The sequence below is a fragment of the Paeniglutamicibacter psychrophenolicus genome, assembly GCF_030812255.1.
Classification (GTDB): Bacteria; Actinomycetota; Actinomycetes; order Actinomycetales; family Micrococcaceae; genus Paeniglutamicibacter; species Paeniglutamicibacter psychrophenolicus_A.
The window spans coordinates 227,121-272,965 of sequence record NZ_JAUSSH010000005.1 but is presented as its reverse complement, the minus strand read 5'-3'; the positions used below and the strand labels follow the sequence as shown (position 1 = coordinate 272,965).

General features: G+C 68.5%; 40 protein-coding genes and 1 pseudogene (1 of these 41 only partly in view). 29 read left to right on the top strand and 12 right to left on the bottom strand.

All coding sequences use genetic code 11. The features are described from left to right. Window positions 1–638: 638 nt before the first annotated feature. The 5 genes from J2T21_RS09960 to J2T21_RS09940 form a co-directional block, all read right to left on the bottom strand. On the bottom strand, window positions 639–905 hold the full coding sequence (locus tag J2T21_RS09960) for a hypothetical protein (protein ID WP_307580941.1): 267 nt from the start codon (window positions 903–905) through the stop codon (window positions 639–641). Then, the gene (locus tag J2T21_RS09955; RefSeq protein ID WP_307580940.1) at window positions 898–2,187 is read right to left on the bottom strand and encodes a S8 family serine peptidase; all 1,290 of its coding nucleotides are present in this window, start codon (window positions 2,185–2,187) and stop codon (window positions 898–900) included. Before J2T21_RS09955 ends, J2T21_RS09960 begins: the two co-directional genes overlap by 8 nt. A gap of 142 nt (window positions 2,188–2,329) precedes the next feature. Further along, on the bottom strand, window positions 2,330–2,734 hold the full coding sequence (locus J2T21_RS09950) for a YbaK/EbsC family protein (RefSeq protein WP_307580967.1): 405 nt from the start codon (window positions 2,732–2,734) through the stop codon (window positions 2,330–2,332). A gap of 174 nt (window positions 2,735–2,908) precedes the next feature. After that, a complete protein-coding gene (locus J2T21_RS09945; RefSeq protein WP_307580938.1) occupies window positions 2,909–3,478 on the bottom strand; it encodes an isochorismatase family protein in 570 nt (189 codons plus the stop codon). Between the two features lie 82 nt (window positions 3,479–3,560). Beyond that, window positions 3,561–4,460 (bottom strand): patatin-like phospholipase family protein, encoded by a 900-nt coding sequence (locus J2T21_RS09940; RefSeq protein WP_307580966.1) that lies wholly within the window; start codon window positions 4,458–4,460, stop codon window positions 3,561–3,563. A 375-nt stretch (window positions 4,461–4,835) separates the two neighbouring features. Between J2T21_RS09940 and J2T21_RS09935 the strand changes: the two genes are divergently transcribed. Further along, complete coding sequence (locus tag J2T21_RS09935) at window positions 4,836–5,627, top strand: PIG-L deacetylase family protein (protein ID WP_307580936.1); 792 nt, start codon at window positions 4,836–4,838, stop codon at window positions 5,625–5,627. Window positions 5,628–5,640: 13 nt separating this feature from the next. Here J2T21_RS09935 and J2T21_RS09930 read toward each other — a convergent pair whose 3' ends face one another. Together J2T21_RS09930 and J2T21_RS09925 are read right to left on the bottom strand one after the other, a co-directional pair. Then, window positions 5,641–6,795, bottom strand: coding sequence for a class I SAM-dependent methyltransferase (locus J2T21_RS09930; RefSeq protein ID WP_373457914.1), 1,155 nt, complete (start codon window positions 6,793–6,795; stop codon window positions 5,641–5,643). Beyond that, window positions 6,777–7,451 carry a YigZ family protein gene (locus tag J2T21_RS09925; RefSeq protein ID WP_307580932.1) on the bottom strand — a complete coding sequence of 225 codons (675 nt, stop codon included), beginning with the start codon at window positions 7,449–7,451 and terminating at the stop codon, window positions 6,777–6,779. Before J2T21_RS09925 ends, J2T21_RS09930 begins: the two co-directional genes overlap by 19 nt. A gap of 113 nt (window positions 7,452–7,564) precedes the next feature. On the opposite strand from J2T21_RS09925, the gene J2T21_RS09920 reads away from it, so the two are divergent. From J2T21_RS09920 to J2T21_RS09840, 17 genes and pseudogenes are all read left to right on the top strand, one after another. Continuing rightward, on the top strand, window positions 7,565–10,600 hold the full coding sequence (locus tag J2T21_RS09920) for an ATP-binding protein (protein ID WP_307580930.1): 3,036 nt from the start codon (window positions 7,565–7,567) through the stop codon (window positions 10,598–10,600). Window positions 10,601–10,674: 74 nt separating this feature from the next. Then, on the top strand, window positions 10,675–12,087 hold the full coding sequence (locus J2T21_RS09915; RefSeq protein WP_307580928.1) for an FAD-binding oxidoreductase: 1,413 nt from the start codon (window positions 10,675–10,677) through the stop codon (window positions 12,085–12,087). Window positions 12,088–12,680: 593 nt separating this feature from the next. Beyond that, window positions 12,681–14,255: an ABC transporter substrate-binding protein gene (locus J2T21_RS09910; protein ID WP_307580926.1), complete on the top strand. Its 1,575-nt coding sequence runs from the start codon at window positions 12,681–12,683 to the stop codon at window positions 14,253–14,255. Beyond that, window positions 14,255–15,280, top strand: a complete 1,026-nt coding sequence (locus tag J2T21_RS09905; protein ID WP_307580924.1) for an ABC transporter permease — start codon at window positions 14,255–14,257, stop codon at window positions 15,278–15,280. Before J2T21_RS09910 ends, J2T21_RS09905 begins: the two co-directional genes overlap by 1 nt. Beyond that, window positions 15,277–16,113: an ABC transporter permease gene (locus J2T21_RS09900; RefSeq protein WP_307580921.1), complete on the top strand. Its 837-nt coding sequence runs from the start codon at window positions 15,277–15,279 to the stop codon at window positions 16,111–16,113. The genes J2T21_RS09905 and J2T21_RS09900 overlap by 4 nt, the downstream gene beginning before the upstream one ends. Beyond that, window positions 16,110–17,921, top strand: coding sequence for a dipeptide ABC transporter ATP-binding protein (locus J2T21_RS09895; protein WP_307580919.1), 1,812 nt, complete (start codon window positions 16,110–16,112; stop codon window positions 17,919–17,921). The genes J2T21_RS09900 and J2T21_RS09895 overlap by 4 nt, the downstream gene beginning before the upstream one ends. Further along, a complete protein-coding gene (locus tag J2T21_RS09890) occupies window positions 17,918–19,999 on the top strand; it encodes a CocE/NonD family hydrolase (protein ID WP_307580916.1) in 2,082 nt (693 codons plus the stop codon). The genes J2T21_RS09895 and J2T21_RS09890 overlap by 4 nt, the downstream gene beginning before the upstream one ends. Then, a complete protein-coding gene (locus tag J2T21_RS09885) occupies window positions 19,966–20,607 on the top strand; it encodes a TetR/AcrR family transcriptional regulator (protein WP_307580914.1) in 642 nt (213 codons plus the stop codon). Before J2T21_RS09890 ends, J2T21_RS09885 begins: the two co-directional genes overlap by 34 nt. Window positions 20,608–20,710: 103 nt before the next feature. Then, window positions 20,711–21,319 carry a dephospho-CoA kinase gene (gene coaE / locus J2T21_RS09880; protein ID WP_307580911.1) on the top strand — a complete coding sequence of 203 codons (609 nt, stop codon included), beginning with the start codon at window positions 20,711–20,713 and terminating at the stop codon, window positions 21,317–21,319. Continuing rightward, window positions 21,309–21,635, top strand: coding sequence for a hypothetical protein (locus J2T21_RS09875; protein ID WP_307580909.1), 327 nt, complete (start codon window positions 21,309–21,311; stop codon window positions 21,633–21,635). Before coaE ends, J2T21_RS09875 begins: the two co-directional genes overlap by 11 nt. Further along, window positions 21,632–22,156, top strand: coding sequence for a hypothetical protein (locus tag J2T21_RS09870; protein ID WP_307580906.1), 525 nt, complete (start codon window positions 21,632–21,634; stop codon window positions 22,154–22,156). The genes J2T21_RS09875 and J2T21_RS09870 overlap by 4 nt, the downstream gene beginning before the upstream one ends. Then, window positions 22,153–24,255: an excinuclease ABC subunit UvrB gene (uvrB, locus tag J2T21_RS09865; protein ID WP_307580904.1), complete on the top strand. Its 2,103-nt coding sequence runs from the start codon at window positions 22,153–22,155 to the stop codon at window positions 24,253–24,255. Before J2T21_RS09870 ends, uvrB begins: the two co-directional genes overlap by 4 nt. Before the next feature lie 25 nt (window positions 24,256–24,280). Further along, window positions 24,281–24,439, top strand: a pseudogene (locus J2T21_RS09860) (helix-turn-helix domain-containing protein); the annotation flags it as partial. 184 nt (window positions 24,440–24,623) lie between these two features. Further along, entirely contained in the window at window positions 24,624–25,637 is a 1,014-nt protein-coding gene (locus tag J2T21_RS09855; protein ID WP_307580902.1) for a TerC family protein, read from the top strand. Between the two features lie 104 nt (window positions 25,638–25,741). Beyond that, the gene (locus J2T21_RS09850) at window positions 25,742–27,052 is read left to right on the top strand and encodes an MFS transporter (protein WP_307580900.1); all 1,311 of its coding nucleotides are present in this window, start codon (window positions 25,742–25,744) and stop codon (window positions 27,050–27,052) included. Continuing rightward, complete coding sequence (locus J2T21_RS09845) at window positions 27,049–27,411, top strand: DMT family transporter (protein WP_307580898.1); 363 nt, start codon at window positions 27,049–27,051, stop codon at window positions 27,409–27,411. Before J2T21_RS09850 ends, J2T21_RS09845 begins: the two co-directional genes overlap by 4 nt. After that, entirely contained in the window at window positions 27,408–27,728 is a 321-nt protein-coding gene (locus tag J2T21_RS09840; RefSeq protein WP_307580896.1) for a DMT family transporter, read from the top strand. The genes J2T21_RS09845 and J2T21_RS09840 overlap by 4 nt, the downstream gene beginning before the upstream one ends. A 131-nt stretch (window positions 27,729–27,859) precedes the next feature. Here J2T21_RS09840 and J2T21_RS09835 read toward each other — a convergent pair whose 3' ends face one another. The 3 genes from J2T21_RS09835 to J2T21_RS09825 form a co-directional block, all read right to left on the bottom strand. Continuing rightward, the gene (locus J2T21_RS09835) at window positions 27,860–29,089 is read right to left on the bottom strand and encodes a cobalamin-independent methionine synthase II family protein (protein WP_307580893.1); all 1,230 of its coding nucleotides are present in this window, start codon (window positions 29,087–29,089) and stop codon (window positions 27,860–27,862) included. 186 nt (window positions 29,090–29,275) lie between these two features. Continuing rightward, a complete protein-coding gene (locus tag J2T21_RS09830) occupies window positions 29,276–30,553 on the bottom strand; it encodes an alpha/beta fold hydrolase (RefSeq protein ID WP_307580891.1) in 1,278 nt (425 codons plus the stop codon). After that, window positions 30,550–31,029: a GNAT family N-acetyltransferase gene (locus J2T21_RS09825; RefSeq protein WP_307580889.1), complete on the bottom strand. Its 480-nt coding sequence runs from the start codon at window positions 31,027–31,029 to the stop codon at window positions 30,550–30,552. Before J2T21_RS09825 ends, J2T21_RS09830 begins: the two co-directional genes overlap by 4 nt. Window positions 31,030–31,144: 115 nt before the next feature. On the opposite strand from J2T21_RS09825, the gene J2T21_RS09820 reads away from it, so the two are divergent. After that, window positions 31,145–31,999 carry a metal-dependent hydrolase gene (locus J2T21_RS09820; protein ID WP_307580886.1) on the top strand — a complete coding sequence of 285 codons (855 nt, stop codon included), beginning with the start codon at window positions 31,145–31,147 and terminating at the stop codon, window positions 31,997–31,999. An 82-nt stretch (window positions 32,000–32,081) separates the two neighbouring features. On the opposite strand, the gene J2T21_RS09815 is transcribed toward J2T21_RS09820, so the two are convergent. Beyond that, window positions 32,082–34,613, bottom strand: a complete 2,532-nt coding sequence (locus tag J2T21_RS09815; RefSeq protein WP_307580885.1) for a DEAD/DEAH box helicase — start codon at window positions 34,611–34,613, stop codon at window positions 32,082–32,084. Between the two features lie 52 nt (window positions 34,614–34,665). Here J2T21_RS09815 and J2T21_RS09810 point away from each other — a divergent pair, with 52 nt between their 5' ends. From J2T21_RS09810 to J2T21_RS09800, 3 genes are all read left to right on the top strand, one after another. Further along, window positions 34,666–35,454 (top strand): trans-aconitate 2-methyltransferase, encoded by a 789-nt coding sequence (locus J2T21_RS09810; protein ID WP_307580883.1) that lies wholly within the window; start codon window positions 34,666–34,668, stop codon window positions 35,452–35,454. 57 nt (window positions 35,455–35,511) lie between these two features. After that, window positions 35,512–35,802: a hypothetical protein gene (locus J2T21_RS09805; RefSeq protein WP_307580881.1), complete on the top strand. Its 291-nt coding sequence runs from the start codon at window positions 35,512–35,514 to the stop codon at window positions 35,800–35,802. A 137-nt stretch (window positions 35,803–35,939) separates the two neighbouring features. Next, complete coding sequence (locus tag J2T21_RS09800) at window positions 35,940–37,376, top strand: HNH endonuclease (protein WP_307580879.1); 1,437 nt, start codon at window positions 35,940–35,942, stop codon at window positions 37,374–37,376. Here the strand turns inward: J2T21_RS09800 and J2T21_RS09795 are convergent, their stop codons facing one another. After that, the gene (locus tag J2T21_RS09795; RefSeq protein ID WP_307580877.1) at window positions 37,377–38,039 is read right to left on the bottom strand and encodes an MBL fold metallo-hydrolase; all 663 of its coding nucleotides are present in this window, start codon (window positions 38,037–38,039) and stop codon (window positions 37,377–37,379) included. It lies immediately after the preceding gene. A gap of 86 nt (window positions 38,040–38,125) precedes the next feature. Between J2T21_RS09795 and J2T21_RS09790 the strand changes: the two genes are divergently transcribed. From J2T21_RS09790 to J2T21_RS09760, 7 genes are all read left to right on the top strand, one after another. Next, on the top strand, window positions 38,126–38,509 hold the full coding sequence (locus J2T21_RS09790; protein ID WP_083410976.1) for a GntR family transcriptional regulator: 384 nt from the start codon (window positions 38,126–38,128) through the stop codon (window positions 38,507–38,509). Window positions 38,510–38,571: 62 nt separating this feature from the next. Beyond that, the gene (uvrA, locus tag J2T21_RS09785; protein WP_307580875.1) at window positions 38,572–41,454 is read left to right on the top strand and encodes an excinuclease ABC subunit UvrA; all 2,883 of its coding nucleotides are present in this window, start codon (window positions 38,572–38,574) and stop codon (window positions 41,452–41,454) included. A gap of 80 nt (window positions 41,455–41,534) precedes the next feature. Continuing rightward, window positions 41,535–42,254 (top strand): HAD hydrolase-like protein, encoded by a 720-nt coding sequence (locus J2T21_RS09780; protein ID WP_307580964.1) that lies wholly within the window; start codon window positions 41,535–41,537, stop codon window positions 42,252–42,254. Then, on the top strand, window positions 42,255–42,926 hold the full coding sequence (locus tag J2T21_RS09775) for a lysophospholipid acyltransferase family protein (protein WP_071213268.1): 672 nt from the start codon (window positions 42,255–42,257) through the stop codon (window positions 42,924–42,926). Between the two features lie 14 nt (window positions 42,927–42,940). Further along, window positions 42,941–44,902, top strand: coding sequence for an excinuclease ABC subunit UvrC (uvrC, locus tag J2T21_RS09770; RefSeq protein ID WP_307580873.1), 1,962 nt, complete (start codon window positions 42,941–42,943; stop codon window positions 44,900–44,902). Between the two features lie 35 nt (window positions 44,903–44,937). Continuing rightward, entirely contained in the window at window positions 44,938–45,831 is an 894-nt protein-coding gene (rapZ, locus tag J2T21_RS09765) for an RNase adapter RapZ (protein ID WP_307580871.1), read from the top strand. 6 nt (window positions 45,832–45,837) lie between these two features. Then, on the top strand, window positions 45,838–45,845 hold the 5' end (the start) of the coding sequence (locus J2T21_RS09760; protein WP_307580869.1) for a gluconeogenesis factor YvcK family protein. 1,033 nt of this gene lie beyond the right edge of the window; the window shows 8 of its 1,041 coding nt (coding positions 1–8); its start codon is at window positions 45,838–45,840; the stop codon falls past the right edge of the window.

Here is a 45,845-nt window from a genome sequence, read left to right as displayed (position 1 = left end):
GTCAGTCCATGCCCCCGGCTGTTGACGCAGCGCGGGGGTTCTTAATGTCATTTCAGCCTACCGGAAGCCTTGGGCACCTAAATGGATACCCCTTTTCCAGAATACTCCCGGTGCAGGGGCGGATGCACCGCTCAACGCTCCCGGATTGGCATGATGTTCGGCGGCGAGGGTCCGGATGTGTTGGTCCGGCCAGCAGCTGCCGGCAATCGGCGGATTCCGCCGGCGAACGGGTTGCGGGCCCCGCCGGATACGTGCATTGACCCGGCATTGCCGTGGACCAAGCCGACTGCTGCACGCAAGGTGCGTGGTTCTGCAACGCCTTTCCGGCGACGAATCGGTTTCCCGGCAGCACCGGGCCATCGCGGACTCCGTCTCCCAATCATTTCACCGGATCGCCCGCCACATCATCGATGCGTCCGATACCGAGGGACAATGGCGGCAGGACGGGGAGTCCCGCCCAGAGGGCCCACCACGGCGGTCGTCGGTTCGCGCAGGATCCGCCCATGAGTCCAAAGGCTTCGGGTTCAGGGGCACCTACGGGCCATCCACTCGACGCGCCGGTGACATCGACGGCCCCACATCCCGTCGAATCCCGGAACACGCAGCGGGCAACGCCGAGTCACCTGTGTGCCCCTGGGCTATTGGACGTCGCTTTCGGGCGGGCCGATCCCGAGGCGGCGCTCGGGCACGACCGACTCAACTCCACGCACCCCGGCCAGCTGGTTACGCCCCGAATCCTTGGCGTGCCCCACGACCTGGCCGAGCGTGTCCAGCACCCGGTCGATCTTCAGCCCGGCCGTCTCCAGTTCCTTCGTGACCTCCTTGATCCGTTCCAGGTAGGCGTCCTGGACGGTGACGATGAAGGTGACGGTCTGCTGCGGGGGCAGGCCCGGGAAGTCATCCATGGCCGTAGTAGCTCTCCGGGGATTCGTCCCCCGGCGCGGGCTCCTCCGGGGCGGGAACCGCCGGGGTCTCGGCCGGTTCCGGGGCCCGGGTAAGGCCTGCCGCGACATCAACGGAGGGCCGTTCCAGGCGTTGGGCCTGCTGGGCCAGCTCCGCCCAGAGCTCGCGGCCGCGGAATCCCGTGGCCTGGCTGAGCAGTGCGGCGACCCCGGCGACGTGCGGGGTGGCCATCGAGGTCCCGCTGATGGTGTTGTAGCGCTTGGGCATCGGCCACGAGGAATAGACCTTGACTCCGGGGCCGGCGATGTCCACCTGGCCGCCGCGTCCCGGCAGGGTGCGTGCCGAGAAGTTGGCGACGTCCAGCGCGGAATCCAGCGCTCCGACGGCCATGATGTAGGGGCTGTTGGCAGGTGCCCCGACGAATCCCGGATCCCCGGCCGAGCGCCGCGCGTTGTTGCCGGCAGCCGCGATGATCAGCGTGCCGCGCTCCAGCGCCCGGCGCCCCGCGGCGACGTAGGGCGGGTGGACCTCGCGCACGTCTGCGCCCAGGGACATGGAAATGATGTGGCAGTCGTTTTGCAGGGCCCAGTCGATCCCGGCCAGGATGCCGGTGTCCGAACCGGAGCCCTCGTTGCTGAGCACCTTGCCGGCATAGATGGAGGCCTGCGGGGCGACGCCGTAGCCGCGGGCTCCTTCCAGGGTGCGCGGCCCGCAGGAGGTGCCGATGCAATGCGTGCCGTGCCCGTGCCCGTCGTGCGAGTCCTCGCCGTCGATGAAGGATGCGGTTGTGACGTCGCGTCCGACGAAATCGGGGTGCTCCGCGTCGAAGCCGGTGTCCAGCACCGCCACCCGGATGCCGGCCCCGGTGTATCCGGACTCGGCGGCGAGCACCGCCTGCACGCCCCAGGTCAGCTCCTCGGTGTCGACGAAGGCAGGTGTTGAGGAAGGAGCCGGGGTTCCGCCTCCAGTGGTGTAGTCGTGGGATGCCGGCAGGATCCGGTAGAGCATTTCCGGGACGATGTTCATCGGCATGCCCTCGGCTGTGCAGCGGGCGAGCAGTTCGCCCATCTGCTCCAATTCCCCGTCGACGACCGCGACGCCGAGCCGCGGGAAGTAGGTCTCCAGGCCGAAGCCTTGCTGCTCCAGCATGGAGGGCACCTCGTCCTGCAGGGCCCTGGCGCCGAAGCGGGCAGCCCCGGCCGAACCGGGGGCATCGAAGACCACCACGAAGCGTCCGGGAACCGGAACGGCGGCGGTTGTGAGCGTCTTGTCTGGGTCGAACATCGGTGGCTCCTTCGTCAGGTGGGTGCGCCGCGATCCGGAAGCCGTGGCTTCGGGAGCAGCATCTGCTGGCTGTCGAGTACCCAGAACTCTACCTTCGTCCCGGGGTGCCCGGTAGGGTCCGAAGAACGCGGCTCCCGCCGGCTCAGCGGACGGCCAGTTCGGTGCCCCCGGTCAGCGCCAGCAAATCCGTGTAGCTTAACGCCACCAGGGAACCGGGGGTGCCCGCGGCAACCCACAGCGGATCGTGCTCGCGCAGCGACACATCGACCAGCGTGCGGACGGGGGCCGGATGCCCTGCCGGTGCCACCCCGTCAATCAGCTGCCCGGTCGCCCGCTTCACGAAATCGGGTGAGGCGCGCTTGAGCTTCAGGCCGCCAAGGGGCGCACCGACCAGCTTCGTGTCCACGCGGTCGGCGCCGCTGGACATGATCAGCAGCGGCTCTCCCTCGCAGTTGAAGAGCAGCGAATTGGCGATGGATGCGACCTCGCAGTCCAGGAATTCGGCAGCGGCCACGGCGGTGTGGGTTCCCTCGTCAAGGATCTTGATCTTGGCGGTGATCCCCGCGCGGGCGAGATCGGAGATGAAGCTTGCGTGTTTTGCGTTCAGGGGTGGCTGGAATCTCCTTGGCTGGCCATCGGTCGGTTCCAGTCACCCTGGCGAATCGGTTTCCGGGCCGCGAACCATGGCAGGCTCCCCCCGTGACCGGTCACGGCACGGCAATCAGTCGTGCGTGGCCACGGGACGGAAAGCGACCTCGTCGGTGCGCATCAGCGAGAAGTCCTGGTTGGGGTAGTCGAGACCGGCGAAGTACGCGTTGGTGTGGGCGATGATCTGGTCGCCGGTCAGGGACTGCCCCTCGAAGGTCTCCGCGCCGGTGGTGTGGGCATCGCGCACCACCGTGACGTCGTAGCCCATGGCGGCCGCCCGGCCGGCCGCGGTGCGCAGGCAGTAGTCGGATTGGGCGCCGCAGATCACCAGGCGTCCCACGTCTTGGGCGATCAGCGAGGCATGCAGCCCGGTGCCGGTGAAGGCGTCCCGGTAGGACTTGAAGATGCGGTGCTCGTCGTCCTGCGGTTCCAGTCCGGCGGCCAGGCGCCACGGTGTTGAATGGCGTTCGAATTCGCGTTCGTCCTGCACCCAGTAGATCGGCGTGCCGGTGTCCCTGGCCCGGGAGACCAGGTCCTGGATGCGGGAGACGACCTTCTTGGGATGCACGCAGTAATCCATCACGCCTTGCTGCATGTTGATGATGACAAGTGCGGTCTTTGAGCCTTCGCGATGTTCGTCCATGCCAGCAGTATTGCACCGCTTCGGGGCCGGGGCCGGGATATGGCGCGCGGAGCCGGGACCGGCGAGCCGCCGGGGGCGGGCGTCAGCGCCAGAATCCGGCGAGCCGCGCGGCCAGCGCCCTGCCCTGCTCGCAACCGGCCCGGGCGGCGGCCGGACGCGTTGACAGGTCCATCATGTTGTTGCCGAAGGCCTTGAGGGAAACCTTGTCCGGCAGGATGGTTTCGACCTGGCTGCCGCCGGCGCGCAACTCGTCGACCTGCACGGACAATTGCATGCCCCATTGCGCCGGGTGCCGGGTCCGCCCGCCGAGCGGGGAGAGCACCAGCACCCGCCCGCAGCCGGCCGCCAGGTCGGCATTCTCGCTGGATCGCCGGTAGCCGCCGTCGATGAACCGGGCCTCGCCGATGCCATAGGCGGTGGCAGCGGCACAGCTGGCGGCCACGGCGTCCACCAGGTCGACCCCGCTGTGCCGGTCGAACACGAGCGGTTCTCCGGTGCGGGCATCGACCGCCGTGAGGAGCATCGTTCGCTCCGGCCAGTGCCGGACGGGCAGCCGGGCCGCGACCGTGTCGCGCCACCGCGCCTGCCCGGAGGCCTCCGATGCCGCCTCCAGCCCGAGCGCGGCCGCACCCATCCTGCGGCGCATGTCGGCCGGGTCCGCGGCGGCGGCGATGGGTTCGCCCGTCCTGCGCAGGTGCCCGGCCGCCGATTCCGTGGGGGCGCGTCCACTGCCGGTTCCACTGCCGGCGGTTCGCTGCGCGGGTTCGGCGGACAGGATGTCGGCCAGCAGCCGGGTGGGGCTCGCGCCGGAGATCTGGGCCGCGGCCGTGGCACCGGCCGAGGTGCCGATGACCACATCGGCATCGGTCACATCCAACCCGGCCTCAAGGAGGCCGGAGATGACGCCGATCAGCCAGGCGTTGCCGGCCGACCCGCCGCCGCCCAGGACCAATGCCCGCGTACCGGCGCCGCCCTGCGGCATGGTGGCCTCGTGGTGGGGCCGCCCGGGTGCCGTGGGCAGGGTGAAGCGCGAGGTTGAAAAAGGTGTGTTCTTCATGGGAGTCGCCTTTCGCGATGTGCGTGTGGGGCGCTCCGCGTGGCGACTAGTGAGGTCGCGCGATCGTGGACTGCGGGGGAGCGCCCAAAGTGGATACTGCGTTCATGGGGGACTCACCTCCTGCCGATGGTTCACGATCACCGCAAAAATACCACGCCGAAAAGCCGGTGTACAACGGCGCGGTGGAAGCCCGTCGGCCCGGGGTTCGGGAAGACCCGGAACGGGGCAGGGGGATTCCCCTTGTCCTTTGGGCTGGCGCATGCATAGGCGGAAGCCACGGCCGAGACTAAAATGAGCGCCATGTACGAGGCGCATTCCATCGCGGTCATCGTCGCCCACCCGGACGACGATGCCTACGGTTGCGCCGGTTCCATCGCACTGCACGAGCACGACCCCGGGTTCAGGTTTGTCCTGGTGCTGGCCACGGACGGCGCCGCCGGGCAGATCTCCCGCGGCGTGCCGGCGACCCCCGAGACCCTGGGCGCATGGCGGAGGGTTGAAAGCTCCAACGCCTGGAAGGCCCACGGCACCGTCCCGGCCCGCCACGAATGGCTGGGGTACGCCGACGGGCATGTCGCGGAGGCCGACTTCGAGGAACTGGTGGCCCGGCTGCAGTCAATCCTGGAAGCCGAGCGGCCGCAGGTCGTGGCGACCTTCGGTCCGGACGGGATCACCGGGCACCGCGACCACATCGCCATCGGGCGTGCCGCCGACGAGGCGTTCCACCGCGCCCGGTGCGTGCCGGGACCCGGGTTGCGCCGCCTGGTCCACGGGGCGATCCGCGCCTCGGTATTCGAACGCTGGAACACCGCCCGGCGACGCGCCGGCGCCGAGGCCTGGGACCCGGGGCGCGAATACCACCTGCGCCCGGTCCCGGACGAGGCCATCGACATCGAGGTCGACACCTCCGCGGTGTGCTCACGGATCGTCGCCGGGCTGCTGGAGCACCGCAGCCAGCGCGAGGTGCTGATCGAACCGGGCGCCAGCGTGCGCCGCTGGGAGCGGATGGTGTCCCGCGAACCCGCGGTCATGGCGTGGCCGCCGCGTGCCGCCGGGCAGCCCGTGCTCGCCGACCTTTTCGAGGGGCTCTGAGGCGACCCGGAGGCTACGCCTTCGTCGACACCGTCACGGTGAACTTCGGGTTCCGCGCCACCTGGCGGGTGGGGCCCACCAGCTTTTCGAGCTGGCCGCGGTAGCCCAGGTGCGAATTCCAGACGCACCATAGCTCCCCGCCCGGTGCCAGCACCCGGCCGGCATCGGCCATCAGCTTCAGCGCGATCCCCGCATGCACGGTGTTGCCCATGTGGAAGGGCGGGTTGAGCACCACCAGCTGCTCGGAGGCATCGGGCAGGGTCCCGAGCGCGTCGTCCTGCACCGCGGTGACGCGGTCCGCGACCCCGTTGGCCGCGGCGGTGGCTTCCGTGGAGGCGACGGCGGAGGCCGACTGGTCGCAGGCGTGGACCGAAAGCCGCGGGTGGGCCAGCGCGAGGTATGTTGCGATGGTGCCGTTGCCGCAGCCCAGGTCGACCGCGCGTTCGGCGGCCGGCGGAATTTCGAGGTGCTCGAGCAGGAAGCGGGTGCCCGGATCGAGCTTGGCCCCGCCGAAGGTCTGCGCGTAGGCGCGCAGTTCCAGCGGTGCCTCAAGTCCCACGGCGAATGACTGCCGCAACGGGAAGCGTGCCTCGGGGCGCTGCGCGGCGGGAAGCAGCCCGGTGGCGGTGAGCACCCGGGACTTCTGCCGCCCCAGCGAGGCGGACACGGTGGCGAAGTACCGGCCGAGCAGCTCGTTCATCGAGTGGTTCATGTGCTTGATGCGCCCGGCCGCCATGACGGTGACCTCGGGGCGGGCGTGTTCGGCGAGCTCGGCGAGCATCTCCTCCAGCGCGTCCAGCGACCGCGGCAGCGCGAGAAGCACCAGCGAGGCGCCCTCCAGCAGCGCCGCACCCAGGGGCAGCTGCCGGTAGTCGCCAACAAGCCCCGGCAGCAGGGCGGAGGCGTTCGCATCGATGGCACGGGCCCCGGAGAGCGCGTCCTGGTGCACGCGGATGCCGCGCACCCCGGCATCCAGGGCCCCGAGGACCAGCGCGCCGTAGTGGTCGCCCAGGACCACCACCCGGCCCGGCTGGGTGGGCCATCCGGCCCCGGAGGCCAGATCCAGCAGCAGCCGGTCGGCGGCATCGACCGCGTGCAGGTTCGCCGCCTCCACGTCGGGGGCGCGGCGCAACAACCCAAAATCCAGGTTCAACGGACATCCACCCATTCGGTTCCAAGGTCTTCGGCGCGCGAGGCGCCGGCGGTCAGCGTGGCCAGCCGGTCGTCGAACGCGGCGAGGATCGCCGCGTCGTCGTTCAGCGCGACCCGCAGCGTGGCGGCGCTCGGCCCGTAGTCGGTGCCCAGAACCTGCACCCCGGCGGAGCGCAGGTCGTTTTCCAGCCGGCCGGCGGCGGCGTAGTCGGCATCGAGGCCCAGGATCCGCAGGCGTTCGCGGCGCAGCAGCGGGGCCGCATCCAGGGCGCTTGACACCGACTCGGAGTAGGCGCGCACCAACCCGCCGGCCCCCAGCAGGATGCCGCCAAAGTAGCGCACCACCACCGCGGCAATGTCCGACAGGTCGGTTTTCCCGTCCGCGGTTTCCCGCTTGGCCAGCGCATCGAGCATCGGGATGCCCGCGGTGCCCGAGGGCTCACCGTCGTCGTTGCTGCGCATCGCGGTGCGGTCCGGGCCCAGGATGAAGGCGCTGCAGTGGTGCCGGGCATCGAAGTGCTTTTTGCGCAGCTCGGCCACCAGGGCCCGGGCCCCGGCCTCGGTTTCGACCCGGCGCAGGTAGGTGATGAAGCGCGAGCGCTTGATTTCCAGCTCGTGGACGAAGTCCCCGTCCACCGTTGTATAGGCCGTCGCCACCGAATCGTTGTCCATTACCGATCCAGTCTAGTGTTTTGCGCCCGTGCATGCCCGCCGGGCATTGTCGCTGCCGGAGCACGGTGGGAGAATCATGTACGTGTGCCAGTGGCCGAAACGGGGCGCAAGCGGTGCTGCAACTGAACTTGCTCGGGGAACAACGACTGACCAGCCGGGGCACGGACCTGGCGGGCGGGGGCTCGCGCGCCGTCGAGCTGTTGGCCTACCTCGTGGTGCATCCGGGGATCCGGGTGCCGCGGTCCGTGCTGGCCGGCACCTTCTGGCCCGAGACCCCGCAACCACAGGCCATGACCAACCTGCGCCGCGAACTGCACAACCTGCGCCGGCTGCTGGACGGCGTCGATGCGCTGGGGATGTCCGACGGCGCCATCGGCGCGCTCGAATGCGCGGGGTTGCGCGTGGACGTGCAGGTCTTCGCCGCCGAACGGGCCGCGGCGCTGGCTGCAGCGGGCAAGGACCCGGACCGGTTCGTGGCCCACGCCCAGGCGGCGCTGCGGGAGTACCGGGGGGATTTGATGCCGGGGAACTATTCCGACTGGGTGCCCGGGATGCGGGAGAAGCTGCTGCGTGAATGCACCGCCCTGTGCGACGAGGCCGCCGCGGCCCTCACCTCGCTGGGCCGCCGGCAGCAGGCCCTGGAGGTGGCCGGCCGGCGGGTCACCATCGCGCCGCTGGAGGAACTCGGCTACCGTGGCCTGATCCGCGCCCACCTGGCGCTCGGGGACCGGCCCGCCGCGCTGCACGCCTACCACCGCTGTGCCGACGTGCTCGAACGCGAACTCGGCGTGGCACCGGCGGCCGAGACCCGCCACTTGCTGGGGCTTCCCGCCCCGCACCCCGGGGCGCCGGGCCCTGCCGCGCGGCCGGCGGCGGCCGGCAACCTGACGGTGGGTCGGGATAGCGAGCAGGCGGTGCTGGAAACCTGCTGGGAGAAGGCCCGGGCCGGACGGCCTGCCCTGCTGGTGCTCTCCGGCCCGCCGGGGGTCGGCAAGACGCACCTGGCCAAGGCGCTGGGCCAACGGGCCCGCACGGGAGGGGCCGCGGTCGCCTTCGCGCGCTGCGTCGATGCCTCCGGGCGCATCCCGCTGGCCCCGGTCGCCGGATGGCTGCGCAGCCGCGACATCGCCCCGCTGCTTGCCGCGCTTCCCGAACCGATCCGGCACGAGGCAGCCCGGCTGCTGCCCGAGCTGCCCGATCCCACCCCGTGGGCGGGGAGCGACGTGCCGCCGGGCCCGGGCCGGGCCATGGTCGATGCCTGGCAACGTTTCCGGTTCTTCGAATCCCTGGCCGGCGCCGTCGCGGCCCCCGGCCGGCCCACCCTGCTGGTGCTCGATGACCTGCAGTGGTGCGACCCCGATACCGCGGCCTGGATCGCCTTCCTGCTCGATTCCCCCGCGGCCCGCCAGCTGCTGCTGGTGGCCACCCTGCGGGAGGGCGCCGACACCCGACCACCGGCCATCGGCGCCCTGCTGGAAGGTGCACGCAGCGCGGGGCTGCTGCACCGGCTGCGTGTCGCACCCCTGGACGAGGCGGCGGGCGCCGAGCTGGCAGGCCGGATCCGCGGCCGCCCGCTGGGCACCGACGAGGCCCGGCTGCTGGCCGCCGCCACCTCCGGCTTCCCGCTGTACATCCTGGAGGCGGCACGCGCGGCGCCGGGTGACGGATTCGGCACGCTGCTGGGCCGGCGGCTGTCCCGCCTGGGACCGGCGGCCCGGTCGGTGGCCGAGCTCGCCGCCGCCTTCGGGCGGGGCATCAGCCTCGAGCTGCTGGCCGAGGCCGGGGACCTGGACACCGTGCGCCTGGCCGCCGCCCTGGACGAGCTCTGGCGCGAAGGCATCCTGCTGCCCACAGGCTCCGGCTACGATTTCGGCCACCACCTGCTGCGCACCGCCGTGCGGGAGAACACGACCCCGGCCGGCTGCTGGCTGCTGCACCGCAGGTTGGCGAAGTCCCTGGAACTGCTGAACGCCGGAAGGCTCGATGCCGTGGCCGCCACGCTCGCCGAGCACTACGAGCTGGGATCCAACCCGGAACGGGCCCTGTCCTTCCACCTGCGGGCCGGCGCCGACGCCGTGCGGGTGTTCGCGAACTCCGCCGCGCTGAAAAGCTACGACCAGGCACTGGGGATCCTCGGCCGGCTGCCCGCCGGAACGGAACGCGACGAGGCCGAGCTGTCGGTGCGCCGGGCCATGTCCCCGCCGCAGACCGCGCTGCTGGGCTACTCCTCGGCGGAGCTGCTGGGGAACCTAGAACGTGTCGGTGCGCTGGCCGAACGGCTGGGACGGCCCGAGGTGCACTCGGCAAGCCTCGTCGGGCTCTTTGCCGGACGCTACGTCCAGGGACGCATCGAGGATTCCTACGCGATCGCCCGCCGGGCCCTGGACCTGGCCGGGGACGACCCTGCCCTGCTGGGGCAGGCACACTTCGCCGTGGCCGGAGCGGCGCAGGGCTCGGGGCGGATCGCCGAGGCCATCGAGCACTTTGCGCACTGCACCGAAGACTCGCCGCCGGGCTACTCCTACATCCTGGGCACCAGGCTGCACATCCATGCCCGCGCCTGGGCGGCACACGCGCACTGGCTGGCCGGGGACGATGCCGCCGCCGTGCAGCTGTGCGCGCAGGCGCTCGCCGGGGCGCAGGCCGACGGGCACATCTACACCCGCGCCGTGGCCCTGGCCTACGCGGCGGTGCTCGGGCAATTCCGCGGGGACCGGGCCGCCGTGGCCGAGAAGGCGGCGGAGCTGATCGCGCTGTGCCACCGCTACGACATCGCCTACTACGGGCAGTGGGGCGAGATCCTGTCCGGCTGGCTGGCCGGCGGGAAGCAGGGCGCCGCAAGGATCCGTGCCGGGATCGGGGCGCTGCGCGCCTCCGATGCGCTGGCCCGGATGCCCTACTGGCTGTGGCTGCTGGCCGTGACCCTGGCCGACGGCGGGCGGCGGACCGACGCATGCGCGGTGCTCGACGCAGCCCGGGCCACCGCCGCCCTGCACCGGGACCGGTGGTGGCTGCCCGAGGTGCTGCGGATGCGTGCGCTCCTGGCCGCGGGGGACCAGTCCGCGGCCCTGCTCGATGAAGCGCGCGAGGTGGCCCGCGCGCAGGGCAGCAACGCCTTGCTGGCCCGGCTGGGGCCCGACGCCGGGTAGGCGAACGCCCGGCGAACAGGGCCGCGCCTAGCGTGGTTCGCACCACCAACCCCCTTCACCTTCAGGAGCGAACCATGGAACCGCAGACCCTTTCCACCGAAATCGCCGCGGAGTTCTTTGCCCCGCTGCGCACCTCCCTGCGCGGGGCACTGACCCTGCCGCAGGACGCCGCCTACGACGGTGCACGTGCCGTCTACAACGGCATGGTCGACCGCCGCCCGGCCGCCATCGCGAGGGTCGCCGACACCGCGGACATCGTCGCGGCCGTGGACTTCGCCCGCGAAAACTCCCTCGGGCTCGCGGTGCGCGGCGGCGGGCACCAGGCCTCCGGGCTCTCGGTGGCCGACGACGCACTGGTCATCGACCTGGGAGCGATGCGCTCCACCACGGTGGACCCGGCGGCACACACCGTGCGGGTCGACGGCGGGGCGCTGTGGGCCGATGTCGACCACGCCACCGTGGCCTTCGGCATGGCCGTGCCCAGCGGCTTCATCGCCTCCACCGGCGTCGGGGGGCTGGCCCTGGGCGGCGGCATCGGCTACCTGACCCGGCGCTACGGGCTGACCGTGGACAACCTGCTGGCCGCCGACGTGGTGCTGGCCGACGGAACCCTGGCGAAGGCCGACGAAGTGCACAACCCCGACCTTTTCTGGGCGCTGCGCGGTGGCGGCGGGAACTTCGGCGTCGTCACCTCCTTCACCTTCCGCATGAACGAGATCGGCGAGCACGGAACGATCATCGGAGGGCCGGTGTTCTACGACCTGGCCGACGCACCGGCGGTCATGCGCTGGTACCGCGAACTGCTGCCCGCCCTGCCCGAGGAGCTCTCCGGCTGGATCGGGCTGCTCACCATCCCGCCGGCGCCTCCGTTCCCCGAGGAACTCTGGGGCCGCAAGGCCTGCGCCATCATCTGGTGCTACACCGGGGCACACGAGGTGGCCGAGAAGGTGCTGGCACCGGTGCGCGAGTTCGGCTCCCCGCTGATGGTCGGCCTGGCAGCCATGCCGTTCGACGCGCTGCAGCAGGTCTTCGACCCGCTGTTCCCGGCCGGGATGCAGTGGTACTGGCGCGCGGACTTCGTCAAGGAGATCTCCGACGCCGCGATTGAGGTCCACGCCAAGTACGGCGAGGCACTGCCCACCGGGTACTCGACCATGCACCTGTACCCGATCGACGGGGCCGCCGCGCGCGTCCCGGCCGATGCCACCGCGTTCGCCTACCGGGACGGCGGCTGGGCCGGGGTCATCGTGGGGGTCGATCCGGACCCGGCCAATGCGGAACTCATCACGCAATGGACCAAGTCCTACCACGACGCGCTGCACCCCACCACCGCCGGCGGGCCGTACGTGAACTTCATGATGGACGAGGGAACCGACCGGATCCGCGCCTCCTACCTGAACAACTACGACAGGCTGGCCCGCATCAAGGCGGTCTACGACCCGGGCAACCTGTTCCACCACAACCAGAACATCGTGCCCGCCGGCTGAGCGAGCCGGCCCTTGCCCGGTTTCCTGTCGGCCGGTGCGGACCCGGAAGCCGGGGAGATATGCCGAGGGACTGCGCGGGCAGCCGGGCGTGAAGGCGCCGACCAGGGAGTGATCGCCCCGGTCGGCGCCTTCGCGTTTGCTGCCGGCCCCGGTCGGCTGCCCCGGGGGAAGGGATCCCGCCCGCGGACGGCCGATCTTTTCGGCGCCATCGATGAACCCCATCCGCCCCTGCCCGTGCGTCCCCCGACCGGTCCGGGCGTCGCATTTCGCCGTACCGGGCCAAAGTATGCATTGACGATCGGCCGGACGCCGACGGAGGCTCCACGGTCCTCGCCGGGCATTGCCGGCCGGTGCGGGACGGCGTGCCGCCACACCGGCTCTTGGCCGCATGATCCCGGGACAGGGGCGGCATCGACGGTTTCCGATGGTTGGCCGCCGGCGTGGACTCGGCGGGAGCCGGCCGAGGCTGCCCGGGCTCCGGGCTGCGGAGCCCACCGGACGGCGTCCCGGGCAGCAAAGCGGTCCGTAATACGTTAGGTGGCCGGTGGGATGCCCCCTATCGTTCAACGGAACGATAAGAATGAAGGAGCGAAATGCCGATTTCATCATCCATGGGTCGCCGGTCCGTCCTTGTTGCAGGCATGACCCTCGGCGCGGGGGCCCTGATCGCGGGCCTGTCCGGCTGCGGCTCGTCCAACGGCGTGGCCGACATCCCGCTGGCCGCCGCGACGGGAAACGCAGCCCGCGGCCGACGCATGCGCATCGCCCGTCCCGCGGCCTCCGCCGCCGAAACGCTGGATCCGGCCAGCTCGCTGTCCGCCTACGAATACCTGGGCGCCATCTACAACCGCCTGGTGAAGCTCGACCAGCAGGGCACCACGGTCCCGGACCTCGCCTCCGAATGGTCTTCGACCCCCGACGGGAAGACCTGGACGTTCAAGCTGCGTCGCGGGGTCCGCTTCCACGACGGCCGCGTCCTGACCGCCGGCGACGTGGTCTATACCCTCGGGCACATCCTGGATCCGGCGACCGGATCCCCGCAGGCCGGGGTGCTGGCCCCGATCCTCGAGCCCTCCGGCGTCACCGCCAGCGACAGCCACACCGTCGTCTTCGCGCTGACCTCCCCGAATGCCGAGTTCCCGTCGCTGCTCACGGCCTACCAGTGCTACATCATCCCCGCCGGCTCGGCAGCCGCCATCGGCCGCACGGGCATCGGCACCGGGCCGTTTAGGCTCAGCAGCTACACCCCGGCCGGGCGCGGGAGCGTGGAGGCGTTCGCCGATCACTTTGCCGGTCCGCCGGCGTTGGACGGCATCGACTTCTACTCCGTCCAGGACACCAGTGCACGGGTCAATGCGCTGCTGGCGGGACAGATCGACCTGATCAGCCAAACCAACCTGGACTTCGCCACGGCGCGGGTGGTTGCATCCTCTCCCGTGGCCACCGTGGCACGGGCCAAGGACGCCCAGTGGTACACCATCCCGATGTTGGCCACCTCCAAGGAGTTCTCCGACCCGCTGGTCCGGCAGGCCATGAAACTGGCCTACAACCCGAAGGACATTGTCGCGACCGCACTCCAGGGCAACGGCAGCCCCGGCTGGGACAACCCCGTTCCCCCCGGGTATGCCGACGCGCTGGACTACACCCGGCCCTATGACCCGGAACAGGCCAGGGCCCTGCTGAAGCAGGCCGGGGTCGAGGGCCTGCGGATGCCGATCTACACCTCTTCCTACGACTCGGTCTTCACCCCGTTGGCCGTGGCCTACGCCGAAGCGGTGAAGCAGGCCGGCATCAATCTCACGGTTACCAGTGCGTCCTCGGATTCGTACTACACCGAGATCTGGATGAAGAAGCCGCTCTCCGTCAGCTACTGGTTCACCGGCCGGCCCGTGGACCAGCTGCTGAACCAGGTCTTCCGTTCCGGTTCCTCCTACAACGAGTCGGCCTGGTCGAACGCGGCGTTCGACCAGCTGCTCGTGGACGCGCGCCGCGAGATGAACGACGAGCGGAGGCGGGGGATCTACCAGGACGCCCAACGACTGATCATCGAGGACGGCGCCGACATGACACCCATGTTCGGCGACCGGCTGGTTGGACTCTCGCGCAAGGTCGTGAACTACTCGGAATTCGGCTTCGAATTCGACTACCTGAAGATCGGACTGAGCTGATGCCGTTATTGATCCTGCGCCGCCTGGGCAGCGCCGTCCTGACCATCGTGCTGGCCTCGTTGCTGGTCTTTCTCGCCATCCAGGCACTGCCGGGGGACGTCGTCCAGCAGATCCTGGGCCGGGATGCCACGCCCGAGGCCGTCGCCCGGATGCGCAGCGAACTGGGCCTGGACACCCCGGTCTTCCTGCGGTATGTCCAGTGGCTGTTCGGGGCGCTGCAGGGGGACTTCGGCACCTCGCTGGTCTCCGGTGAACCAGTGGGGCCGAACCTGCTGCTGCATTTCCGCAACACCTTGCTCATCGCCGTCCCGACGGTCATCATTTCGGTGACACTGTCCATCGTGCTCGGTGTCGTCGCCGGGCTGCGCCGCGGGAAGTGGGCCGACCATTCCATCTCGCTGATCTCCCTGCTGGCCATGAGCATCCCCGAATTCATGGTCGCCGCCCTGCTGGTGCTGGCCTTCGCCGTGGGCATCCCGATGTTTCCCGCCGTCGTGCTCGACGGCCCGCAGGCGAGCCTGGCCCAGCTGCTGCCCAGCATCTGGCTCCCGGTGATCGTGCTTTCCCTGGCCATGGCCGCCTACATCATCAGGATGACCCGCACCTCCACGATCGACGTGATGACCTCCGAATTCATCACCACGGCCGAGCTCAAGGGGCTGCGGCGCGCGCGGGTGGTCATGCGCCACGCGCTGCCCACCGCGTTGCTGCCGACGCTGAACGTCGTGGCCATCAACATCGCCTGGATGCTCGGCGGCGTGGTGGTGGTGGAGAACATCTTCAACTATCCCGGCATGGGGAACCTGATGCTGGAGGCGGTGTTCAACCGGGACCTGCCGGTCATCGAAGCCATCGCGGTCGTCTCGGCCGCCATCTACGTGGCCTGCAACCTGCTCGCCGACCTGACGGCCATGGCACTGGACCCCCGGCAGCGGTTCCGCCCACGGGCGCGCCGGGGCGCCGGGGCGCAACCGGGGCCGAAGGCCTCCCCGGCCATTTCCACCGTCGAACGGAGCCAACCATGAAGGCGACCCTGCGCGGGGCCGGTCCCGCATTCACCATCGGGATCGTCCTGATCCTGGGCAACGTGCTGCTGGCCCTGCTGGCACCATGGATCTCACCCTACGACCCGGTGGCCAGCGATTCCGCCGCTGCCCTGCAGGGGCCCAGCGGGGCGCACTGGCTGGGGACCGACATGTATGGCCGCGACATCCTTTCCCGCACCCTCAATGGCGGGCGCTACGCCCTGCAGGTGACGTTCCTGGCAACCACGATCGCCGTGGCCGCCGGCGCCCTGCTCGGCTGCCTGGTCGCGTATCTCGGCGGCTGGTTCGACGACGTCGTGATGCGCGTGGTCGATGCCATCCTCTCCGTGCCCACCATCCTGGCGCTGCTGGTGGTGGTCTCGGTGCTGGGCAGCGGAATGTGGGTGATCGTGTTGGCCGTCGTGGTGGTCTACACACCGGCGGTCATCCGGGTGGTGCGCGGGGCCGCCCGGTCCGTGAAATCACTGGATTACGTCACAGCGGCCAAGGCACGCGGCGAGCGTGCCGGTCCGATCGTGGTTCGGGAGATCCTGCCCAACGTGTCCGACGTGGTGCTGGTCGAATACGCCATGCGGGCCAGCTGGGTGGTGCTGCTGATTTCCACGCTGTCCTTCCTGGGCTTCGGAGCCAACCCGCCGGCCCCCGACTGGGGACTGATGGTCGCGGAGAACCGGACGGCATTGACGGTGGTCCCGTGGGCCACCCTGGGGCCCGTGGCCGCCCTGGCCAGCTTTGTCATCGGCCTCCACCTGACCTCCGACGGACTGGGCAAGCGCCTTGGCGTCGACCGCGCAATGACGGGAGTGAAATGAGTATCGAGACCGGCCTGGCCGGAGACATGGAACCGGTGGCTGCCACCGGGGACGCGGTCCGTGTTGAGAAGCTGTCCATCTCCTACCGGGCCGGCCGGGCCCTGGTGCCGGTGGCCACGGAGGTGTCCTTCGCGATTGCCGCCGGGCAGACCTTCGGACTGGTCGGTGAATCGGGCAGCGGGAAGTCGACCGTCGCGAGGACCCTGCTGGCGAAGCTGCGGGCGGGATCCAGCATCACCGGCGGTCGGGTGCTGGTCGCTGGACAGGATGTCTTCGGGCTCGACCCGGCCAGGCTGCGCGCCCTGCGCGGCGGAACCGTGGCCCTGGTCGCGCAGAACGCCGGCCAGTCGCTGACCCCCTCGATGAGGGTGGGCACGCAGATCCACGAGGCGCTGACCAGCCACGGGCTGCGCGCGGATCGCGCCGACGTGCTGCGGGCACTGGACCAGGTGCGGCTGCCGAACGTCAAGGACCTGGCCCGGCGCTACCCGCACGAGCTCTCCGGGGGCCAGCAACAACGCGTCGGCATCGCGATGGCAATCGCGGCACGGCCCTCGGTGCTGGTGCTCGACGAACCGACCACCGCCCTGGACGTGGTGACCCAGGCGGCTGTGCTGCGCCTGGTCAAGGACCTGAGCCGGGAACTGCAGACCGCCACGCTGATCGTCAGCCACGACCTGGGCGTGGTCTCGGGAATGGCCGACCAGGTCGCCGTGATGCGCCACGGAAGGATCCTGGAAAGCCGGCCAACGGCCAAGCTGTTTGCCGACCCGGAGCACGAATACACCCGACAGCTGCTGCGCGACGTTCCGACGCTGGGCGCGCGCTCCCGAGCCGAAGCGGTTGCCCCGGTGGCCGGGGGAGGGACCAACCAAGATCCAGAGCCACCCTCCGGCACCGGAAACCAGGGCAGCGATGTCCTGCTCAGCTGCGAAAACGTGAGCATTTCCTACCATGCGTCCGGACCGCCCGCGGTGGACTCGGTCGACCTGGAGATCCGGCGCGGGGAAACGCTGGCGATCGTGGGGGAATCGGGAAGCGGGAAATCGACGCTGGCCTGGTCGCTGGCCGGGCTGACGGCGGCGACCTCCGGGACCATGCGCGTGCACGGCGACACCGGGACCGGCGGGGACCTGGCACGACCGGTGGCCCGGCGCAGCCGCGAGCTGCGCCAACTGGTGCAGCTGATCTTCCAGAACGCCGACACGTCCTTGAACCCGCGCCGGAGCGTCGCTGCGGCCATCCGCCGTCCGCTGCGCCTGTTCGGCACGGTTGCGCGTGCCCGGGAGCGGGGCCGGGTCGAGGAACTGCTCACCGAGGTCGGGCTGCCGGCCAGCTTCGGCAAGCGGCTCCCGGCCCAGCTTTCCGGCGGGCAGCGCCAACGCGTGGGCATCGCCCGGGCACTGGCCGCCGCACCGGAGCTGATCATCGCCGACGAGATCACCACCGCGCTCGATGTCTCGGTGCAGGCGGACATCCTGGAGCTGTTGTCGGGGTTGCAGAAATCCCATGGCTTGAGCACGCTGTTCATCAGCCACGACCTTGCCGTCGTTGCCGATGTGGCGGACCGGGTGATGGTCATGAAGAACGGGCGGCTTCTCGAGGTCGGGGACGTGGCGGACGTCTTCTCCGGTCCCAACCACCCGTACACCGCCTCGCTGCTGGCGGCGGTCCTCGAACCCGGGGACCTGGAACTGCCGCAGTCGCCGGCCGAAGAACAGGACTGGATCGATGACAACCCCGGAGGCTGGCTCGAGCCCAGCCCCGGACACCTGATCCGCACATGGAAAGGAGCCGGGAACAGATGAAGTACATCGACCCGCTGCCGCAGGAAATCCTCGTCGAGGACGCCTGGATACCGTTGGCCGACGGCACCAGGCTGCACGCCAGGATCTGGCGCCCGCGCGATTCGGGCCGCCGCCCGGTCCCGGGACTGCTGGAGTACCTGCCCTACCGGTTGGACGACTGGACGGCGCCGCGCGACAACGAACGCCACCCCTACTATGCGGGGCACGGCTACGCCTCGGTGCGCGTGGACATCCGCGGCACCGGAAGCTCCGACGGGCTGTTCATCGACGAATACTCCGAGCAGGAACAGGCCGACGGCCTCGAGGTCATCGCCTGGATCGCCGAACAGCCCTGGTGCACCGGCTCGCTGGGGATGTTCGGCATCTCCTGGGGCGGTTTCAACTCGCTGCAACTGGCCGGACACGCCCCCGAGGCGCTCAAGGCCATCGTCACCGTTTGTTCCACCGACGACCGGTACGACAACGACGTGCACTACATGGGCGGGGCGCTGCTGGGCATCGACATGGCATCCTGGGGCGGAACGATGTTCGCCTTCAACGCCCGCCCGCCGCGGCCCGAGGTGGTCGGGGAAGCATGGGTCGGGCAGTGGCGCCAGCGGCTGGAGAACACCCGCCCGATGACCGGACAATGGCTGGAACACCAGGAACGCGACGACTACTGGCGGCAGGGCAGCGTCTGCGAGGACTATTCCTCCATCAAGGCCGCCGTGCTCGCCGTCGGCGGCTGGCACGACCCCTACCGCGATGCGGTGCTGCGCCTGGTCCAAAACCTTGATGCCCCGGTCCGCGGCATCATCGGCCCCTGGTCGCACCAGTATCCGGACCGCGGGTACGCACCGGGCCCGGGCATCAACTTCCTGCGCGAAACGCTCGCCTGGTGGGACCACTGGCTCAAGGGAATCGACAACGGCGCGGACCGCGGCCCGAAACTACTGGCCTTCCTGCCCGAGGGCGACCCGCCGGCCACCTACTACGAGCGGCGCAAGGGCCACTGGCTGGGCCTGTCCAACTGGCCGGCGCAGGAGATCCGCGGGCAACGGCACGCCCTGTCCGCGGGCAGCTGCGGCACCCCGGTCCACGACGGGGTGGCGCTCGTGCGCAGCCCGCAGCACACCGGGGCCGATGCCGGGCGGTACTTCCCGTTCGGCAACGCCACCGATCTCCCGCCGGACCAACGTGCCGAGGACGGCCGCAGCGTGTGCATCGATTTGCCGCCGGCGCCCGGTCCGGTGGGCATCCTGGGCAACCCGCGGGTGCGCCTGCGGCTGCGCGCCGACCAGTCCGAAGCCAACATCATCGCCCGGTTGTGCGATGTCGCCCCCGACGGCTCCTCGACACTGGTGACCCGCGGGGTGCTGAACCTGAACAAGCGCGAAGGCATGGACCAGGCGGTGCCGATGCCCATTGGGGAGTACGTCGACGTCGAATTCGAGATGGTCGGCATCGGCTACGTCTTTGCCCCGGGGCACACGATCCGGCTTGCGCTTTCCAGCAACTACTGGCCGTGGATCTGGCCGCCGCCGGGGGACCCGTCGCTCGAAATCGAGCTGGCAGCCAGCTCGCTCGAGCTTCCGGTCCTGGGAGCCGACGCGGCCGCCCTGGCCACCGAATCCGGTCTCATCGAGGGGGTCGGGTTCGGCGAGCCGGAGCAGTCCCCGCGGCTTCCGGTGGACTACCTGGAGAACGATGCCGGGCAGGCCGATCCGGCGTTCGTCGCCGGATCCCAGCGCAGCGTGGGCCACGACGTGGAATCCGGGACGTGGGTGCTGGACGTGGACCCGGGCTACGGGGGGTCGCGCCGCTACCCCGACGGGCTGGTCTTCACCGAATACAGCCGCGAGACCTACACGATCCGCGACGGCGACCCGCTCAGCGGCCAGGCCCGCTCGGCGTGGTCGATCGGGCTTGCCAACGAGGGCTGGTCAGCCAGGCTGGAAACCCATTCGGTGCTGGGGGCCGACGCGGGCAACTTCCTGCTGACCAACACCGTCACCGCGTGGGCGACCGTGGGCAATGCGGAAGAGGAGCTGGTTGCGGAGCGGGAATGGACGGAAACCATTCCGCGGACCTCCACGTGAGCCGGCGTCGGCTGGCGCCGGCGCAGCGCCGTGCCCTGATTGCCGAGGCGGCCCGGCAGGCGATCCTGCGCGACGGTTTGCGCCGTACCGGGCTGCGGGAGATTGCCCGGGAGGCGCAGACCTCGGTGGGAACGGTGACCTACCATTTCGCGGGCATCCACGAGATATTTGCCGAAGCGGCGGTGCTCGAAATGGATTGGTTCTACACCCCCCTGGTGGCGGCCGCGGACGCCGAAAACGACGCGACGCGTGCCCTGCTGCTGCTGGTCGATCCGCTGTTCGACGGGTCGGAGGAAAGCCTGCGGCACTGGCGCTTCTGGTCGGATTACTGGAGCGAGTCCGCCCGTTTCCCGGACCCTCCGGCAGGGGACTACGGCCGGTTGCATTTGTGGCGGTCCGGGTGCGAGCGAACCATCCGACGCGGCATCGGCGATGGAACCTTCCGCGCTGACACCGATCCACGCTCGGTGGCCGTGAAAACCTCGGCCTATGTGGACGGGATTTCCACGCAACTCAGCCTCGGTGCCCCGGGGCTCGACCACGACCTGGCCGGGGAATGGGTGCGGCAATTCCTGCGGGCCGAGCTGGGAGCGGCGTTCGAAGCCTGACGGTTGCCCCCGAGGCCGCTGCCTTCCGGACCCTCCGGAAGGCGGCCTGCCAACACCCCGCGCCGCGGACCGCTGCCGTGCCGGCCTGTCGTAGGCTAGGTGCATGCTCAATGTTGGCCTGACAGGCGGTATCGCCGCCGGGAAGTCCGCTGTCGCCAGGATGCTGGTGGACCGCGGCGCGGTGCTCATCGACGCCGACGCGATCGCCCGGGCCGTCGTGGCACCCGGAACCCCGGGGCTGGAGGCGGTCGTTGCCGCCTTCGGCGCCGGCATCCTGGGTCCCGACGGCTCCCTGGACCGCCCCGCGCTCGGCGCGCTGGTCTTCGCCGACGCGGCGGCCCGCGAAAAACTGAACTCCATCGTCCACCCGCTGGTGCGCGCCGAGGCCGCCCGCCTGCGCGCGGCCGCACCCGCGGGCGCGGTGATCGTCCAGGACATCCCGCTGTTGGTGGAAACCGGCCAGGGGCGGGACTTCGACAAGGTCCTGGTGGTGGCCGCACCGCTGGCCGAACGCCTGCGGCGCATGGTCGAGGACCGGGGGATGGCCGAGGCCGACGCCCTGGCGCGGATCGCCGCGCAGGCCACCGACGAAGAACGCGCGGCGGCCGCCGACGCGGTGATCCACAATTCGGGCACACTGGAACAGCTGAAGCAACGCGTCAACGAGATCTGGGAGACCCATATTGCCCCATTCACCAGCCATGCCCACTGAGGACGACGCGGCGAAGGCCGGGTTCGCCGCACGCTTGGAGGCCGAGGAGGCCAAGGCCCGCACCGAGATGCGCATCATCCGCATCCTGTGGGTGCTGGCCGCCGCGAGCCTCGGAGTCGCCGTGCTCCTCTGGCTGGGCTTCGGCGGGCGCGACCAATACATCGCCCGTACCTCCGGCTACGACGCGCAGGTGCTGCTTCCGGCCTGGCTCGCGCTTGCCGGCCTGCTCTCCGCCGCCGCGGCCACGGTGATTGGCGTGATCCGGCTGATGCGCGGCGCGCTGGGCAACATCCTGCAGAAGCAGGCACGCAAGTGAACACCGCGCTGGTTGCCGAATCCTTCCTCCGGCACGAACCGGCCGAGGGCACCACGGCCCACCTGGTGAGCATCCAGCGGGATCCCGGGCTCGCCGCAACGCTGGAGGGCACCCTGGGAGCGGTCCAGCTGCGCTACCACTCGCTGCAGCTCATTCCCGTGGACCTGGTCGACGACCTGCCCGGGATCTGGAATGCGCTGCTGGATGCCGTGGACGGCTTCCTCGCCGAGGGCAGGGCCGAGGTGCCCTACCCGACCCTCGAGGCGCAGATCCTGCTGGAGCGCAGCGGAAACCTCACCAAGTTCACCGCCGGGAAGGTCCGCCACATCGTGGACGCCGGCGAACTGGTCGACGGCATCCTGGACGGGGCCGAGGCGTACTTCGGCTTCGCGCCGGCCGCGGACCCGGCGGCGACCGGGAACATCGAGAGGCTGCGCACCCGGGCCGCGGCGGCCGGCCTTTGCGCCCAAGGCGAGCGGGCATCCAAACCATCGGCACCAGGGCGTAGCCTAGGAACATGAGTCTTGCGCAGCAAATCAACCGCGTCGTTGCCCCCTTCGAGGTCATCAGCGAGTTCACGCCCGCCGGCGACCAGCCCACGGCCATCAAGGAGCTCACCGAACGGATCAACGCCGGCGAAAAGGACGTGGTGCTGCTCGGCGCCACCGGCACCGGCAAGTCCGCCACCACCGCCTGGCTCATCGAACAGGTGCAGCGCCCCACCCTGGTGATGGTGCAGAACAAGACGCTGGCCGCGCAGCTGGCCAACGAGTTCCGCGAGCTGCTGCCCAACAACGCGGTCGAGTACTTCGTCTCCTACTACGACTACTACCAGCCCGAGGCCTACGTCCCGCAGACCGACACCTTCATCGAGAAGGACTCCTCCATCAACGAGGAGGTCGAACGGCTGCGCCACTCCGCCACCAACGCGCTGCTCACCCGACGCGACGTCATCGTCGTCGCCACCGTCTCCTGCATCTACGGCCTGGGCACCCCCGAGGAATACGTCGCGGGCATGGTCACCCTGAAAAAGGGCATGGAACTGAACCGCGACGACCTGTTGCGCAAGTTCGTCTCCATGCAATACGCGCGCAACGACATGGACTTCCACCGCGGCACCTTCCGCGTGCGCGGGGACACCGTGGAAATCATCCCGATGTACGAGGAGCAGGCGCTGCGCATCGAGTTCTTCGGCGACGAGATCGAGTCGATCCACACGCTGCACCCGGTCACCGGCGAGGTGATCCGCGAGGAAAACGAGATGTACGTCTTCCCCGCCAGCCACTACGTCGCCGGAGCCGACCGGATGAGCCGGGCCGTGAAGGACATCGAGGACGAGCTGCAGCAGCGCCTGTCCACCCTGGAGTCGCAGAACAAGCTGGTGGAGGCCCAGCGGCTGCGCATGCGCACCACCTACGACCTGGAGATGATGGAGCAGATGGGGTTCTGCAACGGCATCGAGAACTACTCCAGGCACATCGACGACCGCGCCGCCGGCACCGCCCCGCATTGCCTCATCGACTACTTCCCCGACGACTTCCTGCTGGTCATCGACGAATCCCACGTCACCGTCCCGCAGATCGGCGCGATGTACGAGGGGGACATGTCGCGCAAGCGCACCCTGGTGGAGCACGGCTTCCGGCTGCCCTCCGCGATGGACAACCGCCCGCTGAAGTGGGACGAGTTCCTCGAGCGCATCGGGCAGACCGTCTACCTCTCGGCGACCCCGGGCAAGTACGAGCTCGGCAAGGCCGACGGCGTGGTCCAGCAGATCATCCGCCCCACCGGACTGATCGACCCGGAGATCATCGTCAAGCCGACCAAGGGGCAGATCGACGACCTGCTCGACGAGATCCGTGCCCGCGTGGAGCGCAACGAGCGCATCCTGGTCACCACGCTGACCAAGCGCATGGCCGAGGACCTCACCGACTACTTCACCGAGCACGGCGTGCGGGTCCAGTACCTGCACTCGGACGTGGACACGCTGCGCCGCGTGGAACTGCTGCGCGAGCTGCGCATGGGCCTGTTCGACGTGCTGGTGGGCATCAACCTGCTGCGCGAGGGCCTGGACCTGCCCGAGGTTTCCCTCGTGGCGATCCTGGACGCGGACAAGCAGGGCTTCCTGCGCTCGGCGACCTCGCTGATCCAGACCATCGGCCGCGCCGCCCGAAACGTCGACGGCCAGGTGCACATGTACGCGGACAAGATCACCGACGCCATGGCCCAGGCCATCGAGGAAACCAACCGCCGCCGCGAGGTGCAGCAGAAATACAACAAGGACCACGGCGTGGATCCGCAGCCGCTGCGCAAGAAGATCGCCGACATCACCGATTCGCTGGCCCGCGAGGACGCCGACACCCAGGAGCTGCTGAACAACCAGCGCCTGGCCAAGAACGCCAAGCGTTCGAGCGCCGGCACCAAGAAGGCCCACGCGACGGTGCGCGCCGACGGCCTGGCCGCCGCCCCGGCGGAGAACCTGGTGGAGATGATCGAGCAGATGACCGAGCAAATGCACGCCGCGGCCGCCGAGCTGCACTTCGAGGTTGCCGCCCGGCTGCGCGACGAAGTTTCGGAGCTGAAGAAGGAACTGCGCCAGATGAAGAACGCGGGCCACGCGTAACCGGGCGGGGCAGAGCCGGCGTGTCGACGTCACCGTGGCGAACCTCTCGGTGCCCAGGGACCGCCGGGCAAGGGCCGTGCGCTTCAGCACGCTCTCGGCGATCTGCCGGGAACTTGGCTGCCAACCGGGGGACCTGCTGGCCTTCGACGGGGCCGGTGAAACCGTAGGTCATTCACGAGACTGAAACATGGATGAGTTAGACTGTTCCAAGCGTAGGGGAGTATCCCACTTGTGCTGTGGTCGTCAACACGCGAGGCATCGATGCCTCGCCGGGCACAGCGGTCGTCCCAATCTGAGCGGACGGCGGAGAGACTTGCGGTAATTCCACGTACCCCGTTTTGAAAGGCCCCACATTGGGAAACCACGGCTTGTCGCTGCAGTTTGAGATTATCTCGCTCGCGGCATTGTGCATCATTCTTCTTCTTGACCTGCTGTATGTCGTCAAGAAACCACACGAACCCTCGATGAAGGAATCCGGCCTCTGGGTCGGTTTCTACGTCACCCTCGCCCTGATCTTCGGCGCCGTCGTCTGGTGGCAGGCGGGCCCGGACATCGGCCAGCAATTCATTGCCGGCTGGGTCACCGAATACTCGCTGAGCATCGACAACCTGTTCGTGTTCATCATCATCATGGCCCGCTTCTCGGTGCCGCGGAAATACCAGCAGGAAGTGTTGATGTTCGGCATCATCATTGCCCTGATCCTGCGCGGCATCTTCATCATCCTCGGTGCCGCAGTCATCGAAAACTACTCGTGGGTCTTCTACATCTTCGGTGCCTTCCTGCTGTGGACCGCCTGGAAGCAGGCCACCGACAAGGGCGAGGACGAGTCCGACGGCGCCAACAGCGGCATCGTCTACAAGCTGACCAAGAACCTGCCGATCTCCAAGGAATTCGACGGCAACAAGCTGCGCACCACCATCGACGGCAAGAAGATGTTCACCCCGATGGTCATGGTCTTCGTGACCATCGGCATGACCGACCTGCTCTTCGCGGTCGACTCGATCCCGGCGATCTTCGGCCTGACCCAGTCCCCGTTCATCGTCTTCACCGCGAACCTGTTCGCGCTGATGGGCCTGCGCCAGCTGTACTTCCTGCTCGGTGGCCTGATGGACCGCCTGGTCTACCTCAAGCACGCACTGTCGATCATCCTGGCCTTCATCGGCATCAAGCTGGTCTTCCACGCCATGCACGTGAACGAACTGCCGTTCATCAACGGCGGCCAGCCGATCACCTGGGTCCCGGATTTCTCCATCACCGTCTCGCTGGTGGTCATCCTGGGCACGGTCGTCATCGCGACCGTCGCCTCGCTGCTCTCCCCGGCCGGCCGCCGCGCCGCCGCCGAGCACAAGGCCGAACAGGCAGCCAAGAAGGACAGCGAGTAACCTCGCGCCTCCCACGCTGCACCCGCTCGGGGTCCGTCTTCCGTTGTTTCGGAAGGACGGGCCCCGAGCCTCGTTAAGGACCGCGACGTTGCTAGGCTGGGCGGGTGAACACAACCCCGGCCCCAACCTCCATCCATCCCGCGCCCGAGCGGGTGCGCGCCCAACGCCGCACCGTGGCCACGCTCTCGGTGTCCCAGCTGCTCAGTGGCGTGGGCAACGGCGCCGGGCTGGCCATCGGATCGCTCATGGCCGTGGAGCTGACCGGATCCAACGCCTTCGCCGGGGCGGCAACCACCGCGATCTCCGTCGCCGGCGCACTCAGTGCGCTGCCGCTGGCAGCCCTGGCCGTGAAGCGCGGGCGCCGCAGGGCGCTGTCCCTGGGCTACCTCCTGGCCGCGCTTGGCGCCGTCGGGATGATGCTGGCCCCGGTGCTTGGTTCCTTCCCGGTGCTGCTGCTCGGGGCCGCGCTGCTGGGCGTGGGCTCGGCGGCGAACCTGCAGGCCCGCTTCGCCGCCACCGACCTGGCCGCCGACGCCACCCGCGGGCGCGACCTGGGACTGGTGGTCTGGGCCATCACCATCGGCGCGGTCGCCGGCCCGAACCTCATCGGACCGGGATCTGCGCTGGGCGGGCAATTCGGCCTGCCGCCGATGAGCGGGCCCTTCCTCTTCTCCCTGGCCGGCATGCTGCTGGCCATCCTGGTGCTGAACATCGGGCTGCGCCCGGACCCCATCGACCTCGCCCGCGCCTGGGATGCGGCCGACGGCGTGCCCCCGCACCCCGTCGCGACCGGCAGGCGCCGCGGGTCGATGGCCACCGGGCTGTCGGCGGTGCGGGCCTCGAAAGGTGCGACCCTGGGCATTGCCACCATCGTGGTCGCCCACCTGGTGATGGTCGGGGTCATGTCGATGACCCCGGTGCACCTCAAGGACCTGGCCGCCACCCCCGGGCACGAAATGCACGGGGGCAGCGCCGACATCCTGATCGTCATCGGCTTCGTCATCTCCCTGCACATCGCCGGGATGTATGCACTCTCCCCGTTCATCGGGGCGTGGGCGGATAGGATGGGCCAGCCGCGGATGATGCTGGCAGGCATGGCGGTGCTGGTGGCGGCCGTGCTGGTCGCCGGACTCGGCGCCGAATCCCGCGCCGCGGTCACGGTCGCGCTGGTGCTGCTGGGCCTGGGCTGGTCGATGTCGACGGTCTCCGGCTCCGCGTTCCTGGCCGAGCGGGTGGACCGTCCCCGCCGCGTGCTGGTCCAGGGCGTCTCCGACACCCTCATGGGTGCGGCCGGGGCACTGGGAGCCGCCGGATCCGGGGTGCTGCTGGCCACGCTGGGCTTCGCCGGCCTGGGCTACCTGTGCCTGGGCTTCATCCTGGTCGTCGCGTTCTTCTGCGTGCGCGAACTCAAGTGAACAAGTGGTTCCTGCTCTCGCTGGCCATCGCCACCGAGGTCACCGCGACCCTCGCGCTGAAGGCCGCGCTGGGGGCGCCGTGGTGGTACGCGGTCGTGGTGCTGGGCTACGCCGGCGCTTTCACCTGCCTGGCGCTGGCCATGCGCGCGGGCCTGGGACTCGGGGTCGCCTACGGCATCTGGGGCGCCCTCGGGGTGGCGTTGACCGCCGTCCTGGCGATGCTGCTTTTTGCCGAGGCGCTCACCCCGCTGATGTTCCTTGGCCTGGGAGTCATCATTGCCGGGGTCGTCCTGGTGGAATTCGGGTCCCAGCACGCCCTGCGCCAACGGGCCCCCGGGACGCGGGAACGTACATCATGATGTGGCTTTTCCTGGGAACCGCGATCATCGCCGAGGTCGGCGCGACGATGTCGCTGCGGGCAACGCTCACCGGCTCCCGGGCCTGGTACCTCCCGGTGGCCGCCGGCTACCTGCTGGCCTTCACCATGCTGTCGCTGGCGCTGCGCGCCGGGATGGGCATCGGGGTGGCGTACGGGATCTGGGCGGCCGCGGGGGTGGCGGTCACCGCGGTGCTGGGCAAGTGGATCTTCAAGGAACCGCTGACGCTCCTGATGACCGCCGGGATCGTGCTGATCGTCGGCGGGGTGCTGCTGGTGGAGCTCGGCTCCCCGGTTTAGCGGAGCCCCGGCTCCAGCAGGCTGCTGGCGGTGTCCGGCAGCGATTCGGCCACCGGCCGCGGGAGGCCTGCCCGCGGACAAAAGCCGCCGCACGCTGGTGCGTGCGGCGGCTTCCGTGGTGGTGCCCGGGATCAGGCGATGACCTCGGCACCCTTCCACAGGCGCTGGGTGGCCAGTGCCGCGCCGGCGCCAAGGGCCTCGAGCTTGGCCATGGCGATCTGCGGGTGGACGCGCCCGCCCAGGCCGCAGTCGGTGGACGCGATCACGTTCTCGCGGCCGACCAGGTTCGCGAAGCGCTCGATGCGGTCGGCGACCAGCTCCGGGTGCTCGACCACGTTGGTGGCATGCGAGACGACGCCGGGGACCAGGATCTTTCCCTCGGGCAGTGCCCGGTCCTCCCAGATGCGCCATTCGTGCTCGTGGCGCACGTTCCCGGCCTCGAAGGAGACCATGTTGGCGTTGATGCGCAGCACCGGGTCCAGGATGTCGGCGAACGGGATATCGGTGGTGTGCGGGCCGTGCCAGGAGCCCCAGCATACGTGCAGCCGGATCCGCTCGGCGGGCAGCCCGCGCAGCGCGTGGTTGGTGGCCTCCACGCGCAGCTCCAGGAACTTCAGGTAGTCCTCCAGGCTCGGCTCCGGGTTGATTTGGTCCCAGGACTCGGCCAGCGACGGGTCGTCGATCTGCAAGATGAGCCCGGCATCGAGGATCGCCTTGTACTCCTCACGCATGGCATCAGCGGCCGCGAAGAGGTATTCCTCGTCGCTGGCGTAGAAGTCGTTGGCCAGCCGCGCGCAGGAAGCGGGGGAAAGCGCCGCGAGGAAGCCCTCCTCGGTGCCCGTGGCCGCCATGGCGGTCTTCAGGTTCCTGATGTCCGAGGCGACCAGGTCGTGCCCGATGTAGGTCAGTGGCGCGACGACCTTCGGCTGCGTGGTCGCCTTGCGGTGCGCGAGGATCCCGGAAGCCGGATCGGCGTACGCCTCGGCGAAGGCCCGGCGGTCGCGGCGGTCCGGGAAGGAGGTGAGCACCACGTTGCCGGGGGACGAACGGTTGACCGTGGTCTCGGCCCAGCGGTCGACGATGGTTTCCTGCAGCCCGCCGAGGCGGGCGAAGGAGTAGTTCCACCAGGCGCCGAAGTCGACGGCGGAGGACATGGTGTGCCCGAATTCGCCGTCGTTGGGGATGTCGATGCCCAGCTCGCGCTGCCTGGCCACGATGCCCGTGACCGAGGTTTCGAGCAATTCGAGGAATTTCTCGCTGACCCCGTCGCGTTCCCTGGCCTCGTTGGCGGCCAGCAGCGCGTCGGTGCGCGGCAACGAGCCGGCGTGGGTGGTGCGGATGTGGCTGGTGTTAAGGGACATGGGCAATTGCCTACTTTCCATCGGTCCTGGCAGTAGCACCGTTGCCGGCCCGACGGGGTCCCGTCGGCGGGGCGGGTTGCTGCGGCGTCATCGATCCAGGTCTCTCGGCCGCTCCGGATGGTTGCACTTCAATACCTATCACGGAAGCGGTTCCCGTCGTGATTGCGACCGGCAGTGTGACGCGGCCTAGTCCTTGCCCAGCTCCAGCAGCTTCGCGAAGATCATCGCGCCCTCGTCGCCGATGCCGTCGTGGTGGAACTCCTCGGTTTCCCACACCCGCACGTTGCCGACCGCGGCGGCGGTTTGAAGCGACAGGTCCCTGTCCACGTACACGTCGTGGGCGTAGACGGCCGCTGCGACCGGCACGGTGTTGGCGGCCAGCACCGTGGGGTCGTAGAGCGGACCCCAGTCCTCGTGCTCGGCCAGGATCCGGGCGGTTTCCTCCAGCGGGCGCAGCACCGCATCGTCCTCGAAGTACCAGCTGAACACCATTTCCCCGGTCAGCAGCGGGAGTTCGGCATCGGGGGAGAAAGCCGGGAACTCGGCCAGCACGCGCTGCGCGGACCAGTTGGTGGCCGCGCCCTGCGCGTAGATCGACTCGTGCAGCAGCGCGTAAAGCGGGTTGGTGGTGCGGTCGGCCTGTTCGGCGACCGCGGCCAGGAAGGTGTCCGAGAGCCGCCTGCCGCCCGGGGTCTCGATGAAGGCGGCCTCGAAGACGTGGTGCAGCGAGTGCACCCGGGCGTTGCCGCCCAGGAACTGGCCGAGCATCTGCACCAGCGGCACGGTCAGCGCCCGGCCGCCCGGCAGGTGCTCCTCGGTGTGGGCCAGGTGCGCGACAATCTCGCGCAGGACCTTGCGGTCCTGCGGGTACCACTCGAAGTATTCCGCGTTGCGCTCGGCCATCCGCCGGTAGGTCGCCCGGTACACGGTGTCCGCGTCCGCGGTGAGCGAGGCCAGGCCGCCGGTGACGATGCAGCGTTCCAATGCCGCCGGGGCCAGGGACAGGTAGGTCAGCGTGCAAAAGCCGCCGTAGCTTTGCCCGAAGGTGCTCCACTTCTCGATCCCGAGGTCCTTGCGGATGGCTTCGGCATCGCGCACGATCGAATCGGCGCGGAAATGCGTGAGGTAGGCGGCCTGGGCCGCCGCGTCCCCGCGCATCGGCAGGGACTGGCGGTTGGCCGGGGTGCTCAGGCCGGTTCCGCGCTGGTCAAGCAGCAGGATGCGGAAGGTCTTGGCCGCCTCCGCCAGCCAACCGGACAGCGAGGCCGGACGCGGGGACTTCCCGCCCGGTCCGCCCTGCAGGAAGAGCAGCCAGGGCAGCGAGGCCGGATCGGTGTGCTCGGTGGAGGAGATCTCGCGGGCAAAGACCGTGATCTTTTCGCCCGCCGGGCGGGCGTGGTCCAGCGGGACCTGGAAGTAGTGCTCGGTGGTGTTCATCCCGCGGAAGGTGTGGGTGTTGCTCATGCCCCTGCCCCCAGTTCCGCCAGGGCTGCGCCTTCGAGGCGCCGCACGGTCCAGCCGTCCATGGAACCGGCGCCGAGCGAATCGTAGAAGCCGATGGCCGGGGCATTCCAGTCCAGCACGCTCCATTCCACGCGCCGGTAGCCGCGGGCCACTGCAATGCGTGCCAATTCGGCCAGCAGCGCCTTGCCGTGTCCGGCGCCCCGCGCCGACTCGCGCACGTAGAGGTCCTTGAGGTGGATCCCGTGCGTTCCCTCCCAGGTGGAATACGTCAGGAACCACAGGGCGAAGCCCAGCACCGTGCCGTCCCGGTCCACCACGTGCGCGTACACCTGCGGGTCCGGCCCGAAGAGGTGGGCGACGAGGTCCGCTTCGGAGTTCTTCACGGCGTCGGGCTCGCGCTCGAAGAGCGCCAATTCGTGGATGAGTTCAAGGATGGCGGGGGCGTCGGCGGGCGCCGCGGGGCGAATCAGGGGCATGTGACCAAGCCTACCGGCGGGCCATGCGTGCCGTGAATCCAACGCGTGGGTGGCAGCACTTAAGGTTGGGGGCGATCGAGAAGCAAGAACCAAAGCAAGGACGGCACCAAGCAATATGATGGGCGGCCACCACGCGGCCACCGGCGCAGCAGCCTGGATCGCGTTGACCACGAATTTCAAGCTCCCCACCGGGAGTCTCTCCGAGAAGCTGACCTGGCTGCCCGACGCGATCCCGCTGGGATTCGGCCTGCTGGAGCAAACCCCGATCGCCGGGGTCGCGGGGGCGATGGTCTGCGCGGGGGCGGCGCTGCTGCCCGATGCGGACCACCGCCGGGCCACCATTGCGCACTCGCTGCCGCCGGTGTCCAACGCGATCTGCGCCGGCATCGGAGAGGTCTCCGGAGGGCACCGCAACGGCACGCACTCGCTGCTGGGCATCGCGGCGTTCACCGTCCTGGCCTGGGTGCTGGGGCTGTGGACCATGGAGAATTCCCGCTTCGGGATCATCTACCCGGGCGCCGGTCTGTTGGCGGTGCTGCTGGTGTCCTTTGCGCTGAAGGCGCTGAAGTTCATTCCCGACACCATGGCGAAGCTGCCGTGGTTGGTCTCGGTTCCGGCCGGCATCTTCGTGGCGGTGTTCTCGCCCGACGAGCAGAACTGGCTGGTGCTGGCGGTGGCCGTGGGCTGCGCGGTGCACATCGCCGGGGACATGCTCACCGTCGGCGGCTGCAACCTGATCTGGCCGATCAAGATCAAGTCCCCGCGCTTCATCCGCCGCGTGCCGCTGCTCAAGGACGTGTGGAAGCCCGGCGGCCGGATCGCCATCCCCGTGCTGGGCAGGGCAGGGTCGGTGCGCGAATGGCTGTTGTGCATCCCGGTGTCCATCTACGCGCTGGCCGGGCTGGTGGTGCCGATCGTGCTGCTGGCCCACAACCAGGTCCAGCCGCTGACCAAGCTCTTGGGATTCTAGGAAACTCCGGGAGGTCCGGAATCACCGCAGGCGCCCGCCGGGAAGGAAATCCTTCCCGGCGGGCGCCTGTGTTTGGTGCGTGCTAGTCCTTGCGGCCCACATTGGTCACCGTGATGACCGGGTACCCGGCCTCGTCGGAGTCCGCCAGGTTGACGGTGGCGTCGATGCCCCAGTCGTGGTGGTTGGCCGGGTCGGCGAAGACCTGGCGCACCGTCCAGGTGTCCTTCGAGGTGGTGATCAGCAACAGGTTGGGGCCGCGGCCGCCGGGACCGTCGTCGATGTCCTCGTGCTCCTCAAAGTATGCGTCCATGGCATCGGCCCACGCCTCGGCGCCGAAGCCCGAATGCCCGTCCAGCTCGCCCAGGGCGGAGTCCTGCTCGTCGGCGAAGAGCTTCACGCGGCGGAACATCTCGTTGCGGACCATCACGCGGAAGGCCCGCGCGTTGGAGGTCAGGCGCTCGGGGGCCGGCGGGATGATCTCGGCGTCGGGCTCGTGCAGCACCCCGTTGGCCAGTTCCTCCCATTCGTCCAGCAGCGACGAGTCGATCTGGCGGATCAGTTCCCCGAGCCATTCGATGAGGTCCTCGAGGTCCTCGCGCAGCGCGTCCTGCGGGACGGTCTGGCGCAGCGCCTTGTAGGCGTCGGTGAGGTAGCGCAGCAGCACGCCCTCGGAGCGGGCCAGCGAGTAGAACTGCACGTACTCGCTGAAGCTCATGGCGCGTTCGTACATGTCGCGGACCACCGACTTCGGGGCGACCTCGAAGTCGCCGAGCCACGGGGCGCCGGCGCGGTACTGCTCGAAGGCATTGGTGAGGATCTCGGCCAGCGGCTGCGGGTAGGTGACCTCCTCGAGCGCGGCCATCCGGTCGTTGTACTCCATGCCCTCGGCCTTCATTGCGGCAATCGCCTCGCCGCGGGCCTTTTTCTCCTGGGCCGAAAGCACCTGGCGCGGCTTTTCCAGCGTGGCCTCGATGACCGAGACCACGTCCAGCGCGTAGCCGGGGGACTCGGCGTCGAAGAGCTCCAGGGCCGCCAGCGCGAACGGGGACAGCGGCTGGTTCAGCGCGAAGTTTTCCTGCAGGTGCACCGTCAGGGCCAGCATGTTCCCGTGCTTGTCGGGGTGCTCGAGGCGTTCGACGACCCCGGTGGCCAGCAGCTCGCGAAGGATGCCCAGCGCCTTGCGCTGCAGGGCACGCTGCCGTACCGGCGGTTCGTGGTTTTCGGTGAGCAGCCGTCGGGCGGCGGCGAAGGAATCGCCCTCGCGCGCCAGCAGGTTCAGCAGGATCGAGTGGGTCACCGCGAACGAGGAGTTCAGCGTCTCGGGGGTGGATGCGATGATCCGCTCGTAGGTCTTTTCTCCCCAGGTCACGAAGCCCTGCGGCGGCTTCTTCTTGACAACCTGGCGGATCTTCTTGGAATCGTCGCCGAACTTCGCGACCGCCTTCTCCATGGCCTTCTTGTTCTCAATGGAGTGCTCGGGCGCCTGGACCACGACGGTTCCGGCGGTGTCGAAGCCCGCGCGGCCCGCGCGTCCGGCGATCTGGTGGAATTCGCGGGAGTTCAGGATGCGGGTGCGCACCCCGTCGTACTTGGACAGCGCGGTGATCAGCACGGTGCGGATGGGCACATTGATGCCCACGCCCAGGGTGTCGGTGCCGCAGATGACCTTGAGTAGTCCGGCCTGGGCCAGCTGCTCCACCAAACGGCGGTACTTGGGCAGCATGCCCGCATGGTGCACGCCGATGCCGTGGCGGACCAGCCGGTTCAGCGTCTTGCCGAAGCCGGGCGCAAACCTGAATCCGGCGATCAGCTCGGAGATCCGGTCCTTTTCCTCGCGGGTGCACACGTTGATGCTCATCAGCCCGCTGGCCCGGTCGATGGCCTCGAGCTGGCTGAAGTGCACCACGTAGATCGGCACCTGCTTGGTCGAGAGCAATTCCTCGATGGCTTCCTGCACCGGGTCCTGCGAGTAGTAGTAGTGCAGCGGGATGGGCCGTTCGGCGTGCGCCACGGTGGTGGTGTCGCGTCCGGTGCGCAGCGTCAGCTCGTCCTCGAAGCGGCCGACATCGCCCAGAGTGGCGCTCATGATCAGGAATTGCGCCTGCGGGAGCTCGAGCAGCGGAACCTGCCAGGCCCAGCCGCGCTGCGGGTCGGAGTAGAAGTGGAACTCGTCCATGACCACCGGGCCGAGGTCCGCGTTCTTGCCTTCGCGCAGGGCGATGTTGGCAAGGATCTCGGCGGTGCAGCAGATGATCGGGGCATCCTGGTTGACCGAGGAATCGCCGGTGACCATGCCGACGTTCTCCGCGCCAAAGATCTTGCAGAGGTCGAAGAACTTTTCCGAGACGAGTGCCTTGATCGGGGCGGTGTAGTAGCTGCGCTCCCCGCGGGCCAGCGCGTGGAAGTGCGCGGCGACGGCCACCAGTGACTTGCCCGATCCCGTGGGGGTGGCGAGGATGACGTTGTTGCCGGCCACGAATTCCATGACGGCCTCGTCCTGTGCCGGGTAAAGCCCGATGCCGCGGTCCTCCACCCACTTCACGAAGGCTTCGTAGGTCGATTCGGCGGTGGCACCGCGTGGGGGAGTGTTGGGCAGCAACTCGGTAAGTTTCATGATGTGTCCAAGACTATCGGTTTACGAGGGGCTTTCCGCTTACGCTGTGGTTATGAAATGGGACCCGAACAAGTACGTGCAGTTTGCAGACCATCGCGACCGTCCGTTTTACGATCTGACGGCCCGTATCACCGCCGCGACGCCGCAGCTCGTGGTGGACATGGGGTGCGGTCCGGGACCCTTGACCCATTCGCTGGCAGAGCGCTGGCCCGACGCCCGGGTGATCGGATTGGACTCCTCGGAGGAAATGATCGAGCAGGCGCGGGCCAAGCAGCACGCGGACAACCTGTCCTTCGCCATGACGGATGCGAGCACCTGGATGCCGGCCCCCGACACCGACGTGCTGGTCTCCAACGCGATGCTGCAATGGATCCCCGAACACCGGCAGCTCATCGCCAAGTGGCTGGGGGCCTTGGCCCCCGGGGCTTGGTTTGCGGCCCAGGTGCCGGGCAACTTCGGCTCCCCGTCCCACACCTTGATGCGGGAGCTGGCCAACTCGGAGCGCTGGGCCCCGCAGCTGGCCGGGGTCCTGCGGCATGACGGCGCGGTGGGGGAGCCCGCTGACTACCTGAAGATCCTGCTGGCGGCGGGATTCGAATCCGATGTCTGGGAAACGACGTACGGGCAGATCCTCAGCGGGCCGGACCCGGTCCTGGAATGGGTGCGCGGGACGGCCCTGCGTCCGGTGCTTGCCAGGCTTTCGGAAACAGATGCGACCGCGTTCGAGGCCGAGTATGCCCGTTTGGTTGCCCAGGCGTACCCCTCCTTCGCGGACGCCCGCGGGGGCTCCCTCACCTTGTTCCCGTTCCGGCGCATCTTCATGCTGGGTCGCAAGCGCTAACCTTCCCCAAGGCAAGCAGATTCCCAGTTGGGATGTCGCCCTCCTAGGCTAGGGGACATGAAGAAGCTCTTGCCGGTTCTTGCCGCTGCCACCATGATGCTCGCTGCCTGCTCCGGGCCGTCGCCCGAAGACTTTCGCCTGAACGACCACCAGGGGAACACCGCCTGCATCCATTTCGGCAGCGGATACGCGGATACGGGAAACCTCGGCGCCACCAACATGAAGAAGGCGGCCGAGCACGGTTCCAAGGCTTCCACCGAACAAATCCGCACCGCGGTCGATACCGATGCCGCCGGAGCCCCCGCAATCACGGACAAAGACGCGTTCAAGAAGGCCTGCGAATCCTAGGGCATCAAGTTCAATTAGCCCCCACGAACAAGATTTTTCGAAAGTATTTTCTTACCGCGCTTTGACTAGGCCGTTTATGAGGTTTTGCGCTCGCCGAAGCCTTCACAAACCTGCGATCCGGGCGTAGAATAGTAAGTATGTTCGAAGGTTCCCAGGAATACAATTCGAACCCGAGATCCCTCACTGTGGAGGAAGCCGGGGAAATCCTCCTTGGCCATCGCCACATCCCCTCGGATCTGCGCAGGCCTCCCAGGCAGCGCTCCGCAGCGGAAGGGCCCGGTGACGGCTACGTCGATTTCATCAACGGCATGACCGAGGCCGTGACCCACTTGCCTCAGACCGTGGGGGAGCAGGTGCGGGGCGCTCGGATCTCAGCGATGGAGCGCGCGAAAGCCGCCCTCTGTGCGGCCCAGGCCAAGGAAGCATATGCCCTGGAACAGGACATCATTGCCCGGCACCGTGAAGAAGGCATTTACCAGCAGAACCCGGCGCGTGGCACCGGCGCTGAAGTCGCCTTGGCGCGCAAGGAGGCCCAACACCTGGGGCCCCGCTTCGTGAACTACTCGCGGGCCATGATCGAGCAAATGCCCTACACCTTCAACGCACTGGAGCGCGGTGAGCTCACCGAAGAGCGCGCCATGCTTATGGTGAGCAAGACCAGTGACATGCATGTCGACGTTCGCCGACAAATCGACCGGAATATGGCAGGGGAGCGAGGCGCCCTCGAAGGCGTGGGCACCAAGCAACTGGCATCGCGCATCGACAAGGAAGCCCTCGCCTACGACGGCCGGGTCGAAATGAATAAGCAGGCAGATGCCATGGTCAAGCGCCGCGTGACGCTGACCCCGACACCCGATGGGATGATGCGCATGAGCGCACTTCTCACCGCGGCGCAGGGCGTTGCGGTGAAGCAGGCGCTGCGGGCCGCGGCTTCCAAACTCCGCTCCAGCGAGGATCGCCGCACCGACGACCAGACCATGGCCGACGCACTGGTCTCGGGAATCACCGGGCACGCAAACGGGCTGAGGCCCTCGCTGATGGTGCACCTGAACATGACCGACCGCACGCTCCTCGCAGGCGACAGCGAACCCGCGCACCTCTATGGCTACGGAACCATCTCCGCTGCCCATGCCCGGTGGCTCATTGCCGGTGACCGAACTTCTTCGGAAGAAGAAAGCGAGGTCGACGTCTGGATGCGCCGCGTGTATACGGCGCCCACGACAGGCGAACTCTTGGCCATGGAGTCCGAAGCCCGCAGTGTTCCGCCCAAACTCAGGGATCTCATCGAGATTCGCGACCAATTCTGCAGGACGCCATATTGCGATGCCCCGATTCGCCACATCGACCACGTCTACCAGGTGCGCAGGGGCGGGAAGACCACCGAGATCAACCTGGATGGACGATGTGTCTGTTGCAACCAGGTGAAGGAGACCGAGGGCTGGGAAGAACACCTCATCCGGGGACGGCGGCATACCATCCTGATCACCACCCCCGGCGGACAGATGTATCGAGCCATGGCGCCGCCCCTGCCTGGGACCCCGGAATCACCGCCGGGGCCCCGGACGGACCCATGACTACCAGCCCCTGAGGCGCCACTCGCCCAGGCTCGGCCGTTCCGCGCCCAAAGTCGTTGATGACCCGTGACCAGTAAGCACCAAGGCCTCATCCGGATACACTCCAAAGAGCCGGGTCTCCACGTCGTCAAGCAACGAGGTAAAACGCTGCGGATCGTTCCCCGTGTTTCCCACTCCACCGGGGAACAAGGAATCCCCGCTGAAGATGACCGTGGTGCCACCGCTGTCCCGCAACACATAGGCAATCGAGCCCGGGGTGTGCCCACGAAGGTGCACGCACTCCAGGACCACCTGGCCAACGGATACCGTGTCGCCATGCTTCAGCGGAACATCAACGACGACGTTGGCGCCGGCAGCAATGCCGTCCACGTCCTCGGCACCCGCATAGGTCTTCACCCCGGTCTTGCCGGCATACTCTGCCAGTGCCCGGATGTGGTCCCAGTGCTGGTGGGTCGTGGCAATGCCCGCAAGCTGCGTGGGGACGTCGGCATCCGAAGCAGCGGAGTCAACCAATCCCTCGATGGCCGCCACATCGTCGGCCGCATCGATCAGCAACTGGGAGCCATCGCCCTTGGACGTCACGACGTAGATGTTGTTGGACATTTCGGAAACGCTCACGGATCGGATGGTCACGTCAGTGAGGTCAAGGAAGGTTTCACTCATTGCAACATCCTATGTGGAACGCCGAATCCGGCGCGATAGGCTGAAGCGCAAGCACCGCCCCCCGGTACCAACAAAGGACGGCACACGTGGACAGCAATCCGCTGGCATTCATCGCTCTCGACAGCACGGACAAAACCGCTCCCTACCAGCAAGTCAGGCAGCAGATACTCGTCGCCATCTCGAAGGGACGACTCAAGGCCGGAACGAAACTGCCCTCGGTCCGGGCGCTCGCCGAACAACTCGGTCTCGCGGTCAACACGGCGGCTAAGGTTTACAAGGAATTGGAGGCCACCGGTGTCGTCGTGACCCGGGGCCGCCACGGCACCATCGTCCAGGCGGCGGAAGATGAAGGTGCGGTCGCCGTTGCCGACGCCGCCTCCGAGCTTGCTGCCGTTGCGACACGCTGGGGGATCTCGGAGAAAGCAGCCATCGGCTACGTCCGGGCGGCGTTCACTTCGCAAGTTGGATAGACCTGCGTCTTGTTGCTCACAAGTTCGCTCCATTCGAACCAGTTTTCGATTAGCATGATCTGGTGGCTACTTCCCGCTCCCCTGAAACCTTCCGTCCGCACGACCTGACCCGCCTGGTGGTGAAGGGCGCGCGCGAACACAACCTACGCAACGTCGACCTGGATTTGCCCCGTGACGCCATGATCGTGTTCACCGGCCTTTCCGGCTCCGGAAAGTCGTCCCTGGCTTTCGACACCATCTTCGCCGAAGGGCAGCGACGCTACGTCGAATCCCTCTCGGCCTATGCCCGCCAGTTCCTGGGGCAGGTCGACAAGCCGGACGTCGACTTCATTGAGGGGCTCTCGCCCGCGGTGTCGATCGACCAGAAGTCGACCTCGAAGAACCCCCGGTCCACCGTGGGAACCATCACGGAAATCTACGACTACATGCGACTGCTCTGGGCACGCGTGGGTCGCCCCTACTGCCCGGTCTGCGGCGAAGCCGTCACCAAGCAGACCCCGCAGCAGATCGTGGACCAGCTGCTCGAGCTCGAACCCAAGACCCGTTTCCAGGTCCTTGCACCCGTCGTGCGCGGTCGCAAGGGCGAATTCGTGGACCTCTTCAAGGAGCTCGGCTCCAAGGGCTACTCCCGCGCCCGGGTCGACGGCGAAACGATCCAGCTTTCCGACCCGCCCAAGCTCGGCAAGCAGTTCAAGCACACCATCGAGGTTGTCGTCGACCGCCTGGCCATCAACGACACCGTGAGCCAGCGCCTGACCGACTCCATCGAAACCGCACTGAACCTCGCCGAGGGCCGGGTCCTGATCGACTTCGTCGACCTCGATCCGGAAGACGAGGGCCGGGTGCGCGCCTTCTCCGAGAACCTTGCCTGCCCCAACGAGCACCCGCTGGCCATCGATGAAATCGAACCGCGCTCGTTCTCCTTCAACAACCCCTTCGGCGCCTGCCCCGCCTGCAGCGGCATCGGCACACGCCTGGAGGTCGACGAGGACCTGATCATTCCCGACGTGGAAATGCCCCTGGGCCAGGGTGCCATCGCGCCGTGGTCGCTGGGCACGGCCACCACCGAATACTGGAACCGCCTGCTCGGGGGACTGGGTGCGGAGCTGGACTTCACGCTGGAAACCCCCTGGAACAAGCTGCCCGCCGTCGCCCGCCAGGCCATCCTGCACGGCAAGGACCACAAGGTCGTGGTGCAGTACAAGAACCGCTTCGGCCGGGAGCGCAAGTACTCCACCGGCTTCGAGGGCGTGGTCCAGTACATCCACCGCAAGCACCTGGAAACCGAATCGGACAACGCCCGTGACCGGTACGAGGAATACATGCGGCAGATCCCGTGCCCGGAATGCAACGGCGCACGCCTGAACTCCGCCTCGCTGTCCGTGCTGATCAACGACAAATCCATTGCCGAGGTCTCGGCCATGCCGATGCGCGAATGCTCGGAGTTCCTCGAAAACCTCGTCCTCACCGGACGCGAGGCCCAGATCGCCAACCAGGTCCTGAAGGAAATCCAGGCCCGCCTGCGCTTCCTGCTGGACGTCGGACTGGAGTACCTGAACCTGGAACGTGCCGCCGGCACGCTTTCGGGCGGCGAGGCCCAGCGCATCCGGCTGGCCACGCAGATCGGTTCCGGCCTGGTCGGGGTGCTCTATGTGCTCGACGAGCCCTCCATCGGGCTGCACCAGCGCGACAACCGCCGGCTTATCGAAACCCTGACCCGGCTGCGGTCCCTGGGCAACACGCTCATCGTCGTCGAACACGACGAGGACACCATCGCCGAGGCCGACTGGATCGTGGACATCGGACCCGGCGCCGGCGAACACGGCGGCGAGGTCGTGCACTCCGGGTCCCTGGAGGGCCTGAAGGCCAACACCCGGTCGATCACCGGCGACTACCTCTCCGGGCGCAGGAAGATCGAGATTCCGGCCAAGCGCCGCAAGATCGACAAGAAGCGCGAAGTCAAGGTCATCGGTGCCCGAGAAAACAACCTCGTGGACGTCACCGCCCGCTTCCCGCTCGGCGTGCTCACGGCCATCACCGGCGTCTCCGGCTCCGGAAAGTCCACGCTGGTCAACGACGTGCTCTACAAGGTGCTCGCCAACCGGCTCAACGGCGCCAAGCAGGTCCCCGGACGCCACACCCGCGTCGAGGGCCTCGAGCACCTGGACAAGGTCATCCACGTCGACCAGTCGCCCATCGGCCGCACCCCGCGCTCCAACCCGGCAACGTACACCGGGGTCTTCGACCACATCCGCAAGCTCTTCGCCGAGACCAACGAGGCCAAGGTCCGCGGCTACCTGCCGGGCCGCTTCTCGTTCAACGTCAAGGGCGGACGCTGCGAATCCTGCTCCGGCGACGGCACGCTGAAGATCGAGATGAACTTCCTTCCGGACGTCTACGTCCCGTGTGAGGTTTGCCATGGTGCGCGCTACAACCGCGAGACCCTGGAGGTCCACTACAAGGGCAAATCCATCGCCGACGTGCTGAACATGCCCATCGAGGAGGGCGCGGAGTTCTTTGCCGCGTTCACCCCGATCGCCCGCCACCTGCGCACCCTGGTGGAGGTGGGGTTGGGCTATGTCCGACTCGGGCAGGCCTCCACCACGCTCTCGGGCGGCGAGGCACAGCGCGTGAAGCTCGCCGCGGAACTGCAGAAACGCTCCAACGGACGCTCCATCTATGTGCTCGACGAGCCCACGACCGGCCTGCATTTCGAGGACATCCGCAAACTCCTGCTGGTGCTGCAGGGTCTCGTCGACAAGGGCAACACGGTGATCACCATCGAGCACAACCTCGACGTGATCAAGTCCGCGGACTGGGTCATCGACCTGGGGCCCGAGGGCGGTTCCGGCGGCGGCGAGATCATTGCCGTCGGCACGCCCGAACAGGTCGCCAAGGTCGAGGCCAGCTACACCGGAAGGTTCCTCGCGCCGCTGCTGGGCTAGGGGCGAATGCCGTGCGTGTATGCCGTTTCGGGCATGCGCGTACGGCACAAGTGCCCAGTTCATGCGAGAATACGACAGTGATGATTGCTCCCTCCGCCGTGCTGCTTGACCTCGATGGAACCCTTGTGGATCCGGCCGGGGCTATCACCTCGGGCATCCGCTTTGCGTTGACGCAGGCGCAGGTCCCCGATCCGGGTGAAGAAAAACTCCTGTCCCTCATCGGGCCCCCGCTGACCATCGGGCTGGCCACCATCGACGGTGTCGACCCCTCGATCATCGGTTCGCTGATCGCCACCTACCGTGCGCAATATGCCGAATCCGGCATGGCGGCATCACGTCCGTACCCCGGCGTCCCCGAACTCCTGGCCGCGCTGCGTGCCTCCGGCACCACGGTGCTGGTCGCCACCGCCAAGCCCACCCACATCGCCCGGGCCCTGCTCGAGGTCCAGGGCATCACGCCCCTGCTGGACGGGATTTTCGGCAACGACGACGAGGGCGACGGCACCTCCTCCTCCAAGACCCACATCCTGGCCGCGGCGATCGCCGAGCACGACCTGGACCCCGCCCAGTGCGTGATGGTGGGGGACCGGCGCTACGACATCGAGGCCGCCCACGAGAACGACATGGCCTCCATCGGCGCCGGCTGGGGCTTCGCCGAAGCCGGCGAACTCGAGGCCGCCGGTGCCGGGGCGCACGCCGCGGACCTGGCCGAGCTTGCCGGGCTGCTGCTGGGCAACGCCGCCGAGGAAACGCTGCGCGAATCCCTGTTGGCAGCCAACCCGATGGGAGCCGGCGCCTAGATGAGCCTGTACACCATGACCCGCTCCTCGATCCGCGGGCTGCTTTCCGGGCTGTGCCGCCCCACCGTCACCGGACTGGAAAACGTGCCCCGCACCGGGCCGGTCATCATCGCCTCCAACCACCTCTCCTTCCTGGACTCCATCATCATCCAGGCGCTGACCCCGCGGGATGTCGCGTTCTTCGCCAAGGCCGAGTACTTCACCACCCCGGGCCTCAGGGGCAAGGCCATGAAGACCTTCTTCGAATCCGTGGGCTCGATCCCGGTCCAGCGCGGGGAACAGGCCGCCTCCGTTGCGGCCCTGGAATCGCTGGTCGACATCCTGGAGACCGGCGGCGGCATCGGCATCTACCCCGAGGGCACCCGCTCGCGCGACGGCAAGCTCTACCGCGGGCGCACCGGCGTGGGCTGGCTCGCGCTGTCCACCGGAGCGCCGGTGGTCCCGGTCGGGCTGGTGGGCACGGAGAACCTGCAGCCGGCCGGGAAGAACACCATCAAGCCGCACCACTTCACCCTCGCCTTCGGCAAGCCGCTGCAGTTCGAGCACCTGGGCCGCAAGCACCCCCTGCCGCAGCGCCGCGCCGCCACCGACGCGATCGTCGATGCCATCGCGGAGCTCACCGGCCAGGAACGCGTGGACGCCTACAACCAGACCCCCATCAGCGACCAGTAACCGGAGCAGCAGAAGTGGCAGACCCCCAGAGCTACCGCCCCGCCACCGGGGACATTCCGACGCGTCCCGGGGTCTACCGCTTCCGCGACGAGGTCGGCCGGGTCATCTACGTCGGCAAGGCCAAGGTGCTGCGCCAACGGCTGAACTCCTACTTCGCCAACCCCGCGGGGCTGACCCCCAAGACGCACGCCATGGTGCACACCGCAGTCTCGGTCGAGTGGACGGTCGTGGGCTCGGAGCTCGAGGCGCTGCAGCTGGAATACACCTGGATCAAGGAATACAACCCGCGCTTCAACATCGTCTTCCGCGACGACAAGTCCTACCCGTACCTGGCCGTGACCATGGGGGAGAAGTACCCGCGCGCGCTGGTGATGCGCGGGGACAAGCGCAAGGACACCAAGTACTTCGGCCCGTTCTACCCGGCCAAGGCCATCCGCGAAACCCTGGACACGCTGCTGCGCGTCTTCCCGGTGCGCAGCTGCTCCGCCGGGGTGTTCAACCGGGCCCAGTCCTCCGGGCGGCCCTGCCTGCTGGGCTACATCGACAAGTGCGCCGCCCCCTGCGTGGGCCGCATCAGCCCCGAGGACCACAAGCAGCTCGCCGCCGACCTGTGCCAGTTCATGGGCGGGGAGGGCACCCGCTTCATCAAGGAGCTCGAGGCCAAGATGAAAGATGCCGTCGACACGCTCGAATACGAGCAGGCCGCCAGGTACCGCGACGACATCGCCGCGCTGCGCCGGGTCTTCGAGCGCAACGCCGTGGTGCTGGCCGAAAACACCGAGGCCGACATCTTCGCGGTGCACGAGGACGAGCTCGAGGCCGCCGTGCAGGTCTTCCACGTGCGCAACGGGCGTATCCGCGGCCAGCGCGGCTGGGTCGTGGAAAAGGTCGAGGACTCCACCCCGGCGGAATTCATCGAGCACATGCTCACCCAGGTCTACGGCGAATCCGCCGGGGACGACAGGATCCCGCGCGAGGTGCTGGTCCCGGTGCTGCCGGAGAACGCCGACGACGTCGCCGCCTGGCTGCACGAGCGCCGCGGCTCGGCCGTCTCGCTGCGCGTGGCCCAGCGCGGGGACAAGGCGACGCTGGCCGAAACCGTGCGGGAAAACGCGGAGCAGTCGCTGCGCCTGCACAAGTCCCGCCGCGCCGGTGACCTGACCACCCGGTCGGCCTCGCTGCAGGAACTCCAGGACGCCCTGGGGCTGCCGGCCCCGCTGCTGCGCATCGAATGCTACGACGCCTCGCACACCCAGGGCACCAACGTGGTCGCCTCCATGGTCGTCTTCGAGGACGGGCTGCCCAAGAAGGCCGACTACCGCAAGTTCTCGATCACCGGGGATGCCGCGCGCGACGACACCGCCTCGATGTACGACGTGATCTCCCGCCGCTTCAAGAACTACCTGGCGGACATGGAAGACACCGTGCCGATGATCAGCGGGGAAATCGACATCGCCGACGCGTCCGAGCGCATGCCCGCCCGCCGCTTCGCCTACCCGCCCTCGCTGGTCATCGTCGACGGCGGACCCCCGCAGGTCGCCGCCGCCTCCCGGGCCCTGGCCGATTTGGGCATCGACGACGTGTACGTGGTCGGGCTGGCCAAGCGGCTGGAGGAGCTGTGGCTGCCGGACGACGAGTTCCCGGTGATCCTGCCGCGGGCCTCCCACGCCCTCTACCTGGTCCAGCGGGTCCGCGACGAGGCGCACCGCTTCGCCATCACCTTCCACCGCAAGAAGCGCTCGGCCTCGATGACCACCTCGCTGCTGGACACCATTCCCGGGCTGGGCCCGGCCAAGCGCGAGGCGCTGCGCAAGCACTTCGGCTCGATGAAGAAGATGCGCGCCGCCACGGTGGAGCAGCTGCTGGAGGTCCCGGGCATCGGCCCGGCACTGGCCGCCACGGTGTTCGACGCGCTGGCCGCATCCGGCGCGGATGCGCCGGCAGTGAACATGACCACAGGTGAAGTGCTGGACTGACCGAATCGGGACCCGCGGGCGACTAGGCTAGGAACATGACCACCGAGCTTTCCCCCGTGAAACCACCAGAGTCCGAACTACTTGTCATCACCGGAATGTCGGGAGCCGGCCGCACCACCGCGGCCCATGCCCTGGAGGACCATGGGTGGTACGTGGTGGAAAACCTCCCCCCGACGCTGTTGGGCATGCTCACCGAGATCGTCGCGCACTCCGGGGGCTCCATCCCGAAGCTCGCGGTGGTCATGGATGTGCGCTCCAAGTCGCTCTTCCCGCAGCTGCGGGAAAACCTGAACGCGCTCACCAGCGCGGGCATCGCCTACCGCGTGCTCTTCCTGGACGCCGCGGACGACCTGTTGGTCCGCCGCTTCGAACAGGGTCGGCGCCCGCACCCGCTGCAGGAGGACGATCGCATCGTCGACGGCATCAACCGCGAACGCGAGGTGCTGCGCGAACTGAAGGAAGCGGCAGAAATCGTCGTGGACACCACCGAGATGTCGGTGCACGACCTGGCCCGCACCATCACCGAACTGTTCTCCGAGTCCGGGCCGATCGTGCTGCGGCTGAACGTGATGAGCTTCGGCTTCAAATACGGGGTCCCCACCGACGCCAACTACGTCGCCGACGTGCGCTTCATCCCCAACCCGCACTGGGTCCCCGAGCTGCGCCCGCACACCGGCAAGGACAAGGCGGTCTCCGACTACGTGCTGTCGGCCACGGGCGCCGCCGAATTCATCGAACGCTACATCGGTGCCCTGGAGCCGGTCTTCGAGGGCTACCGCCGCGAAAACAAGCACTACGCCACCCTGGCGGTGGGCTGCACCGGCGGCAAGCACCGCTCGGTGGCCACGGCCGAGGAAATCGGGCGCCGGCTGGCCCAGCTGCCCAATGTGCGTGTCAACGTCACGCACCGGGACCTGGGACGCGAGTAGTCCGCCATGGCGTT

Bases quoted from the DNA above. Each gene is read 5' to 3' on its own strand.
- J2T21_RS09925 (WP_307580932.1), bottom strand. From the start codon at position 7,451: ATGGACAACGATTCGGTGGCGACGGCCTATACAACGGTGGACGGGGAC.
- J2T21_RS09820 (WP_307580886.1), top strand. From the start codon at position 31,145: ATGATGGGCGGCCACCACGCGGCCACCGGCGCAGCAGCCTGGATCGCG.
- J2T21_RS09840 (WP_307580896.1), top strand. From the start codon at position 27,408: ATGATGTGGCTTTTCCTGGGAACCGCGATCATCGCCGAGGTCGGCGCG.
- J2T21_RS09800 (WP_307580879.1), top strand. From the start codon at position 35,940: ATGTTCGAAGGTTCCCAGGAATACAATTCGAACCCGAGATCCCTCACT.
- J2T21_RS09895 (WP_307580919.1), top strand. From the start codon at position 16,110: ATGAGTATCGAGACCGGCCTGGCCGGAGACATGGAACCGGTGGCTGCC.
- J2T21_RS09795 (WP_307580877.1), bottom strand. From the start codon at position 38,039: ATGAGTGAAACCTTCCTTGACCTCACTGACGTGACCATCCGATCCGTG.
- J2T21_RS09825 (WP_307580889.1), bottom strand. From the start codon at position 31,029: ATGCCCCTGATTCGCCCCGCGGCGCCCGCCGACGCCCCCGCCATCCTT.
- J2T21_RS09940 (WP_307580966.1), bottom strand. From the start codon at position 4,460: ATGCCGCAGGGCGGCGCCGGTACGCGGGCATTGGTCCTGGGCGGCGGC.
- J2T21_RS09780 (WP_307580964.1), top strand. From the start codon at position 41,535: ATGATTGCTCCCTCCGCCGTGCTGCTTGACCTCGATGGAACCCTTGTG.
- J2T21_RS09960 (WP_307580941.1), bottom strand. From the start codon at position 905: ATGGATGACTTCCCGGGCCTGCCCCCGCAGCAGACCGTCACCTTCATC.
- J2T21_RS09775 (WP_071213268.1), top strand. From the start codon at position 42,255: ATGAGCCTGTACACCATGACCCGCTCCTCGATCCGCGGGCTGCTTTCC.
- J2T21_RS09875 (WP_307580909.1), top strand. From the start codon at position 21,309: ATGCCCACTGAGGACGACGCGGCGAAGGCCGGGTTCGCCGCACGCTTG.
- J2T21_RS09955 (WP_307580940.1), bottom strand. From the start codon at position 2,187: ATGTTCGACCCAGACAAGACGCTCACAACCGCCGCCGTTCCGGTTCCC.
- J2T21_RS09945 (WP_307580938.1), bottom strand. From the start codon at position 3,478: ATGGACGAACATCGCGAAGGCTCAAAGACCGCACTTGTCATCATCAAC.
- J2T21_RS09910 (WP_307580926.1), top strand. From the start codon at position 12,681: ATGCCGATTTCATCATCCATGGGTCGCCGGTCCGTCCTTGTTGCAGGC.
- J2T21_RS09915 (WP_307580928.1), top strand. From the start codon at position 10,675: ATGGAACCGCAGACCCTTTCCACCGAAATCGCCGCGGAGTTCTTTGCC.
- J2T21_RS09890 (WP_307580916.1), top strand. From the start codon at position 17,918: ATGAAGTACATCGACCCGCTGCCGCAGGAAATCCTCGTCGAGGACGCC.
- uvrB (WP_307580904.1), top strand. From the start codon at position 22,153: ATGAGTCTTGCGCAGCAAATCAACCGCGTCGTTGCCCCCTTCGAGGTC.
- J2T21_RS09835 (WP_307580893.1), bottom strand. From the start codon at position 29,089: ATGTCCCTTAACACCAGCCACATCCGCACCACCCACGCCGGCTCGTTG.
- J2T21_RS09810 (WP_307580883.1), top strand. From the start codon at position 34,666: ATGAAATGGGACCCGAACAAGTACGTGCAGTTTGCAGACCATCGCGAC.
- J2T21_RS09905 (WP_307580924.1), top strand. From the start codon at position 14,255: ATGCCGTTATTGATCCTGCGCCGCCTGGGCAGCGCCGTCCTGACCATC.
- rapZ (WP_307580871.1), top strand. From the start codon at position 44,938: ATGACCACCGAGCTTTCCCCCGTGAAACCACCAGAGTCCGAACTACTT.
- J2T21_RS09885 (WP_307580914.1), top strand. From the start codon at position 19,966: ATGGACGGAAACCATTCCGCGGACCTCCACGTGAGCCGGCGTCGGCTG.
- J2T21_RS09900 (WP_307580921.1), top strand. From the start codon at position 15,277: ATGAAGGCGACCCTGCGCGGGGCCGGTCCCGCATTCACCATCGGGATC.
- J2T21_RS09805 (WP_307580881.1), top strand. From the start codon at position 35,512: ATGAAGAAGCTCTTGCCGGTTCTTGCCGCTGCCACCATGATGCTCGCT.
- J2T21_RS09935 (WP_307580936.1), top strand. From the start codon at position 4,836: ATGTACGAGGCGCATTCCATCGCGGTCATCGTCGCCCACCCGGACGAC.
- J2T21_RS09815 (WP_307580885.1), bottom strand. From the start codon at position 34,613: ATGAAACTTACCGAGTTGCTGCCCAACACTCCCCCACGCGGTGCCACC.
- J2T21_RS09930 (WP_373457914.1), bottom strand. From the start codon at position 6,795: ATGGGTGGATGTCCGTTGAACCTGGATTTTGGGTTGTTGCGCCGCGCC.
- J2T21_RS09830 (WP_307580891.1), bottom strand. From the start codon at position 30,553: ATGAGCAACACCCACACCTTCCGCGGGATGAACACCACCGAGCACTAC.
- coaE (WP_307580911.1), top strand. From the start codon at position 20,711: ATGCTCAATGTTGGCCTGACAGGCGGTATCGCCGCCGGGAAGTCCGCT.